Origin of the sequence: Sulfurimonas sp., assembly GCF_034005705.1 — a bacterium.
Lineage (GTDB): Bacteria > Campylobacterota > Campylobacteria > Campylobacterales > Sulfurimonadaceae > Sulfurimonas.
Window position 1 is genome coordinate 1 of sequence record NZ_JAVEUF010000012.1, and the last position, 55,422, is coordinate 55,422.

Below are 55,422 nucleotides of genomic sequence, written 5' to 3' on the forward strand. Positions count from 1 at the left end.
TGTAGCACTTGTCGCAAAAGTAGCAAAAGCTGACGGAAGGGTCGATGCTCTGGAAGCTGAACTCGTGGGAATAATGTTTGACGACATCTCTGCAGTTTTTCCGCAACCGCAAAAAACAAAAGATATACTAAAAGAGATATTTAATGAGCACAAAAACCGCTCTGATGACACAATAGAGATAGCGCATACTTTGGGAAGAGCTATCAAAAGAGATAGAGCCAAACAGCATCAGTTTATGGGGTTTTTGATTCAACTTGCTTTTGTGGACGGAGAAGTAAGCAAAAGCGAAGAGGATATCTTGGCATCTATTGCCGAAGCGTTTGAGTTTGACCCGAAGAGTTACCATGCTATGTTTGACCAGTTTGAGAAGATGGTTCACAATGTAAGACCAAAAGCGAACATAGGCGACTCATACAAACTATTGGGCGTAAACGAGAACGACAGTATGGACGTTATCAAAAAAGCATACAGAAAGCTGATTCGAGAGTACCATCCCGACATCATCAAGTCTCAAGGCAAGGATGATGCATATATGCAAGAGGCTACCGCAAAGACTCAGGAGATAAACCAAGCATACGAGATGATAAAAGCGCACAGAAAATAGCGGGAGATTATCCTAAAAAATCTCTCTCCCAAAAAAAGTCTATCCATCCGTCTGCTTCGTTTATCCAATAATGAGGTTCGTAAACGGATGTTGTTTTGTAAAAAAGAGTGCACGAGACAAACTCTATATCTTTATATTTGTTTCCAAGATACTCCATAACGGCCTTTAGCGTATCTCCGCTGTCTGCTATATCATCGACAACGAGTACTTTTTTTAAGCCATCGAGACGACAAGTGTCGAATACTTCGAGCTTCTCTCTTTTTACGCTCTTGTCATAAAGCTCTGTTCTTATGCTTTGTACCTGACGAATGTCAAGTCCCTCTGCCATAGCGTGAGAGAGCGTAAGCCCTCCTCTTGCAACGGCGACGATCGCCTCAAACTGTGAATCTTTGACTCTTTTTATCAAAGATGTTGTATCGATTTTAAAATCTTCATAGCTGTAATATTTCATGCGCGTATTATACAATAAACTCCTTTCATAAACTCGTTTTAAAGGGAGTTTTCTTGCTTATAAAAGCAAGCTTCAGTCGCCATAGCGGCGCAAGTGCAGCTAAACGGACATGTTCGTTTAGCGCTCTAAATTGATAGGCGAAATTTAATAAATATCATTTAAGATTAAAACTGATACAATGATTTTAGAAAAAAAAGGAGATCGAGAAATGATCAAAACTGTTTCATCAATTTTAATAGCAAGCTTGTTTTTATCCCTAGCTACCGGATGTAGCAAAGATGCTAAGCCAGAAGAGAGAAGTGTAGATTTTGCCTGTAAGCAAGAAGGAGTTACCGCTCCGAAATGGACGTGTATTCCTAATGTAGAAGATGGGTATGCAGGTATCGGTATAGCTGAAAAAAGTGCTGCCGGAATGGACCATATGAGAAGAGTCGCGATGGCAAACGGGCGTTCAGACCTGGCTCAACAGATCGAATCTCAGGTTAAAGACAAGATAACTATCTACACTGGAACAACAGGTGTAGGTGCAACTGAGACTGTAGATAAAGCTATAGAGACAGTGACAAAACAGGTTGCAAAAGTGGACTTGGTCGGCTCTAAAGCGGTTGATATGTGGACTGCACCATCGGGCGCTATCTATATGCTTGTAACGGTTTCAAAAGATGCCGCGAACGAGCAGATACAAAACAACATAAGAACAAGCTTTAAGAACGATCAGGCTCTATGGCAGCAGTTTAAAGCTAAAAACGCTCTAGAAGAGCTCGAAAAAGAGTTCCCAGCAGACTAAAAAGATACAACTCCAAAGGGGCATGTAAGCCCCTTTTTTAGCATAATTCTCCCCACGTATATCCAGCTTTGTTTTATAAATCTGAAATAACTCTTATATTTCGCTATAATTGCGAATAAACTACAAATTTAATTTTCTTCACTTAGGTAACAAATATGAAAAAAATCGCTATTATCGGCCGTCCAAATGTTGGCAAAAGCTCACTTTTTAACAGACTGGTCAAAAAAAGAGACGCTATAACATCCGATATAGCCGGAACAACAAGAGATGTCAAAAGAAGAGAAGTGATCATCATGAACAAAGAGGCTCTGCTTTTAGATACCGGCGGACTCGACCAAGGGTGCGAGCTCTTTGACAAAATAAAAGAAAAATCGCTTGAAGCTGCAAAAAAAGCCGACATTATCCTTTACATGGTTGACGGCAAAAGCATCCCTGAAGAGGATGACAAAAAGCTGTTTTACGAACTTCAAACACTGGGCAAAAATGTAGCTCTGGTTGTCAACAAAATAGATAATGACAAGATGAAGGATAATCTTTGGGACTTTTACGAGTTCGGCACGGATGCGATATTTGGCATATCCGTTGCGCACAACAGAAGCATAGTTCCTCTTCTTGAGTGGCTATACGACAAGATCCCTGATTCGGATATTATAAAAAGTGAAGATGATGAGGATGATGTTAATATCATTCAAGAGGATGAGAGCGAATTTGAGTTTGACGAGCATAATGAAGAGGAAGATGATGACGGATTTTTCTACACGGACGAAGATGAGGAGGAAGATTTTGAAGATGACTCCATATTTGCTCAAAACGACAGGATAAAAGAGTTTGACGAGAATGATATAAATCATATAAAGATCTCTATTATCGGACGTACGAATGTCGGAAAAAGCTCACTATTAAATGCTCTGCTCGGTGAAGAGCGCTCCGTTGTAAGCTCTGTGGCAGGGACAACGATAGACCCTATCGACGAGAGTATCGACTACAAAGGCAAGCAGCTTACATTTGTAGACACCGCAGGACTAAGACGCCGCGGAAAGATCGTCGGCATAGAGAAATTTGCCCTTATGCGTACAAAAGAGATGCTTGAGAACTCAAATATGGCTCTGGTCGTACTTGATGCAAGCGAGCCGTTTTTGGATCTTGATGAAAAGATAGCAGGACTTGTAGACAGCAACCGTCTTGCATGTATAATCGTTTTAAACAAGTGGGATATCGCTCCAAGAGAGGATTATGACAAGATCATCCAAGAGGTAAGAGACAGATTCAAGTTCCTTGCATATGCGCCAATCATAACACTCTCCGCAAAATCGCATAAGAGAGTCGATAAGCTGCATGATATGATACTGGAGATAAACGAAAACTACTCTCAGCGTATCAGAACATCAGAGCTTAACGAAGTTTTGGAAAGAGCAATGAGAAGACACCATCTGCCAAGTATGCACGGACAGATCATAAAAATATTCTACGCAACGCAGTATGAGACAAGACCGCCTAAAATTGCCATTGTTATGAACAAACCGCGAGGGCTTCACTTTACATATAGAAGATATTTGACAAATAAACTAAGAGAGGCTTTTAACTTTAGCGGAACGCCTGTTCTCTTTAAAGCTAAAAAGCGCGGGGAGAAGTAAAAAGGGGGAATCCCCTTTTAAAACGGCTTTATTATTACCATTGCCACAATTACCAGAAGCAAAAGCGTAGGAACTTCGTTGTATGCTCTGAAAAATTTTCCGCTCTTTGTACACTCATCATTTAAGAACTTCACTCTGAAATATCCAAGAGAGAAGAAAAAAGCGATCAAGATAAGAACAAAAAATATCTTCGCGTGAAGCCAGCCGTTGCCGCTGAAACCAAGCTCATAAGCAAGGTAGGCACCGCTTAAAACGGTAGCCCACATCGCAGGAACTCCTATGTATTTGTATATCTTCATCTCCATGACCTTTACCACTTTCACAAAACCCTCGTTTTGGATATTTTCGGCATGGTAGACAAACAGACGCGGCATATAGAAAAGCACCGCGTACCAAGAGATGAAAGAGAGTATATGAAACCATACAACCCAGTTATACATGACTACTCTTCTGCCACTACTTCCATATCTTTAATAGAAGCCGCCTTATGTGAAACTATTCTGTCATGCAGACGGCGAAGCGCCTTTGTTGCTCTCTCGATCGCAAGATCTATCGCAGTGTCAAGGTCTTCGTCGCTCTGGTTAATAACAACCGGCTGTGCGTGAGCTATATGAATATCAAACTCCACGCTAACCCCTTTTTTTTCACTTCTTAAATTTACGTTTACGGTAGTTATATCAAGCGAGTACTTTTTAAAAGCTTCGATGGCAGCTTCTATATGAGATCTTGTATTTGTGTGTAGTGATACATCTTTTGCGTGAATTTGTACATTCATCTTTAATCCTTTATGTAAGTAGTTTTAGCTACTCTATGTATCTTTATGGTAGCGAAATAAAGCTAAAAAATGTATAATACCCAAAATAAAATCACAAAGTTTTGGAGTATATATATGAGAGTTTTGACAGGTATTCAGCCATCGGGAGATTTACACATCGGAAACTATTTCGGATCGATAAAACAGATGGTAGAAGCTCAGTCACAAAATCAGACTTTTATGTTTATAGCAAACTACCATGCAATGACCAGCGTAAGTGACGGAAAGCGTCTTGGTGAACTTACGATGCAGTGTGCAACCGACTTTTTGGCTCTTGGAATTGATCCGCAAAAATCTGTTTTTTGGGTTCAATCTGATGTAAAAGAGGTGCTTGAGCTTTACTGGACTCTCTCATCTTTTACGCCTATGGGGCTACTGGAGCGTGCGCACAGCTACAAAGACAAGACCGCAAAGGGGATCGCTGCGAACCACTCTCTTTTTTCATACCCTGTTTTAATGGCAGCAGACATTCTGCTCTTTAACTCCGATATCGTTCCTGTCGGAAAAGATCAAATACAACACGTTGAGATCGCTAGAGATATCGCTATTAAATTTAACAATCAATATGGAGACATCTTAACCGTTCCCGAGTTTAGAGTTCAAGAAGAGGTAGCGACCGTTCCCGGAATTGACGGGCAAAAGATGTCAAAAAGCTACAAGAATGTCGTAAATATCTTCGGAGAGGAGAAGAGCCAGCTAAAGACCATTAAAAAAATCGTTACCGAAAATGTAGCGATGGAAGAGCCAAAAGAGTATGAGACATGTAACGTCTACAATATGGCAAAGCTCTTTTTAGAGGGTGAAAACCTAAAAGCGCTTCAAGATAGATACAAAAAAGGCGGAGAGGGGCACGGACACTTTAAGATATACCTTGCAGAGGTTATGTGGGAGTATTTTAAAGAGTTTAGAGAAAGGCGCGAATACTTTGAAGCTCACCAAGATGAAGTAAGAGATATCTTAAATATGGGTGCGCTAAAGGCAAGAGAGGCGGCACTTCCTACCATCGAAAAGATAAGAAGCGCTACGGGAATAAAGTACTAAAGCACTATCTTAGAGGTATTGATTTAGATGCTATAAAGAATTTTTGTGACCAGATAGGCTGGCTTAGCTCAAGCAGGGAGTGTACCTCATCATTTACCAGACGGAAGTAGAGAGTCACTTCAACTCTGTCTGCTCCCTTTTGAGTTGGAGCTTTTAAGACTCTTTTTCCATTCGCAGGTACGCTCATATCCTCTGAAGAGCTAACCGCAAGATGAGGGATCGTCGCTTTTCCTCTTTTGTCTTTATAATAGGTGGTCAAAGAGATCGATTTTGTTTCTAAAACCTCGTAACCGTTCTTAAAAACAAATTCGGCGATTATCTCTCTTGAGCCAAAACCGCTAGGTATATTGTGTGGATTTGGATTTAAGATCGATACAAAAACCTCTTTTTTCTTCTGTTCTACCTTCAGGTCTAGTGCACCTTCCCACATACTATCTGTATGCGCACCAGGAAATGCATGTCCTCTTATTTCTCTCGTTCTTGCTTTTCCGTTATCTATTCTTAAAGTTGCTGCAACACCCTGTTTTTTCGATCCCATATGACAATCGACACAAAGTTTATCGCTATTGGCATACTCTTTTTGCATATCTACAAAAACAAAATCGGAAACTGATCTATCGTTTGCATGACATACAAAACAGAGTTTATTGGGATCTGTATCCATATAATCTCTGTGCTCTACTTTATGATAAGGCGAATTGGCATCATCGTACGGCCCGACCATAACTCCCGATTTTGTCCACTCTATGCGGTTTATTCCTCTGACCGATTCATCCTTGTCTGAGTGTATCGCACCTATATTGTGGCAAACAACACAGTTTATACCTTCGCTTATCGCATCGCTCTCCAAGGCTTTTTTTACTTCAGAATCTTTGTCAAACCCCATTACAGCCAATATCTCATGCTCCATATCGGTGCTTGTAACTGATATTCTCGGATTATGACAAGTCGCACATTGAACCTGCACACCGCTTAGGCTTTTTCTTGTTTTTTTACTGACATAATCTGTTGTCGCATTAAAATACTCATTGTTCTCATAGTGGCTTTTTGAGTGCCAAGAGTGCTCCCACTCTTTAACTATATATATATGACATGTTTTACATTTGCTTGAATCTTGAAATTTTTCGCCTATCTCAACCGGTTTTGCTCCAAAAAGAGCTGTTGCTGTCAATATTGCAATAATTGTTAGTTTTTTCATCTATCCTCTTTTTTTATCTAGCCAGACCATTAGACCCTTTTGGGCATGTAGTCTGTTTTCTGCCTCTTTAAAGACTATATCTGAGTGTTTTTCAAAAAGCTCTTCGCTCACCTCTAGCCCTCTATAAGCGGGAAGACAGTGCAAAAACCTAGCTCCCTCTTGTGCAAGAGACATCATCGCATCATCAACCATGAAACCCTTAAAGGTCTTAATGCGCTCCTCTTTTTCACTCTCCTGCCCCATAGAGACCCATGTGTCGGTCGTAACGACCGTCGCTCCCGCAACTGCCTCTTTTGGGTCATTCATAACTTTTATAACTGCACCGCTCTCTTTTGCAATTGCTAGAGCATCTTCAAGTACTCTGCCATCGGGCTCATAGCCTTTAGGAGTAGCTATGCGAAGTTCAAAACCGAGCTTTGCGGCAAGCATCATCCATGAGTGTGTCATGTTGTTTCCATCGCCCACATATGCAGCCACTATGTTCTTATCCATACCGTACTCAACAAGAGTCATATAATCAGCTAAAAGCTGTACGGGATGATATGAGTCTGTCAAGCCGTTTATGACCGGAACTTTCGAGTAGCGTGCGAACTCCTCTATCATAGAGTGCTCAAAAGTTCTTATCATGACCATATCGCACATACTTGATATTACGCGCGCGGTATCTTTGACGGGCTCGCCACGTCCAAGATGGATATCGCGGTTGGATAGAAAAAGCGCATGACCGCCGAGCTGAAACATTCCCGTCTCAAAACTGACACGCGTTCTTGTAGAGCTCTTCTCAAATATCATGGCAAGCGTTTGATTTTTAAGCTCTTGATTGTAGATTTTTGCTTTTAGATTTTTCTTGATCGAGAGTCCCGTCTCAATGATCTCGAGAATCTCATCTTTTGTAAAATCTTTTAGTGTTAAAAAATGTCTCAATATTTTTTCCCCGACAATTAAATAAGCTGCAAGTTTATAGTAATTTTCTTTAAGATTGCTTTTTTAACATCTTTGCAACCTCTTTTGCGTGGTAGGAGATAATAATGTCCGCACCAGCTCTTTTAAAGCTGATCATGGTCTCCATAACGACTCTTTCGTAGTCTATGAGATTATTCATTCCAGCCATCTTGAGCATTGCATACTCTCCGCTTACATTGTAGACGGCCATTGGAAGAGAAGTATTGTCTTTTATCTCTCTTACTATGTCAAGGTACGCAAGAGCAGGCTTTACCATAAGTATATCAGCGCCCTGAAGCTCATCCGATACGCTCTCGGCTACGGCTTCTCTTCTGTTTGCAGGGTCCATCTGGTAAGATGCACGGTCTCCGAAGCTTGGAGTCGATTCCGCTACATCGCGGAAAGGTCCGTAATAGCCAGAAGCGAACTTTGTAGAGTAGCTCATAATAGGAAGATTTTCATACCCTGCCCCGTCAAGCGCCTCTCTTAATGTTGCAATTATCCCGTCCATCATTCCTGAAGGTGCGATCATATCTGCACCTGCCTTTGCATGAACAATGGCCTGTTTTGCCGATATTTCAAGAGTAGCGTCATTTTTTACGGTCTGATGTTTCTCGTCTATAATTCCGCAGTGCCCGTGATCCGTGTATTCGCAAAAACAGAGATCTGTTACAACGAACATATCTGGATGTATATCTTTGATCGCACGTATTGCTTTAGCGATGATGCCGTGTTCGCACAAAGAGTCTGAACCTATTGAGTCTTTTACATCGGGAATACCAAAGAGTATGATCGAGTAAAGCCCCAATTTCTTTATCTCGTCACACTCTTTTAAAATCTCGTCTATGCTCATCTGATATACTCCCGGCATTGACGCAACCTCTGTTTTGATCCCCTCTCCGCTTCTTACAAAAAGCGGATAAATAAAATCGTTCACGGTTACGTTAGTCTCACGGACAAGTGAGCGAAGATGGGAGTTTAGGCGGGTTCTGCGAAATCTTTGAAACATTATTAAACCTTTTTAGCTATAATTTTGAAAATATTTTACCGTTTTAAAGTAAAAAACAGGGCATTTTAATTGAATATCAAAATTTCAGAAGTAGCAAATTTACCGACCGAGTTCGGTGACTTTAGAGTTCAAGTCTTTAAAGAAGGCCACAAAGAGCATCTTGTCATTTTCAAAGAGAAACTAGAAGAGATCCCCATAGTAAGAGTACATTCGGAGTGTTTGACCGGCGATGCGATAGGCAGCCTGAAGTGTGACTGCGGAGCGCAGCTTGAGTACGCTCTTATCATGGCTTCACAGACAAACGGAATGGTCATATACCTCAGACAGGAGGGAAGAAACATAGGTCTTTTAAACAAAATAAACGCTTATGCTCTCCAAGATGCAGGACTTAACACCATAGAGGCAAACCATCAGCTTGGATTTGGAGCGGATGAGAGAACTTACGAAATGGTAACATTTATACTTCACCACTTCAATATACACAAGATCAAACTACTGACGAACAACCCCGACAAAATAAAATCTATCAGCGACATAGAGATAGTAGAGAGAATTCCTATTATCATGAAATCAAACCCTCACAACGAGGCTTATTTGAACGTAAAAAAAGATGGCATGGGACATCTGCTTTAAAAAAGGATATATTTTTGAATTTAAAGACAGAGCTTTGCGCTCTAAAAGCAGAGTTGCCGGATAACTTTTTTGAAAATATCGCTAGATACAAAGAGCACCTTTTCAAATGGAACAAGATCCACAACCTAACAGGTGCCAGAGATGAAAAAACCGTAGATGAGTTCATCTACGATGCTGTGTTTCCAGTAAGTTTTCTGCCAAAGTGCAGAAATCTTCTCGACATTGGAACGGGAGCCGGCTTTCCCGGGCTGATCCTTGCCATGGCTCTTCCTGAGACCGAAGTCACGCTAGTTGAGCCTATTGCCAAGAGAGCGAGTTTTTTACAGTTTATAAAGGCGGATCTTGGACTTGAGAATGTACGCGTTGTCAAAAAGAGAGTCGAAGAGATGCCGAGTGAGATATTTGATATCGTGACCTCAAGAGCCGTTACCGATACAGATATGCTTTTAAAACTAAGCGAAAACTTTAGAGACGAAAGCTCAAAACTTCTTTTTTATAAAGGTGAGAGAGTGTATGATGAAGTCTCTAAAGATTTAAAACACAGAGTTATAAAAACTCAAAACAGGCACTACTTGCTTATCGGAGAAGATGTATGATACTAAAAATTTTACTGGTAGCCGGCGTTATAGCGTTTGTCTATTTTATGTTTATCAAGAAAAAGCCACCTATTGCAAAATCGGAAGGTGAGTCAAAAAAAGAGCAAAAAGAGAGCAGCGAAATGGTGGAGTGCTCAACTTGTGGCATCTACTGCTCTCTTGATGACGCGATTTTGAGCAACGGAAAATACTACTGCTCGCAAGAGTGCGTGGAGAAGGCAAGTTGATATTTTTCGGACACAGATTTTTAAAAAGCGAACCTCTTTACCACGTCTTTGACATAGACTCAATTCTTCACACTCCTCCTGCATCTACCATCTATGTAGAGTTTGACGAAAAAAACCTGGACATAATCAATCATGCGGTACTTAACTCTGTCAGAACTGCCATTTTTGTAAAAAATATAACAGAGATTCTCTACGCATCTTCCCTTGGCGCTTCATATATCATTGTAGAAAAAGAGCTTGCAAAGAGTGCTCAAAATATTGCTGAAAACTATCTTTTTGACGCAAAGATACTCGCTCTCATAGAAGATGAAGACGAGATCGAAGAGCTTGCTCTTTTAGGAGTTGACGGGGTGATATTTTCAGGCGCGATAGTCAAAATTTCTTCTAAATAAAAAAATATTATATAATGTTACGACATTATCACTTTTTATAAGCGGGGGGAAGTCGGTGAAGAGTTTTTTAAATGATAGAATCTTAAAGACTGTCCCCGTCATATTTCTAATCGTTATTCTTCTTAAGATCACCTACTCCTACTTCGAAGCAAAAGAGAGAGAGTACGAATTTGCAAAGAAAGAGGCAGAAGTTTTAAACAGCTATGCAATGGAGAGCAGGCTCTACTACCAGAAGCTTTTTTTAAACGGTAGTCTTGAGCTAAACGAAAAGACACTCCCTGCTCTTCCCGCTTTTAGCTCTCCCATAATTTCTGAAAACTTTTCAAAGAACAATCCGCTTAACATAACTGTAAAAACTGTCTCCGACAGGGCTAGAAACCCTAAAAATAAAGCCGATAAAGATGAGCTAAAAGCAATAGAGTTTTTCAAGAACAACAGAAGTGAAAGCACCTATTTTAACAATGAAAACGGCAAACTTTACCAATATGCTACCGTTTTGAAGGTTGAAGATGCCTGCCTGAGATGTCACGGAGAAAAAGAGACGGCTCCGCTGCACATACAAAATCTTTACGAAAATGCTTACGATTATAAGATCGATGAAGTAAGAGGGATCATAAGCATACAGATACCGACGCAAAACCTGAACAAATACTTCTATGAAGACTTCTTCAGGTCTGCTCTGTTTGACTCCGCCCTATTTCTGCTCCTTTTCTTAAGTGTTCTGTATCTTATTAGACAGTCAAAAAAGATAAGCGTTGCGCTTGAAGAGAAAGTTGAAGAAAAGACAAAGGAGCTCAAAGACTCCTTCTTGTACGACAGACTTACTCGTCTGCCAAACAGACTCAAACTTATAGAGGATATTGAACAAAACAACGGTGCGAAATCGTTTCATCTTGCACTTATAAATATAGACGCATTTAAAGATATAAACGACCTCTATGGTTATGAGATAGGTGATGAGATCCTAATTCAGGTATCAAAGCGCGTGAGGGATTACTGTAAGGAGTTCAACTCGGTATACAAACTGCCAAATGACGAATTTGCGGTATTTACTACCATGTCTATAAGCGATGAGGAGTTTTTTGCCACGATCAAAAAAATGCTAAATGCTATAAGCGAGACGAAGTTCGATGTCTCCGATCAATCTATGTTCATAACATTTAGCTGCGGTATTGCGTCAAATCAGGACTCACTTTTGATAAAGACCAATACTGCCCTGCAGATAGCTAAGAAACACTCAAGAAACATTGTCATCTATAATGATTCGCTTGATGCAAAAGAGCAGATCATAAAAAACATGGACGCTCTTTTGGTTCTTAAAGATGCTATAAAGTATGATCAGATAACTCCCTATTTCCAGCCTATATATAACACTAGGACAAAAAAGATAGATAAGTATGAATCGTTAGCAAGAATAGTTACAAACAGCGGTGAAGTCATAACGCCGTTTGTATTTCTGGACATTGCAGTCAAGTCAAAACTATACCCTGAGATAACAAAAGCGATAATTACAAAATCGTTTGAGTTCTTTAGAGACAAAGAGATGGAGTTCTCTATAAATCTCTCTATTGTTGATATTCAAAGCAAAGAGATAATGAGGTTTATCTTCAACAAACTTCAAGAGTTCAGACAACCTCAAAGAGTTGTTTTTGAGATTCTTGAAACGGACAGAATAGAGAACTACGAAGAGATAAAGAACTTTATAAAAGATGTTAAAAAGTACGGGTGCAAGGTGGCGATCGACGATTTTGGAAGCGGTTACTCCAACTTTTCGCACATACTGGAACTAAATGTAGATTATCTAAAAATTGACTCATCTCTTGTAAAATTTGTAACAACCGATGAAAACTCAAGAGTGGTGGTAAAGACCATCATAAACTTTGCCTCAAATCTTGGACTCAAAACCATTGCCGAGTTTGTTGAGGACAAAGACTCTCTTGTGCTTCTAGAGAAGATGGGGGTTGATTTTATACAGGGGTACTATATAGGAAAGCCAAGCAGCTCTCTTAACAGAGATTTTGAATCTACTGCACAATAGTCCTGCTGATCTCGGGTTTTAAAGAGGTCAGAACCTCATAACTGATCGTATTTGCATACTTTGCCACGACTCTTGCGTCATCAAAGATCAAAAGTCTATCTTGGGAACTCATAAATGTACTGTTGTCCATGGATATTCTGCCAATCAACTCTATCTCATCGGGAGTTTTATAGCCGGCATCTGCGCAGCATCTCAAAAAACCCTCACCGTAACCAAAATCGTAGTTGCTTATAGTGCAATCTTTTAGGGCGGTGTAGTCTCCGCCGTAGCCTACTCTCTCACCTACTCTTAGCTCTCTTTTGGATATCTTGTTAGCCCAAAGAGAGAGAACCGGTTTAAATCCCTCGACATGAAGCCCTTTTGGAAGTTCCAGACATCCGTAAGCGGCTATGCCGACTCTTGCCATATCCTCATCAAAACTATCATGTCGAAAAAGAGAGGCGGAGTTTGAAGAGTGAAACCTAAGAGTGCCAAAACCATACTTTTTCGCAAGAGTGCTAGACTCCTCTTTTACTCGTTTAAAATTCTCTTTTTGCCAAAACCACTCACTTGTAAGCTCATCTGAACTTCTGTGGTGCGTAAAAACAGCCTCAAGAAGCAGCTTGGCATCTTTGATCTTTGCAAAAGCCTCTTCAAGATCGCTCACAGCAATGCCGTTTCGGTGCATTCCCGTATCTACTTTCAGCTCAACTCTTGTGCCGTGCGGAAACTTATCTATGCTGTCTATATCGTTTATGGTATATCTTACCTTGTCGCTATTTGATGATGGGATCTCTGCTAAAACCAAGATATACTCAAAAAAATCGTATATTGTATCGGCCTCTTTTGATGTTCTGACAACCGCTTTTTTGACGCCATACTCTTTTGCCATGGAAGATATCTCTAAAAGTCCGTGTCCGTACGCATTATCTTTTAAAACAAGAGCTATTTTATCTCTTCCTTTGGTACTTTTAGCGATAATATCAAGATTATTAAAAAAACTGTTTTTATTTAAAATTATATAAGCCATAAGGAAATTATAGCAGATGAGAAGACTAATTGCAGAGTTTGAGGAACAGAGTTTTACACAAATTATTTTCCCTCACGAAAAGAGCGACTGGGTAGAGTATTTAGAGGAAGCGCAAGAGACTTTTGTAAACATTATCAACGAGATAACAAAGTACCAAGAGTGTCTGGTCGTATGCGCCGATGTAGAGAGTGTAAAGAGCAGATTTAAAAACACTCAAAACCTCTATTTTGTTGAGTATGAGACAAACGATACATGGGCTAGAGACTGCTCTGTTCTTTGCATAGAAGAGGACAACACCGTAAAACTGCTCGATTTTACATTCACGGGATGGGGCGGCAAGTTTGAAGCTTCAAAAGACAACGCCATGAGTGGCGAGATAAAGAGATGCTACGACAAAGAGCTCAAAAAGGTCGACCTCATCTTAGAGGGAGGCGCTATAGAGAGCAACGGAGTCGATACCATACTTACAACTTCGGCATGCATGCTAAACAAAAACAGAAATGCATCTCTTAAAAAAGAGCAGATGACTAAAAGACTTCAAGAAGAGTTCGGCATGAGCAGGATCTTATACCTAAATCACGGCTATTTGGCAGGTGACGATACAGACTCGCATGTCGATACGTTGGCTAGATTTATCGACGAAAGAAGCATAATGTATGTTCAGTGCAAAGATGAGAGCGACGAGCATTTTGGCGAGCTAAAACTTATGGAAGATGAACTGAAAATATTTTCCAAGGAGTATGGGCTTAGACTTATAGCGCTCCCGATGAGCGATGCCTGCTACTTTGAAGAGGAGAGACTCCCTGCGACATATGCAAATTTTTTGTTTGTAAACGGTGCGGTTCTAGTCCCTACATACGGTGTCAAACAGGATGAAGAGGCGTTAGAGATATTTAGAGAAACATTCCCCAATAAAGATATCGTAGGCATCAACTGCTTCTCTCTTATAAAACAGCACGGCTCACTTCACTGCGTCACTATGAACTTTGCCGGCAAGGTCCTCCTCAGCTAAAATGGCAAAGCCGCTATACATCAAATAAGCCGAAAGGCTTAGCCCCAAGATTATCAATACTATTCGTTTTATCTTTTCTATTTTACTCATGGCGAAATTCTAGCAAAATTTTGTCAACTCTTAACATTTACGTAACACTTACTTTATACAATACTCTAATTTTTAAGATTAAGGTTAATTATATGATATGTAAAAACATTATTCCATTGTCATTAGTTGCAGCAACTATTTTAAGTGCAAATGAGATACAACTACCTAAGATAAGCGTTGAATCAACTACTGTAACAGAAGTAAGCAAAAACGCTCAGGTATCTGCAGACTTGGCTCAGGCGCTAAGTTCGAGCGTACCTAGTATAGATATGAACAGAAGAAGCGGTATTGCTAACGACATATATATCCGCGGTCAAAAAAGAGACAACATCTCTGTTGATGTCGACGGTACGAAAGTTTGCGGCGCGTGCGTAAACAGAATGGATCCGCCTATATCACACATTGTGACAAACCAGATAGAAGAGGTGGAGGTCATAGAAGGACCTTATGACGTTGAGAACTTCGGAACTCTCAGCGGCGGCGTGAAGATAACGACAAAAGAGCCTACAAAAGAGCTTCAAGGAGAGGTTAATTTCGGTCTTGGAAGCTGGGGTTACAAAAAGATAGGCGCAAGCGTGAGCGGAGGAACAGACAGGGTCCGCGCGCTTCTTAGCTTTTCACATGAGTCAAGCGATCAGTACGAGGACGGCGACGGAAATACGATTGCCCAGCAGATAGATAATTATGCGGCTCTAAATCCTGCAGCAGCAGGCACAAAATTTAAGCCTGAATTTCATGACATGGAAGCCTATACGAAAAAGAGCGTTATGTCTAAAATCTATATAAAGACTCTTGAAGATCAGGAGCTTCGCCTAAGCTATACAGGAAACAGAAGCGATGACGTTCTTTACGGAAACTCAAAGATGGATGCCATCTATGACGATTCAAATATCTACAGCATTGAGTACAATATTGATAATTTAACGAATTTATACAAAAATTTAAATATCCAATACTACTACTCAAATGTAGATCATCCAATGGCCACAAAATATAGAATGTCGTCAAACAACCCTATGATGGACAACACAAATCACTTAACAACTGACATGAGGGGTCTTAAACTAAAAAACTGGTTTGACTTAAACGGTTATAAACTTTTAGCCGGTCTTGATGCAAGCGAAAGAAAGTGGGACGGAGACTACTATAACACTACAACTGGAGTTGCACTTACTACTCCAAAAAGTATAAACGATGCAAAAACAAAAAACAGAGCTATTTTTGCAAAACTTGAAAAAGCTTATGGCAACTTCAGCTTTAGCGCAGGTGCAAGATATGATGATACAAAAATAACATCCGGCAGCGTAGCAGAATCAAATACATACTCTGCACTCAGCACAAATATTTTTACATCGTACAATCTAGATAGCAAAAACAGAATATTCCTTGGAATAGGCTCAGCTACTCGCGTACCAGATGCAAGAGAGCTCTATTTTATATCTTCAAATGGTTCTACTGTAGGAACCTCAGACTTAAAACAGACTACAAACAATGAGATTGACTTTGGTTATGAAGCACTATATGATTCTTTTAGTTTTAAAATAAAAACTTTTTACTCGATGCTTGATGATTATATATACTACAACAATGACTTAGCTTCAAATAAATTTGTTAATATCGATGCAAAAGTATATGGGGCAGAACTAACTGCTTCTTACTATGCAGCTGATAACATTACAATAGATTTAGGGGCTTCTTACAAGAGAGGCAAAAAAGATGATGCAATTTCAGGTCAAACAGACAAAGATTTAGCAGATATGGCACCTCTTAGAGGAAAGATTGCAGTCAATTATGAGTACGCAAATAAATGTATTGCAACGGCAGAAGTTCAAGGATCCGACAAATGGAGCGATATAGACAGCGACAACGGTGAACAGGTCTTAAAAGCATGGGCTGTTATGAATATGAAGATAAAGCACCAAATAGATAAGCATGCTGAAATAAGCGTAGGTGTAAATAACTTATTTAACCAAACATACGCAATGAACAATACTTATACGGACTTGACACTTATAACTGCAGGCGGGGCATCAGATGTAATGCTTATGAACGAACCGGGAAGATACTTCTACACAAATCTTACTTTTAAATTTTAACCTCTCCTATTTTCACATGTTTTATACATGTGAAAATAAAGCACCTTTTTATGACAAAAAAGATAAAATCTCTTTATGATAAAAAGAGCAAAAACCAAACAGATATTTGTAGGCAATGTAGCAGTAGGCGGTGATGCGCCTATCAGCGTGCAGTCAATGACATTTTCAAAAACTTCGGATGTAGAGACAACGGTAGAGCAGATAAAAAGACTTCACTTTGCTGGGTGTGACATCGTGCGTGTTGCAGTTCCGGAGATAGAAGATGCTCTTGCGCTCAAAGCTATAAAAGAACGTATCTCTCTTCCGCTTGTTGCAGACATTCACTTCAACCACCGTTTAGCGCTCGTAGCTGCAGAAGTCGTAGACTGCATCCGCATAAATCCGGGAAATATAGGTTCAAAAGAGCGTGTCAAAGAGGTTGTAAAAGCTTGTCAGGCGCGCAATATCCCTATTCGTATCGGCGTAAATGCGGGAAGTCTTGAAAAAGAGTTTTTAAACAAGTACGGACAGACTTCCGAGGGGATGGTAGCATCTGCAGAGTACAACATCAAATTTTTGGAGGACCTTGGATTTGATGACATCAAGATCTCTCTAAAAGCCAGTGACGTTCAAAGAACGGTCGATGCTTACAGGATGCTCCGCCCAAAAAACAGCTACCCTTTTCACCTAGGAGTCACCGAAGCGGGAACACTGTTTCATGCAACGGTAAAGAGCTCCATCGGTCTTGGCGCGCTTCTGCTTGACGGCATTGGTGACACTATGCGCGTAAGCATAACCGGAGAGCTTGAGGAAGAGATAAACGTCGCACGTGCGATCCTCAAAGACAGCGGAGCGGCAAAGGATGGGCTAAACATCATCTCCTGCCCTACTTGCGGAAGAATTGAGGCAGATCTGGTAACGGCGGTCGGAGAGATAGAGAGACGAACCACACACATAAAAGCACCTCTTAACGTCTCTGTTATGGGATGCGTGGTCAATGCCATAGGCGAAGCGGCTCATGCAGATGTTGCAATAGCTTACGGCAAAGGCAAAGGGCTTGTTATGGTAAAGGGCGAGGTCGTCGCAAACCTTGATGAAAGCGAACTGGTCGACAGATTTGTCAACGAAGTAGAAAAAATGGCCAAAGAGAGGGAGTAATGCAGGAAAATCTATACAATCTCGCTTTTGAGCGTTCTATTTTAAGTTCAATTGTTTTTGAACCAAGCCAGTTTGACGAGCTAAGCGTTGCCCTAAAACAGGATGACTTCTATCTTCCTGCTCATCAGGACATCTTTAAAGCCATGACCCTTCTTCTGCAAAAAGATCAGCCGATAGATGAAGAGTTTATAAAAAAAGAGCTCATCAAGATGAAAAAGTTTGATGAGAGCGTTATGCTTGAGATCCTCTCAGCAAACCCTATCTCAAACACAAAAGCGTATGTAGACGAGATAAAAGACAAATCGCTAAAACGCCATCTTCTGACACTCACAACCGAGATAAAAAGAGTAACGGTAGAAGAGGAACTCCCAAGTGCCGAAGTTATAGATATAGTCGAGAAAAAACTATACGAGATAACCCAAGACAACCAGACAAGCGACTTTAAAGACTCTCCGAAGATGACCTTTGACACCATGGAGTACATCAAAGAGATGAAAGCTCGCGGCAATAATGTGCTTGTCGGAGTAGATACCGGTTTTCATGAACTAAACAAGATGACCACGGGCTTTGGAAAAGGAGACCTTGTCATCGTTGCCGCACGTCCTGCGATGGGAAAAACATCTTTTATTTTAAACACCGTCAACAGCCTTATAACAAAAGGCAAAGGCGTTGCGTTCTTCTCGCTAGAGATGCCTGCAGAACAGCTGATGCTCAGACTTCTCTCCATACAAACATCCATCCCTTTGCAAAAACTGCGCGTCGGAGACATGAATGATGACCAGTGGAGCTCTCTAAACGGTGCGATAGACAAGATGAACCATGCCAAACTTTTTGTAGATGATCAGGGAAGCATAAACATAAACCAGCTCCGCTCAAAACTTAGAAAACTAAAAAACCAGCATCCTGAGATAGAGATAGCTGTTATCGACTACCTGCAGATCATGCAGGGGATCGGAAGCCAAGACAGACACCTGCAAGTCTCAGAGATCTCACGCGGGCTTAAAATGCTTGCACGTGAGCTAAACATACCTATCGTCGCTCTCTCGCAGCTAAACCGCGGTCTGGAGAGCAGAAACGACAAACGTCCCATGCTAAGCGATATCCGTGAGTCGGGCTCTATCGAGCAGGATGCCGACATCATTCTCTTTGTCTACCGTGACGACGTCTACCTCTACAAAGAGGAGAAAGAGCGCGAAAAAGCGGCAAAAGCTGAAGGCAAAGAGTTTACTCCTACATACGTTGAAAAAGAGGAGGAGGATGCGGAGATCATCATCGGCAAGCAGAGAAACGGTCCTACAGGACATGTTAAACTTGTTTTTCAAAAGAAACTTACGCGCTTTGTCGATGGAGTCCCTAGAGCGATTGAGACTGTTTACGAAAATGTAGACACGCGCTCTGCAAACATTGACATCGGCAACGATTCGGTATCTATGCCGCCGCTCTAGATAGATGATAGAGAGAGTCTCACTTTTTACTTCAAAGCGAGATGTTCTTCTTTTTATCTTACTTTCTCTTCTTATTCTTCTTGTCTCGCTTTTCATAGAGTATAGAGAATTTAAAAAATTCACCCTGTTTGACTCTGCCCTTGTAGATGCGACCGTATTAAAACAGTATGTAAAGAGCAAAAACAACAGAACATATCAGGTACTAAAACTAAAAAGCTCAGAGGGTCTTGTTTTTTACACAACCGCAAAAAGATCGCTTCAAGATATTAAAAACCAAGAGATCGAACTTGAAATCTGGCCAAAAGATCTCGACTTTTATAAATACCTCACAACATTTTACGGACCGAGCAAGATCATCAGGATAAACGAAGCAAAAAGTGCAAAACAGAGCCTGAATGAATTAATCTCATCCTCACATAAAGAAAAAGAGATAACAAATATCTATCAAGCGCTATACACGGCAACTCCTCTTGATATTTCACTGCAAAAGAGTTTCTCTACTCTTGGAGTCTCACATCTTCTTGCTATCAGCGGGTTTCACCTTGGAGTACTCAGTGCACTTCTATTTCTTTTCTTAAGACCCATTTACGGCTATACGCAAGATAAATTTTTTCCATACAGAAACTCAAAAAGAGATTTATTTCTTATAGTCGGTCTACTTCTTTTTGCCTATATGCTCTTTTTGGATTCTCCGCCATCTCTTATCCGCGCTTTTGGGATGTTGGTTGTTGGTTTTGTGCTCTATGACAGAGGTATTAAAATAGTCTCCATGCAGACTCTGTTTATAACAGTTCTGCTCCTTCTCTCCCTCTTTCCGAGACTCTTCTTCTCACTGGGCTTTTGGCTATCGGCGAGCGGGGTTTTTTACATCTTTTTATTTCTTGTTTACTTTAAAGATTTAAACAAAATATGGCAATTTCTGCTTCTGCCCATCTGGGTATATCTCTTGATGCTTCCATTCTCTTTGTCCATCTTTGAGAACTTCAGCATCTACCATCCGCTCTCAATTGTCTGGACTACGCTCTTTACTCTTTTTTATCCTTTGAGCATATTTATTCATTTTATAGGTTTTGGAGATATGTTCGACCCTGCTCTTCTTTGGCTTTTAAATCTAGGCAAAGAAGGAGTTCTGGTAGGCTTAAACCAATATCTTTTTCTCTTCTATATCCTGCTTAGTCTCGGAGCTATCTTTAGCAGGAGAACTCTCTACGCACTGCTGCTCTTTGGCAGCTCTCTTTTCATATACGCGATTTATCATGTAGCACAGTTTTAGCCCATAGACAAAGATTATCCACGACGCATATATCCACAAAAACAGAAACATGACTATGGAAAAAGAGCCGTACATCGTAGCATAAGCCTTGTTGTAAAAAACGTAGTAGATGAACCCGTTTTTGGCAATGCTAAATACTATAGATATTACAAAAGAGCTTATAAGAGATGCCTTTGCGTGAATCTTCGTATTGGCCGATATCTGAAATATAAGAAAAAAGAGCGCCCAGATAATTAGATACGGAACATAGGGCAAAATATTTATCCCCGATGTATACTCGCTGCCGGCCATCAAAGAGGCGACATAGCCCGTTATATAAAAAGAGGCTCCAAGCCCAATTGGCGTGAGTGTCAAAAGAGTCCAGAATGTGGTTACGGACTGCCAAAGCCCTCTCTTTTTTGCATGAAATATCTTATTGGCTATATACTCGAAGTTCTGAAAAAAGAGAAGCGAAGAGACGATGATCGCCACAAAACTTATCATGCTCATCTCAACCGAATTTTGCAAAAACGAGTTGATATGTTCCATCAAAGCCTCTGATTGCACCGGCATAATATTTGAGAAAATAAACTCTTGTATCTTTTTGTAATGTTCTGAGAAGTTTGGCATAGAGGTAAATAGTGTAAGTACGATTATAAGAAGAGGAATAAGCGTAAAAATTGTATAAAAACTAAGACTGGCCGCATAAAAAGTAAGATCTCTATCTATAAACGAAGTTATAAAAAGTTTTACTTGTGCGTATATTTTTCTGGTAATGTCTGTCAAAAAAACACCCCTATTTTTTATTTGGTTTTTTTTATTACAAAATAGTGATTATTTTTATCTCTATGATATAATAAGGAAAAATTATATCACAAATAGACCTCCATCAAAGCACAAAGGGGCCGTATATGAGTACAAGGCAGAAGGTTACACTGATTCTATCAGGACTGTTTCTAATATTTTTCATATCGATGATCATTATTGTTTCTCTTAGTTTTAGAAACTTCGGCATTGAGAGCGCTGAAAAAAGGGCGATGCTCACCGCAGAGGTCGTAAAGAGCGGGCTTACCGCTCATATGGTCAACGGCATAATGGACAAACGTCTCTACTTTCTCAACCAAATTGAAAATATAGAAAATGTAAGTGCACTTTGGGTCGCACGCTCTCAGACTGTGATAAATCAGTATGGAGAGGGTTTGAACAATGAAATTGCCCGTGACGAAATTGACAAAAGAGTGCTTAGAAACGGTAAAACAGCTCAGGAACTTACAGAGACCGCAACTAAAAGCACTCTTCGTATGACCATACCGTTTAAGGCTTCAGCATTTGGCACAACAAACTGTATGACATGTCATGATGCCAAAGAGGGAGAGGTCCTTGGAGCCGTAAGTATGGTCATAGACATCAGCGATATAAGAGGAAGCAGTTTGGCCACTGTAGGATATACGGCCCTGCTGGCTATTATTATAATGCTTGCGGTACTTTTAGTAGTAAATAAGTTCTTAAAACCGTATGTAAATATCTTCTACTCTATCAGAGACGTAATGTTAGCCGCTTACAACGGCAACTACTCAAAGAGAGTGGATGGCGGAGATACGAATGAGAGCAGATCGGTCGCTGAAATGCTAAACTCTCTGCTTGAGAAGCTTCAAAAAGTTTTTGAAGAGATAGACAAAAAGGTATATATATTTCTTCAAAATAAGAACAAAGACATATCGCATGACCCACTTGTAAACATTAACGATACCATAGACAAGCTCTCTGAGATATATAAGTTCAAGCAGACAATAGAGCATGACGAAAATCTAGAGGACATATACGAGAGACTTGCTTATCTATTTAAAACAAAATTTAAGCTCGCTGATTTTACTATTATTGAAGCAGATACACTAAGCGGCATAAAAAAAGTGGTATACAGCGTAAACGGCTGTCACTGTGACTTGGCTGATGGTCAATGCAGAGCGGATCGTATAAACAGCATAGTTGATTCAACAATTTTTGATCAAACATGCAGCAAGTTTCACGAGGAGGGGCTAGAGCATCTCTGCATCCCATACTCGATCTCGAATGAACTAAATATTATAATCTCTATAGTTACCAAAGACAAAGAGGAGAGCCTTAGAGTTAGAAATCTTGTAGGCCTCATTGAGGATTACATAGCAACTGCCAGACCTGCTATTGTCAGCAAAAAACTGATGCAGATACTAAACAAAATGGCAAGAGTTGACCAACTCACAGGCATGTTTAACAGAAAGTATCTTGATGAGTTCGCTGAAACGGCTATCCCCCAGGCGCTAAGAAGCAAAGTTCCTTACGGCATCTTGATGATTGATATAGACTTCTTTAAGATGATAAATGATACTTACGGTCACGATGTTGGAGATGAGGCTATCAGGGTGGTTTCAAGAGTTATAAAAGAGTCTATCCGCTCATCGGATATTCCAATCAGATTTGGCGGCGAAGAGTTTATAGTACTGCTGCATAACTGCGACAGAACGCATATAAAAGAGGTTGCCGAGAAGATACGTAAAAACTTTGCAATACAGTCTATCTCTGCAGGTTCTGAAACATTTACCAAAACGCTAAGTGTCGGAGCAGTTATGTTTCCTGATGACAGCAACAGTATTTGGAAGTGTATCAAATATGCGGATATTGCGCTCTACCATGCTAAAGAGCACGGTAGAAACCAAGTCGTATGTTTCGATGAGAGCCTGCTTAAAAACGGCGATATGAAAAACTCGTTTTAATTGTTAATTCAATCCCATCTTCGCAGGGTTTAGGATGTTGTTTGGATCAAACGCCATCTTTATAGATTTAAAAAGCGCCATCTCTTCAGGTGTAAACGCCATAGACATGTATGGTGCTTTTGCGAGCCCTATTCCATGCTCTCCGCTTAATGTTCCTCCCAGATCGACGGTTGCCTGAAACACCTCTTCTATAGCCTGATAAGCTATTTTTACCTGCTCGGGGTCTTTTCCGTCGACCATAACGTTTGTGTGAACGTTGCCGTCTCCGGTATGTCCAAAACAAGGTATCTTTACGTTGTATTTGTCGGCTATGGCATAAAATTTCTCTAAAAGCTCCGGAAGAGCTGAACGCGGAACTGTTACATCTTCGTTTAGTTTTTTGCTTCCGTAAACACTAAGTGCAGGAGAAGCATTGCGTCTTGCAAACCATAGATCGCCTGCCTCTTTTTTATCTTTTGCTATTTTAAACTCATAACAGCCGTTTTCTTTAAAGACCTTCTCGATCTGAGCGAGCTGAAAATCAAGGTCATCTTCCAAGTTTCCATCCACATCTGTTACCAAAAGAGCACCTGCATCTACAGGAAGACCTTTATTGAAGGTCTGCTCGACCGCACGTATGGTCAAGTTGTCCAAAAACTCCATAGCAACTGGTGTCACACCGCTTGCCATTGTTTTATATACGGCATTCATTGCATCGTTTACGCTCTTAAAGATACCCATTGCCGTTTTTGTCATCTTTGGTTTTGGAATAAGTCTTAGAGTGATCTCGCTTAGAACTGCCAAAGTCCCCTCTGAAGCTATCAAGATACCGCTGATGTTATAGCCTGCCACATCCTTTATGGTTCTCTTTCCGGCTTTAATGATATCGCCGTTTGGAAGTACCGCACGTGTAGCCATGACGTAATCTTTGGTAATGCCGTACTTTGCAGCTCTCATACCGCCCGCATTCTCGCTGACATTCCCGCCTATAGTTGAATACTCCTGAGAAGCAGGGTCCGGCGGATAGAAAAGTCCGACCTCTTCAACGGCGCGCTGCAGGTCCATATTGATAACTCCGGGCTGAACTACCGCGACCATATTTTTCATATCGATCTCAAGTATCTTGTTCATATGTTTTTCCATAGCCAGCACTATCCCGCCGCTACTTGGAAGTGCTCCGCCAGTAAAACCGCTTCCCGCTCCGCGAGGAACTATAACAATTCTATGCTCGTTACAGTACTTTAAAACCTTGCTTATATCATCCTCATCTCTTGGAAATATGACTGCATCAGGCTCAAAATGCTCACGCGTTGCATCGTATGAGTAGGCTATGAGATGTGCTTTGTCGCTATAGATATTTTCATCGCCGACAACGCTCTTAAAATAGTCCAAATGTTTTTTTTCTATCATCTTTTTTCCCTTCAAAATCAAATTCTTCAACTATATCTTCTAGTTTTTCGCCACCGTTTTTTACTATCTCGTAAAGTTCTCTGTTATCCGGATTTGCTTTTACCATCAGCTCATAGTAGTGAGGCTCGTACTCATCAAGTTCATCGCTTCCCTCTCCCCACCACGCAGCATCTATCTCTTGAACTCTCATATAAAAAGGAAGATTTACCTCTTTTTGCTCTAGCTTTGCATCCGTGATGGCCAATATTTTAAAACTTTTTGCATCCAGTGTATAGACTCTCTCATCCAGATATATAAAGACCAAACCTACTGATGTATTTGTGCTCATCTGGGTAAAATCACTTCTAAGCGGTGTCGGATGACCGTTAAATGAGAGGATAGTAGCGAAAATATCAGGATGTATCCATTGAACATTAGAGCTTTTGGTCACTCTGTAGTATATATCTTCATTTGGAGCGATCAAAAGAGCTCTTGTGTAACCAAAAGCCAAAACTGCAGTATCGCCGATTTGAACATCCCATCTTCCGCTTGGCAGAGCGCTGCTGCTAAGCGCGTTAAATTCGCTTATGGCTAATTTTGCGATTTTGCTATTCTCATCAAAACTCTTAACTACGGCATTTTTCAAGATGGTAGTATGCTCTTCATCTATCCCGTGAACGATAAAGCCGCTTACTCCAACATCGATCTTCTCGATCTTAATCGTGACTTCGGTTGCATCCTCGTTTATTTCTATAACAGGGGATTTTACAACAACTCCAAAAAGCTCTAAGGCTATAATCAAAAGGACAACTATCTGCTTCATTTTTCTACTTTATAGTTAATATAGTGCGATTATAGCAAACAAACCTCACACTAAGGCAAATTTTGTTAGAGTTTTAAAATTATTTTGAAAAATTTTACATTTACGGTTATATTTATGAGACAATTTTTTATATTTTTTATATTTGCAACATCCCTTTTTGGGGCGCAGGTCGAGACCTACCGCTGGAGCAACGGCGAGACATACCTTATGTTTTTAGAGAAGAACTCCCTTCCGCTAAAACCGCTCTACTACAACTTGGATGAAGATGAGCAACAACTCACCGAAGAGATATATTCAGGTATTCACTACCAGATCTCAAAAGAGAAAAACGGAGAAATCTCCCAAGTTTTTATACCGCTAAATGATGAGCTGCAAATACACATATACAAAAATAACGCTGAGTACTTTTTTGAGACCCTGCCCATCATCAGTGAGACAAGAGTAGAAGCATTTACGTTACAAATTGAGCACTCTCCATATCTCGACATTATAAAAGAGACGGGCTCCGTTAAACTTGCGACAATATTCGTCTCAAGCTTTAAACATTCGCTAAACTTCAAAAGAGACCTTCGCAAAGGTGATACATTAGCGATGATATATGAGCAAAAATACCGTCTTGGAAAACCATTTTCTATGCCGACACTAAAAGCAGCAATGATAGAGATGAGAGGCAAAAAGCACTATATCTACCTAAATGACGACGGCAGGTTCTACAACGAAGACGCCAAAGAGATAGAGGGATTTTTGCTCGGCAATCCGGTTAGAGGAGCCAGAATATCTTCACGCTTTACAAAGAGAAGATTTCACCCTGTTTTAAAAAAATACCGTGCCCACCTGGGAGTTGATTATGCCGCTTCAAGAGGTACTCCTATCGCAGCTGCAGGAAGCGGAAGAGTCGTATTCATAGGGCAAACAAGAGGATACGGCAAACTGATAAAAGTACAGCATGAAGACGGCTATATGACTCTTTATGCTCATCAAAGCTCATTTAGAAAAGGGTTAAGAAAAGGCTCTTACGTAAAAAAAGGCCAAATAATCGGTTATGTCGGAAGCACTGGTCTCTCAACAGGACCGCATCTGCATTTTGGGCTCTATAAAAACAATCGGGCAATTGATCCTCTGCGCGTTGTTCAAGTGGCGACTAAAAAACTCTCGGGCAAGGAAAAAACAGCATTTCTACAGCTAAAATCAAACTATGATGAAAGTATAAACCTGCATATCGCAAACGAGACAAAATATGCAAGAGTCGGTACACCTCAGAGTGTCTGCTATTTTTATAACGGAGAGCTATGTGTACAAGATAAACTCGATTCAGACTCTTAAAGAACCAAATTTCGTAAAACCCATCTTAATAAACTACTCTGCCAAAGGGATCAGCAGGAAATGGGAGGCCGTTGTAACTCATGACAGTGTTGCCGTCTTGCTTTGGCACAGAGAGAGGGACGCTTTTGTGCTTGTAAAACAGCTTCGTGCCACGGTGCTTAACAAAAATCCAAATAACGGAATGATGTATGAGCTGTGTGCGGGGATAGTTGACAAGAACAAAAGCCTTGCCGAGATTGCAAAAGAGGAAGTTTTAGAAGAGTGTGGTTACGACATACCGGTAGAGAGCCTTAAAAAGATCAACTCATTTTACACAAGTGTGGGAATATCAGGCACCTTTCAAACTCTCTACTATGCCGAGTGCAATGACTCCATGAAGGTAAACAATGGAGGCGGACTGGATGAGGAGGATATAGAGGTCATCTATATTCCTACCAAAGGGGCAAAAGAGTTTATGTTTGATGAGAGCTATCAAAAGACGACAGGTGTTATGATGGCTTTTTACTGGTTCTTTGACAATCAACACTCTCTCTAAAAAAATAAAAAGATTTATGTAAATTCTAGGCGCAAACAAGGAAGCATACTTTTAGTATGCGACGCGTGCTACAACGACGAAGTTATATGAAGATTTTTATTTTTATCCAAATTCGATAGGGTCCATATCTACTTCTGCCAGAGCGTTCTTACATGCAGAAATAGCTTTTATAATGTCTGTGCTTTTATCGGAACGCAGAAGTATCTCAAACCTGTACTTGTCCGCAACCCTCTCAATGCCGCACTTTCCAAACCCAACTATCTCTACATTTGAAAAGGCTCTCAAAGACTCCTGCATCTGCTGCATAGCTTCGCTGGCTTTGATGCCGTTTTTGTGTGAAAATAGAATGCGGCACAATTTTTTGTAAGGAGGATAGAGCTCTTTTCTGTACTCCTTCTCATACTCTAAAAAATCCTCATATTTATCAATATAAACGCTAAAAAAATCTTGATTAAATGTTTGAACTAGCACTTTTGCACTATCTTTTCGTCCGCTTCTTCCCGCTACTTGTATAAGTGTAGAGAGCGCCTTTTCTCTTGCTCTGTAGTCACTCATGTTAAGCATATTATCAAGTCCCATAACAACAGCCAAAGATACACCGTGATAATCATGCCCCTTGCTAATCATCTGAGTTCCCACAAGTATATCTATCTCTTTATCATTAAAGCTCTTAAGAGCACGTTTGAGTTTGTTTGCGGTAGTAATGACATCTCTGTCAAACTGCTCAACTACCGCTTCTTCAAACTCACTCCTTATATCTTTTACAACCTCGGCTGTTCCGAGTCTTGAGCTTATAAGATTAGGCGAATTACACTCTGAGCACACCTGAGGGATTGCTTGAGCAAAATTGCAGTAGTGGCAATTTAGGGAGCGTGTTTTTTGATGAATACTCATACCTACACTACAAAAGAGACATTTGTAGGTATGCCCGCAATCAGCGCATATGAGATACTTGAAGTTTGCACGAGTAGGAAGAAAAAGTATAGCCTGCTCTTTTGCTTCTAATACCTCTTTGAGACTTCCTAGTATCATCGGAGATAATTTTTCTAAAGAGCGCTCATAAACAAACTCTTTTTTTGAAGCAAAATATCCACCCTTAAGCCTTACACGTGGAAATTTTACATAAGTTGTAAGGCTTGGGGTAGCGCTCCCTAAAACAACATTGATTCCGTGAAGTTTCCCCATATATATGGCTATGTCTCTTGCGTTGTAGCGCGGTCTTGAGGATGACTTGTAACTCTCATCATGCTCCTCATCTACAACTATAAGACCTAGCTCTTTGATGGGCAAAAACAGTGCAGAGCGCGGACCTGCTATTATCTTTGCTCTTCCGTCATAAATCTTCTCCAGTGCCTCTTTTTTTTGTTTTGGTGTAAGTTTTGAGTGCCACATAACAACTGCATCGCCAAAATGATTGTGCAGTCTTTGGTTCATTTGCGGAGTTAGCGAAATTTCAGGCATAAGAAAAATAGAGCGTTTTTTTTGCTCTATCATCTCACTAAAATAGTACATGTAGATTTCTGTTTTTCCGCTGCCGGTATCGCCAAAAAGAAGTGAGGCCTTATGCTTTTTTAAAAAAGAGAGAGCCTCTTTTTGTTTGTCGGAGAGATTTATCTTTTTCTCGTTCCCATGCTCCGCTTGGGAATGCATACCCACACTCTCGTTCTCATGCTCTGCCTGTAAATTCGTACCCACATACGGCGACATAAGCCCAAGCGCCTCCCCAAGCGAGCAAAAATAGTATGAGGATATAAACTGAGCAAGCAAGAGCTGTTTGTCGGAGTAAAGAGAATCATAAACTTCCAAAATCTCGTTTGTTTCAAACTCAGGTTTTTTACATGTAGATATTACTACACCAAATCCATCCCTGTTTCTCACATTTATTTTTACTTTTGTGCCGATTTCTATTGTCTTATGTGATTGATATGTAAACGGTTCTAGCGGAGAGCCAAGGAGTGCTATGTTGTAGTAGTGCAAAGTTTTCAAACAATCCGATACTTTATAAAATATAGCCAATCAATCCTGTAGTGCAGAACACTCTGTACCGCTTGTACATAAAAATTTACCATCAGAAGGCGTATATGTAAAGGTATTTACGCTGCTGCCAACTGTGAAAACATACTCTGTATCGCTATTCTTTGTCCAATCGCCGGAGCCTGCTCCTGCTTTTATACCGTACGTTAAAAGAGTTCTGTTCGGAGTTACACTGGTGTCACCTGTAAAAAGAGTAGTAGAACTGCTGCTCAGTTTATTTATATAAGAAGTATTGCCTTTAATCACTTGAGTTTGTCGCTCATTTGCAATAGCAGTACGGATAGTTGCAACATCCCCACGTCCTTTAGCAATATCCGCCACCTCTCTAGTTGCACCAAATTTTGGAAGAGCCACAGTCGCCAAAATTCCCAAAACAACGATGACAAAAATAAGTTCAATAACAGTAAATGCACGAGAGAATTTCATAAAAAACCTTGAGTAATAATTTTAAAACTATTTTAAAATAACTTGAAAATAATTACTTTTATATATGCATTCCCACGCAGGAGCGTGGGAACGAGAAAGAGGTGGAACGAGAAAATTAAGGCTGCTTATTCCACTCTAATGTAGGAGATGTTGTTCTAGATGCCTGCGTTGCATTAACATCATACACTTCACCACCAACTGTAACTGTAAAACTTGTGCCTGCATTTGCAGCGGTTGCATAGTCAGCAAGAATTGTTGCTTGTGTCGCTGTTGCAGCAACTCCTGTTTTACGGCACTCTACTGGAGCCTCAATTTGAGCACCAATAGTAGCTGCTGTAAACGCCGTTGTCTCATTTAAATCATTTAACATCATATCAGCCCATATCGCTGGTAAAGTAGTACGATTTAATGTACCAATAAAAGCATTACACTTCCCAGCCTCAGCTTGCTCAGAAACACCAATAAATCTCGGCAGTGCAACCGCAGCCAAAATACCTAAAATAACGATAACAAAGATCAACTCGATCATAGTAAAACCAGCTCTTTTCATAAGAACTCCTCGTAAATAAAAATTTCGGTCACTCTTGCAACCTTAGTAAACATTATGAGGCAGATGTCATTAATATATGCTTAAATAGATTGGTTATCTATTTTGGAACTTTAATTGCTTGTATTGTGTTACTTAGAAATTAGATTATAAAATTAATCCAATTCTGACACGAAAGTGTCAAGCTTCAGCGCCTTAGCGGCTAGCGTAGATGGCGGAATTACTTCCGACATCGTTTAAATTAATAAAAGGAGTTCCAATGAGCATACAGGTTTCGGCTTCACAGCATCTTGCCGCAAAAGCGCTTGACTACAGAGCCATCCGTCAGGATATGATATCGTCAAACATTGCAAATGCGGACACTCCTTACTATAGACCAAGAGATATACGTTTTGAAGATGCGCTCTCAGAACAAAGAGCAAAGATACTAAACCAAGGCACGCCGAAGCTTCAGATGGCTCAAACGGACGGTGCGCATCTGCCGCTACAGGATGAGAAGAGTTCATCTATGCCAAAAAGGTTCTTTAGAGACGGCCATATGGCAAGAAACGACGGCAACAGCGTCGACCTTGATGTTGAGACAACAGAGATGAGTAAAAACTCCATCATGTTCAACGCTCTGGTTAATGCCATGAAGAAAAATTCAGGCATCTACAAAAGCGTAATTGAAGCATCTTCAAAAGTTAGTTAAAGGTAAATTATGTCAAATTTTTTAAGCAGTTTTGATATTAGCGGTCACGGACTATCTGCCCAAAGAGTTCGTGTAAATACCATCTCACAAAACATCGCAAACGCTCAGACGACCAGAACCGACGAGGGCGGACCATACAGAAGAAAAGAGGTCGTATTTAAGGCTATCAACTTCAACGATGTGTTCAACAAAGCGGTGGACGGCATGAGCGAGAGCGCAAAATATCAAGACCCGCTAAATGAGGGTGAATTCGGTAAAAAGGTAAATCCTGCTATAATGAGCGTTATAGTTGACAAGATCTCACGCGACGACAGAGAGCCGAACTTAAAGTACGAGCCTTCTCACCCTGATGCGGACGCTAACGGTTATGTGGCATACCCCAACATTAATCCCGTTATCGAAATGGCCGATTTAGTAGAAGCAACTAGAAGTTATCAGGCCAATGTTGCGGCTTTTGAGAGTTCTAAAAATATGGCTAACAGCGCGATTTCGCTGTTACAGTAAATAGAGGTATATTATGAGTAGCATTGATAACATTTCAGGCGTCTCCTCCGCAGAGCTCCTAAAACAGAAGAGCAAGGCGGAAGGTGTTGGTGGCGAAGATTTTGCCAAAACACTAAAGTCTGCCATTAATGAAGTAAACGAACTTCAAGAAAAAGGCGATAAAGCTATCGGTGATATGGCAACAGGACAGGTTAAAGATCTGCACCAAGCCGCACTTGCCATCGGAAAAGCAGAAACCAGCATGAAGCTTATGCTAGAAATTCGCAACAAAGCGCTAAGTGCTTACAAAGAGCTAGGCAGAACTCAGCTCTAATAGTAACTTTTCAGCTATGTAAAAAGGTTTTACATAGCCTTTTTATTAACACACTTCATTAGCATAAGATGCTATAATCCATTTAAAAACCAAGACAGCTGAAATATGAACAACCAAAATGCAAACACAGAGAACAAAAGTAAAAAGATATTTATACTCTATTCACTGATAGTTCTTGGTTTTTTACTCTTTTTAGTCGTTATGCTTCTAACGACACTCAAGCCGCGCGATCTTCCCTCACTCTACACAAAAGAGAGCTCCAAAGCGGTCAGAGGCTCCATTATAAGCGCTGACGGATTTCATATAGCATCTACCGTAAAGCTTTATAAAGCGGTCGTAAATACTCACTATATAGACCCAAAAAAGAGAGAGCTTTTTATAGAATTATTTAGCATATACTCAGGTATTGACGCAAAAGAGATCAAAGAGAAGATAAGCAAGCAAAAAGGGGTTGTGGTTCTTAGCTATAACATCGAGCAGAAAGAGGCGCAATACCTTAAGCAACTTGCTTACGAGCTTAGACGCCTGAATGTTTTTGTTGAGAGGAAAAATCCAATAACTGGTAGGACATCACTGCACGGGCTTAGCATTATTGAGAGCGGAGAGAGCAGAGAGTACCCTTATAGCAAGCTTTTAACACCTATTATAGGCTACCCTCATAAAGTTGAAGATGACGGGTACACATATGTAAAAGGTGTCAAAGGGATAGAGAAAAAGTTTGAAAATGAGCTTCAGGCAAAGCAGGATGAACTAAGCCAAGGTCCAAGAGATGTAAACGGTTATATCATCCTAAACAAAGATAGTTTTACAAAACCTGAGATAAAAGGACTTGACGTAAAACTAAATATTCCTATCGCTCTTCAGCTAAGAGTCGAGAAGATGCTTGATAAGATGAAAATCGAACTGGAGGCAAGAGAGATCATAGCTGTTGTCATGGATACCAAAAGCGGCAAAGTTATCACAATGGCAAGCTCGAACAGATATATGCCAAAAGCCATACAAAAAAGTGATTACCCATCCCTAAACAGCTCCATGATAGAGTACAGTTTTGAACCGGGGAGTGTTATAAAAACCATCACGTTTGCTATTCTTTTGGATAAAGGACTTGTTAATCCGTATGACCTGGTCAATGGGCATAACGGACGTTATAAGATAGGAAGAAAGATCATAACGGACGAACATAAGTTTGACTGGCTGAGTGCAGAGAACACAATAGTACACTCATCAAACATAGGAATTGCACAACTTGCGCAAAAACTCTCAGGAGTAGATTTCAACCAAGGCCTGCTTGATTTCGGCTTTGCCTCAAAATCTACACCGGATCTTATATATGAAAGAGCTGGTTCCATTCCTCACATAATGCAGCTGGAAAATGAGATCTATAAGGCAACCTGCTCCTACGGATACGGTATGCGTGCAAATCTTATGCAGCTTATCCGCGCTTACAGCGTCTTTAACAATAGCGGAAGAATGGTTACGCCAAGGGTTGTAGACTCTTTTATAGATCACTACAACAGAGAGATAGCTATACCTGAACAGGAACAGCCTCAAGTTATCAAAACCTCAACTGCTCACAGAGTAAAAAAGATATTGATCAAAACGGTCGATGAGGGAACGGGCGTTAAAGCTAAAACAGAAGGTCTGGAGGTTGGAGGCAAAACTGGAACTGCTCATATAGTCGAAGATAGAAGATATGTAAACGAGTATAATACCGCTTTTGTAGGTTTTGCAAATGATGAAAAAAGCAGATATACGATAGGAACGATCGTTATCAGACCTAAAAAGAGCCAGTTTGCGGCTCAAACTGCTGTTCCTGTCTTTAAAAATATTGTAGACACGCTGGTTGAAGAGGGCTACTTAAAGCCAAATATTATCGAGTAACCTCGTAGTTCCTACTTTAACCTCTACTAAAATAACGCTATTACCTATCTCAACCCTCTCTAACTGGTTAAAATCACGGTCTAAAATCTCGACATAAAATATCTCCAGCGGTGCCAGTATCTCTCTCATGGCGCTCTTTATCTCTTTAGCATCAAGCACTCCCCTGCTCACCATTGCACTTGAGAGTCTCAAAGAAGATGAGACTTTAAGAGCTTCAACTCTCTCCTCCTTGCCAAGATATGCGTTTCTGCTGCTAAGAGCCAGACCATCTTTTTCACGAACAGTATCTACGGGAACAATCTCAACGTCCATAAAAAGCTGTTTGACCATCAAGGAGATAAGATTTAGCTGCTGTGCATCCTTTTTGCCGAAATACGCCCTTGTCGGGTTTACGATATTTAGCAGCTTCATTACAACCGTTAAAACACCGTTAAAGTGTCCAGGTCTGCTCTGCCCTTCTAGAACATAGCCTCTGACCTTTGGCGCAAGGAGAGAGACTTCGTCCGCACCGTACATATCGCTTGGCTGAGGGAAGAAAAGAACATCAACACCGCTAATGGAACATATTTTTTTGTCAGCTTCATCTTTTTTAGGATACTTATCTAGGTCTTCACCCTTTAAAAACTGTGTCGGATTTAAAAATATGGAGACAACTACCGTCTCATTTTGCTCTTTTGCCTTCTTTATAAGTGAGATATGTCCCTCGTGCAAAGCACCCATGGTCGGTATAAAACCGATAGAGTTTTTTATGTTTTTAAGGTACTCTTTTAGCTCATGCGGACAAGAAATAATCTTCATTTTCAGCCTTTGGACACCTCTAAAAACTCTTTGCTTATTTTTGAAGAGCAAATTTTTAGATGTAGTTTTAGGAAGATTTTGAAACTCCTAACCGTAGTTAAGAGTGAAAAATCTGACGACAAAATACCTAAAAAGTTGCCTTCCCTCTGGGCTTTATAGATTTGCCGGCTATCATCGTTGCTGTTCATCGCCATAGCTTTTGCTATGTCTTTTCACAGCGCCTTGATATACAGCAAATCTCTTAAAGCAAAAATAGTTAAGGGCTTTTAGAGGTGTCCTAGAATATAATCGCGTAATTATACACTATTGGATTGATTTTATGGATAATTACGAATATACAGAGCTTTTAAAAGACCTTTCAAAAAAGATGAACAACATAACGGGTGTGGTTGAGCCTCATAAACTTCAAGAGCGTCTAGATGAGATAGCAGAGCTTGAAAACTCTCAGGACTTTTGGAATGACGCCGCAAATGCTGCGGCAGTGCAAAAGGAGAAGACGCAGTGCGAGAGAAAACTAAACAAATACAACGTTGCAAAAGATGCTCTTGATGATGCAAAAGAGCTCTATGAAATGGCAAAAGACGAGGGTGACGAGGAGTCCATAAAAGAGTGCTTTGATGGAGCCGAGGAGCTTGAAGATTTTATACGCGCCATGGAGATAGAAGTATTGCTGAGCGAAGAGACGGATGCGAACAATGCCATTTTATCCATTCACCCTGGAGCAGGCGGAACAGAGTCGCAAGACTGGGCATCTATGCTTCTTAGAATGTACAAAAGATTTGCAGAGAGACGCGGATGGAGCGTCGAGGTTCTTGACTATCAAGCCGGCGAAGAGGCCGGCATAAAAGATGTCTCGCTGCTCATCAAAGGCGAGAATGCCTACGGATATCTAAAAGTTGAAAACGGCATCCACAGGCTCGTGCGCATATCGCCTTTTGACTCAAATGCAAAAAGACACACCTCTTTTAGCTCTGTCATGGTCTCTCCTGAGATAGACGATGACATTAACATCGAGATAGAGGACAAAGATATTCGTGTTGATACTTACCGCTCAAGCGGTGCGGGCGGGCAGCACGTCAACAAAACAGAATCGGCTATCAGAATTACCCACATAGCGACAGGCGTCGTCGTACAGTGCCAAAATGACAGAAGTCAGCATAAGAACAGGGCAACCGCTATGAAGATGTTAAAATCAAGGCTATATGAACTTGAACTTGAAGCGCAAAAAGCTGAAGCCGACGGTGTTGCAAAAAGCGAAATAGGATGGGGACACCAGATACGCTCTTACGTTATGCAGCCATATCAGCAGATAAAAGATACAAGAAGCAACGTAGCGTACTCAAATGTCAGCGCCATACTGGATGGCGATATAGATAAGATGATAGAGGACGTGCTTATTTCTCAGAATCGCTCTTAGGTTTAGAGATAAAGCTGTAACCCAAAAAAAGAGCTCCAAAGACCATGCTCAAAATAGTCATGTACTGTATCTGTTTCTTTTGAGCATTTTTGAGCTCCTCAACAAACTTCGAAGCAGCAGGTTCCTGCCTCTGCTTTGTAGATGAGGAAATACCGCGAACACTTGCCTCCATTCTTGCAACATTGGCAGCAGCTATTTCATTTTCAGTTGCCACCTCTTTTGGAGAGATCCAAAAGTACAAAGCAAACCCGACAACTAACATAACTGCACCAGCTGTTCTAAAAATTATAATTTTATATTTTTTAAATATCTCTTTCATCTATATACCTTTTTATAATAATAATTATGTCAAACTTCGAGTATGAATATACTTAAAGAGTTTAGAGTAAGCGACAAATGCTCCTACTTGCCTAATATGAACCAGACAACACACTACAAGGTCATTGACGAGTGTTCGGTTGATTACTGTCAGGATCTCATAGAGCGTGGATACAGAAGATTCGGAAAGATGTACTTCAGACCGATCTGTGCTGCCTGCGATGAGTGCAAAAGTATAAAGATAGATGTTGAGAATTTCAAATTCTCATCTTCACAAAGAAGGGTCATAAGAAAAGCTTCCGATGTTAAAAGCTATATTCAAAGACCCACTATCAGCAAAGCACACCTGGAGCTATTTGAAAAGTATCATCTTTTTATGAATGAGAAAAAGGGATGGGAACATACACCGTCATCCGCGCAGAGCTATTATAACTCTTTTGTTGATGCCCATAACGATTTCGGCTATGAGGTTTTGTACTTTTTGGACGATAAGCTTATAGGGGTTGATCTGATCGATATTTTGGAAGACGGCGTCTCCTCGATATACTTCTATTATGACCCCGATTATGCTCAATTATCGTTAGGAAGGCTATCTCTATATAACCAGATAACATTTGCTAAAAGAAGCAAAAAGAGGTGGATATATCTAGGGTACTATGTAAAAGATTGCCCCTCTTTAGCATATAAATCTCACTACGAGCCCTATCTGACGCTTGAGGGAAGACCTACAATATATGAAGAGCCGATTTGGTCAGCTACCTAACAGCTCCTCTTTTTGATACTCTCTTATCTCTCTTTTTTGCTTAAGCAGCTCCTCTTCAAGCTGCTTTCTTCTTCTCTCTTCTCTCTCTTTGTCCTTTTCTCTAAGCCATCTTATTCTCTCGGCTTCACTCTCTCTCTTCTTTGCCGCTTCTCTTGCCTCTATTTCACTTTTACGCTCTTTTAGAGCCTCTTCAACAAATTGCTTAGGCTCTTTTGAGAGTGAGAGCTCATCCTTATGGACCGTATAAAACTCTACAATAGCTCTTTTGTGCTCATCTAACTCTATGATCCCGGAATTGATCAGCTGCTCAAAAAGTACAACGTTATTATTCTGCATCGACTCTTCAAAACTAATTTTTGAGATCCTTAAAAAATTTCTATCTTTTTTGTAAAGCTCCCTTAGTTTTTTCAAATAATTTGCGTCATCTACGCTTCTATCACCGGACTCAATGGCAAATCCATCTTTTTTTGTATCGTTTACATTTTTTATATACTCTTGTATCTCTTTTTTATAGTTTGAGAACTCTGCTATATCCGCCAACTTTTCAATAGCCGTTGAGTTATCGTAGATTATATCACCCAGTTGAGAGTACACAGAAGGATTTTTAGCAAAGAGGGTCAGTGAGAGGAGGGATATTACTACAATTGTTTTCATTTTTTTGCCTGATTTTTTTATTTTTTTAATTATAGTAGATATAATTGCGTTATGATTAAAAAAATAAAAATTGAACTTATTTACTTCTTTTCAATCTTGTTGGTGCTCTCCGTTTTGCAGCACTCAGACCTACTGACTTCACCTGCACAAAGAACTTCTTTGATGATGGAGCATGGAAATTTTATACATCCGCTTCTTTGGACATCTGCCGTATATATGATTATACTGGCTTTAAGAGCAGCAGTAAAGTTTCTATTCTATTTAAAAAATAGAAATAAAACTAATTAATCGTAAGATTAGATTTTTATAGATAGTTTGTAGTAAATGCCTCCTTTATAATTAGGAGGCATCTTTTATAGCTGTTTAGCCATTTCTCTTTTTAATGATCTCTTCAGATACATTTCTTGGAACTTCTTCATAGTGATCGAATTCCATAGCGTACGTTGCTCTACCTTGAGTAGCAGAACGAAGGTCAGTCGAGTAACCGAACATCTCAGCTAGAGGAACGAAAGCGTCAACGATCTTGTTTCCTGCTCTGTCACCCATTGCATTGATCTGTCCACGACGACGGTTAAGGTCACCGATAACGTCACCCATATAATCTTCAGGAACTTCAACTTCAACTTTCATGATCGGCTCTAAGATAGCAGGGTTTGCTTTTCTACAACCCTCTTTAAAGCCCATTGATGCAGCAAGTTTAAATGCCATCTCGTTAGAGTCGACTTCGTGGAATGAACCGTCATAAAGCGTAACTTCAACGTCTTCCATCGGATAACCAGCAAGAACACCGTTAGCCATAGTCTCTTCACAACCTTTTTCAACTGCAGGAATGTATTCTTTTGGAATAACTCCGCCTTTAATCTCGTTGTGGAAGATAAATCCATCACCAGGATTACCCGGCTTGATTCTAAGATATACGTGTCCAAATTGTCCACGTCCACCAGACTGCTTAGCATATTTGTACTCTTGAGAAACTTCATTTCTGATCGTCTCACGGTATGAAACCTGCGGAGCACCTACTTCTGCTTCAACTTTGAACTCTCTTTTCATTCTATCTACAAGAATTTCAAGGTGTAACTCACCCATTCCCGAAATAATAGTCTGACCTGTCTCTTCATCAGTGTGAACTCTAAAAGATGGATCCTCAGCAGCAAGTTTACCAAGCGCTAGTCCCATCTTCTCTTGGTCTGCTTTTGTTTTTGGCTCAACAGCAACAGATATAACCGGCTCAGGGAAATCCATACGCTCTAGAACAACAGGATCCGAAGCATCACAAAGAGTATCACCGGTAGTTGTATACTTAAGACCGACAACTGCGGCGATTTCACCAGCGTAAACCTCTTTGATCTCTTCACGCTTAACTGCGTGCATCTTCACGATACGTCCAATGCGCTCTTTTTTATCTTTTGTAGAGTTATGGACAAATGAGCCTGCTTCTAAAGAACCACGATAAACACGGATAAATGTCAATGTTCCAACGAAAGGGTCAGTCATGATCTTAAACGCTAAAGATGCAAATGCTCCCTTATCAGAAGAGTCAACAACAACTTCTTTCTCTTCATCATCCATCATCGTTCCGCGAATAGCAGCAACTTCTGTCGGAGCCGGAAGATATGCAACAACAGCATCAAGAAGTGTCTGAACGCCTTTGTTTTTAAACGAAGTACCGCACACCATAGGAACGATATGCATACCGATTGTAGCAGCTTTGATACCCGCAATAATCTCATCTTCAGTTAAATCTTCACCCTCTAGGTACTTCTCTGCAAGATGCTCGTTTCCGTCAGCTTCAGATATAGACTCAATAAGTTTTTCACGATACTCTGCAGCTTTGTCAACTAAGTTTGCAGGGATCTCTTCTACATGGTAGTTTGAACCCATTGCAGCATCTTGATCCCATACGATAGCCTTCATCTTAACAAGATCTATTACACCCATAAAACTATCTTCTTCACCGATTGGTATCTGGATTGGAACCGGATTTCCTTTTAAGCGAGTACGAATTTGTTCTTCAACTGCATAAAAATTTGCACCTGTTCTATCCATTTTGTTAACATAAACAATAGATGGAACACCATAGCGATTTCTTTGTCTCCATACAGTCTCAGATTGAGGTTGAACACCACCAACTGCACAAAAAACAGAAACAGCACCATCAAGTACACGCATAGAACGCTCAACTTCAATAGTAAAGTCAACGTGGCCCGGAGTATCAATAATATTTATCTGTTTACCAGCCCATTCACAAGTAGTTGCAGCTGAAGTAATTGTAATACCTCTCTCTTGCTCTTGTTCCATCCAGTCCATAGTTGCTGAACCTTCATGAGTTTCACCCATTTTATGCTCAACACCTGTATAAAAAAGGATTCTCTCTGTTGTTGTAGTTTTTCCTGCATCAATGTGAGCAGCAATACCGATGTTTCTTACATCTTCTAGTTTATGTGATCTTGCCATAATTTATCCTATTACCAACGATAGTGAGCAAATGCTTTATTTGCTTCAGCCATACGATAAGTATCTTCTTTTTTCTTGAATGCATTCCCTTTTTCAGATGCAGCATCCATTAGTTCATTAGCCAATCTCTCAGCCATCGTTCTCTCATTTCTTTTACGAGAAGCATCAACTAACCATCTGATAGCTAGTGACAATTGACGTACTGGGCGTACTTCTACTGGAACTTGATAAGTAGCACCACCAACACGGCGACTTTTTACTTCTATGATCGGCTTAATATTTTCAATAGCATCGTTAAAAGTATCGATACCGCTTTTTTCGCCGCGAGAACTTACGATATCCAAAGCACTGTATATGATCTTCTCAGCAGTACTTTTTTTACCGTCATACATAATTTTGTTTATAAACTTCGTTAAAACTTTGCTTCCATAAACCGGATCGGGCATAATTTCACGAACGGGAGCTTTTCTTCTTCTCATTTGTAATTTCCTTACTTCAATTTTTTTTTAAATTTACTCAAAATATATCACTCAAGACATATCCTGTGCTAGCTTAATGTTTTTCAGCTTTCCACTTTTTTCGAAACTAGTTTCGTGAGCCTTCTGCTGAAGAAAACCCAGTGTTAACGTAGAAAAACGGGCTTTTGCTCGTTTTACGTAATTATTAAATCGTTGTTCCTAAAAATTACTTGTTATTTTTTAGGACGCTTTGTTCCGTATTTAGAACGAGCAACAGTACGGTTAGCAACACCTGCAGTATCCAGTGCACCACGTACGATATGATACTTAACACCCGGTAAGTCTTTGATACGACCACCACGAACTAGTACTATTGAGTGTTCTTGAAGGTTGTGACCCTCACCACCGATATAAGAAATAACTTCAAAACCTGAAGTCAGTCTAACTTTTGCAACTTTTCTTAAAGCTGAGTTAGGTTTTTTAGGTGTAGTTGTGTAAACACGAGTACAAACACCACGACGCTGTGGACATGATACAAGAGCTGGTGACTTTGAATTTTTAGTCACTTTTTTACGCTCTTTGCGAATCAATTGATTGATTGTAGGCATACAATTCCTTTACTTAATTTTTCCAGTAGAATTTAACTCGCTATTTTCTAGGGAGTTATAGACGCGTAATAATATAAAAAAAGTGATTAAAGTTAGCTTATTTTAAGTATTACTTAATATTTAGAATTTTATATGAGAAATTATAGCTACTTACTGCATAGAGGATAGAAGTTTAGAGTAAAGATACCCCTTGCATCAGTGCAAGGGGCAAAGTAGTTTAAATATATGAAGATTACTCTCCATTGTATCCAAAAAGAATATGCTGATCTTTATAGATACCAGTTCCAACAGGAATAGTACGTCCGATGATGACGTTTTCTTTAAGGTCGTTTAAGTCATCTATTTTTGCACTTACTGCAGCTTCTGTCAATACCTTTGTAGTATCTTGAAATGATGCTGCAGAGATAATACTATCAGCAGAAACTGCAGCTCTTGTGATACCTACAAGGAACGGCTCTGCAATAGCAGGGCGTCCGCCGAGTTTAACGATCTTCTCGTTTTCTTGAGCAAATTTAGTTTTAGAGATCAGATCCCCTTCGATGAACTTCGTATCGCCTGATTTTACAATTTTTATCTGTCTTAACATCTGAGTAAAAATTACCTCAATATGCTTATCAGAAATATTAACACCCTGTGAGCGATATACTTGCTGTACTTCACTTACTAGGTAGTTATAAAGTGCTTTAACGCCCATTATACGAAGAAGTTCATGTGAAGAGATTATACCAGAGGTCAATCTCTCACCCGCATGTACAAAGTCACCCGTGTTTACAACGGCACTATGAGATTTATCGACAAAATACTCTTTTATGATTCCATTATCAGATGAAACCATTATTCTGATCTTGCCGCGAAGCGGTTTTCCAAAACTAACCGTTCCGTCAATCTCAGAGATAAGTGCCGTTGCTTTTGGACGACGACCCTCGAAAAGTTCACTTACACGAGGAAGACCCCCTGTAATATCGCTTGATTTTTGAAGTGCTTTTGGAGTTTTCGCAATTATATCAGCTACTTTAACTGTCGCTCCATCTTTAACATAGATCGAAGTTTTCGCTTGGAGTTGATATCTTAATAGCTCTCCGTCCTCACTTGCAAGAACGATCGTCGGTTTATACTCAGCAGATATATGATCGTTTATCATTAAACGGGTTTTGCCTGTAAGTTCATCATACTGCTCTGTAGCGGTAGTTCCGCTGATGATATCTTCAAACTTAACGACACCGTTCGTTTCAGATATGATCGGGTTAGAGTATGGGTCCCACTCTGCTATAACCGTAGACTCATCGCTCTTAGGCTTAGCGATGACTGACTTTGGATCCACAACTGCATCATCTTCGGCAACAATTACCGAACCACGAGCTATGTAGTGACGTACCGCTTCACGGTTGTTTGAATCGACAACTGTTGCAAAAAGTCCTTTTTCAACTACTTCATAGCCAGCTTTTAATCCCTCAAATCTCTCTAGGTAGTCGCCTTTTAGCAAGAAGTATTTAACTACTCCGTCCTCTTTTGCGAATATCTTCTGTGTAACAGGAGCACCATTTGCAACAAGAACCTCAGAAGCGTAAGGGATACGGCTTGGTACGTTCCATCCGTCTTTGATCGTCTCAACGATCGACTCAAGCTCTTTTACTTCAGAGCCGCTCTCATACGGGAAGTAGTATTTACCCTCAATTTGACCGCCGATACCAGCAAGTTCGTTAGGCTTAGCGATCTCATTTTTACGCAGTACATAACGAACCGTATCTGTTTTTGACGTTACACTGATAATGACTTCATCATGAACAGTCTGTATCTCAACTTTACCTGCAAACGGTGCCTTTATCTTTGGCTCAACCAATAGTACCGCTGCATTTCTGCGGTTTGCTACTATATTTTTACCCTCTTTTGAAGCGTAAGTCTTAAGGTTGTAGTAGCGTATAAAGCCCTCTTTCTCAGCAATAACCTGTCTCTCTTGAGCAGTCGAAGATGCCGTTCCACCGACGTGGAATGTTCTAAGAGTAAGCTGTGTACCAGGCTCACCGATCGACTGAGCGGCAATAATACCTACTGCCTCACCTTTGCGAACGATATGACCTGTTGCAAGGTTAACACCGTAACAAAGAGCACAGATACCGTTTTCACTCTTACACGTAGTCGGCGTTCTGATATATGCTGTTTTAATACCAGCCTCAGCGATAACTTTAGCGCTTACTTCATCGATCAGAGTTCCCTCTGCGAATAGTATCTCGTTGCTGATCGGGTCTATAACGTCATCAGCCAAGACTCTTCCGTTTAGTCTGTCTTCTAGAGACTCGATCAGAGTGTTTTGATCTGAAATATCAGAGATTTCGATACCTTCGTGAGTATGACAGTCATGCTCAACGATCTTAACATTCTGCGCAACGTCGACAAGTTTACGAGTCAAGTATCCAGCGTTGGCAGTTTTTAGAGCTGTATCGGCAAGACCTTTTCTAGCACCGTGGGTAGAAATAAAGTACTCAACGACGTTTAGACCCTCTTTAAAGTTTGAGATAATAGGAGTTTCGATAATTTCACCGCTCGGCTTAGCCATCAATCCCCTCATACCAGCAAGCTGACGAATCTGAGCCGCTGAACCACGAGCGCCTGAGTCTGCCATCATATGGATAGAGTTAAATCCGTTCTTATCAGTTTGAACAAGGTCCATCATCTGAGTCGCAAGAGTGTTGTTCGTGTCAGTCCAAACGTCAATAATCTTGTTGTATCTCTCTTGTTCGGTTAAAAGACCTGCTTCATACTGTTTTTGGATCTCAAAAACTCTGTTCTTAGATTCTGTTATCTTCGCTTCTTTAGTTTCAGGGATTTTAATATCATCGATAGATATAGATACCCCTGACTCGGTAGCGTGTTTAAAACCTAAGTTTTTAAGTCTGTCCAAGAATCCTGCAGTTACACCGATACCGCCATGCTTTTGAACGTAGTCTACCAGTTCGTTGATAGCTTTTTTCTTCATAACTCTGTTCCAAAGTTCAGATGGAACAAAATCAGGAAGGATAGCTTTAAGAAGCATACGTCCCGCAGTAGTATGAATGATTCTGCCCTCGTCTCTTGTTCTTACTTTTGCATGGATATCAAGCGCATCATGCTCTATAGCAATTCTTACTTCATCAACGTTTGCGAAAAGTTTGTTTGAACCTTTTACTCCATTTTTCTCTAAAGTAATATAGTAGATACCAAGAACCATATCCTGTGAAGGCGTTGCGATCGCTTTACCTGACGCAGGAAGAAGGATGTTCATAGATGCCATCATCAATACTTTTGCCTCTGCGATAGCAGCTGAACTTAAAGGTACATGCACAGCCATCTGGTCACCATCGAAATCGGCATTAAATGCAGCACAAACTAAAGGATGAAGTTGAATAGCTTTACCCTCTATTAGTTTAGGATGAAATGCTTGAATAGAAAGCTTATGAAGTGTTGGCGCACGATTTAGTAAAACAGGGTATCCATCAACTATCTCTGCTAAACACTCCCAAACTTCATTTGTTTTGTCTTCAATCATTTTCTTAGCGGCTTTTACAGTAGTAGCATAACCTTTATCTTCTAGCTTAGCTATCAAATGTGGCTTGAAAAGTTCAAGTGCCATTTTCTTTGGTAAACCACACTCATCCATCGCTAAGCTTGGTCCGACAACGATTACAGAACGTCCTGAGAAGTCAACACGCTTACCTAGAAGGTTTTGTCTAAAACGACCCTGCTTACCTTTAATAATCTCACTTAAAGATTTGAGTGGACGCTTATTTGCACCCTTTACAGCATTTGCACGACGACCGTTGTCAAAAAGCGCATCAACAGACTCTTGAAGCATACGCTTCTCATTTCTTACAATGATCTCTGGTGCTTCAAGCTCTACAAGACGCTTAAGACGTTGGTTACGGTTAATAACACGACGATATAGGTCATTTACGTCTGAAACTGCGAATTTACCGCCATCCAGCGATACAAGCGGTCTAAGGTCAGGCGGAAGAACAGGAAGAACCGTTAGCATCATCCAAGCAGGATTGTTTCCGGAATTTAAAAACGACTCGATAACTTTTAATCTCTTAGCAATTATCTTTGTCTTTGCTTCGCTTTTTGTAAGTTCTATCTCCTCTTTTAGCTGAGTAAATGCGTCAACAAGATCGATAGAATCAAGAAGATCACGAACGACTTCACCGCCCATACGAGCCTTAAAGCCCAGTTCTCCAAATCTTGAAACTAAAGTACGGTACTGCTCCTCATTTAAAACATCATATTTTAAAACAGGTGTTTTTGCTTCAGCATCATAATATGCTTCGCCGCCCTCTTCTACGATATACGCCTCATAGTAAAGTACACGCTCAAGATCTTTCATTTTAATGCCTAAAAGCGTACCTATACGTGATGGAAGCGAACTTACATACCAGATATGCGCAACAGGAGTTACAAGCTCAATATGTCCCATTCTTACGCGGCGAACTTTTGTACTAGTTACTTCAACGCCACACTTCTCACATACAACGCCTTTGTAACGCATCTTCTTGTATTTGCCGCACAGACACTCATAATCTCTTACGGGACCGAAGATCTTAGCACAAAATAGACCGTCACGCTCAGGTTTTAGCGTACGGTAGTTAATAGTTTCTGGCTTTTTAACTTCACCATGACTCCAAGACATAACCTTTTCCGGAGATGCCAAGCGAAACTGTATCTGTTTTATATCAGTCGGTCTGTTCTCTTCAGTTACTTCAATAGGTACTAATTTACTCATTATCTTCTACCTCGTCAAATATTTCTACATCAAGAGCCAATGATTGTAGCTCTTTTGTTAATACAAATAGCGTCTCCGGAATACCTGATTCAGGAACCAATTCACCTTTTGTAATTGCTTTGTAAGCACGAACACGCCCATCAACATCATCTGATTTGATTGTAAGCATCTCTTTAAGTACGGCACTTGCACCATAAGCCTCTAGCGCCCAAACCTCCATCTCACCGAATCTCTGGCCTCCGAATAGCGCTTTACCGCCAACAGGCTGCTGCGTAACAAGAGAGTATGGACCGGTTGAACGTGCATGGATCTTCTCATCAACCAAGTGGTGAAGCTTAAGAATATACATATAACCAACGTTTACACGCTCTTTGATCTTCTCACCAGTCATGCCGTTATAAAGCACGATTTTACCGTCGGTATCCATCTTAGCAAGCTTGAACAGCTTCTCGAACTCTTCAGGATTTACACCTTCAAAGATAGGAGATGCGAATTTCACACCTTTTGACCAGTCACGCGCATAGTGAAGAAGTTCATCGTCACTCATCTTGCCTATAACTGCTTTCGCGTTCATCATACCTGCAACATCCGATATCTCTATCATCTTTGAGCGGATATTTTGAATAAAATCTTTTTGTTTAGTATTAAACTCTTCTAAGATCTGATTTCCAAGCTCACGTCCTGCCATACCAAGGTGCATCTCTAATATCTGACCGATATTCATACGAGAAGGAACACCCAGTGGGTTAAGACATACATCTACACTTCTTCCATCTTCCATATACGGCATATCAACTTCAGGAACTATAGTAGATACGATACCCTTGTTACCGTGACGTCCAGCCATTTTATCACCGACTTTCAACTGGCGTTTCGTAGCGATATAAACTTTTACATACTTAACAACGCCGTTTGGCAGAATGTCATCTTTTTCTAAGATATTGAGTTTCTCTTCATGCTCATCGCGGAAAAGTCTCTTCTCTTTTTGGAAATAGTTTTTAGTCTTGTTATACTCAGACTGAATCTCTTCGCTGAAAGATTTTATGATAGCGTTCATTGCAAAACGGTTAACCTCAAGAAGGTCTTTGCCGTCTATGATGTCGCCCGCTTTATAGCTTGTATTTCCGATCTTAATGTCCGCAATAAGAGGCTCTTTTGTTAAAAGCTTAGTAACTCTTAACATCTCCTCTTTGTCTATCATAAGAAGTCTGTCATAGTGCTCACGCTCTAGGTAGTCACGCTCCTCTTTTTCAAGTTCTAGTGCACGTGCGTCCTTGTCGTAACCCTTTTTCGTAAAGATCTTAACGTCAACGACAACACCTTCCATACTTGGAGGACAATAGAGCGATTTGTTTATAACGTGACCCGCTTTTTCACCAAAAATCGCACGAAGTAGTCTCTCTTCTGGAGTAGGCTTAACCTCCCCTTTTGGAGAAACCTTACCGACAAGAATCATACCGCCTTTAACATTTGTACCGATCTTAACGATACCGCTATCATCAAGGTGAGCAAGCTCATCGTCTCTGACATTAGGAATATCACGGGTTATCTCTTCAACACCGTGCTTTAACTCTCTTGCCTCTACCTCTTTCTCATAGATGTGAACCGAAGTAAATGCATCTTTACGGATAAGTCTCTCAGAGATAACAATAGCATCCTCGAAGTTATAACCGTTCCAAGGCATAAATGCAACCATTGCATTGACACCTAGAGCAAGCTCTCCTTGATCCATATTTGGACCGTCTGCGATGATTTGACCCGCTTCTACTCTCTGACCGATCTTTACGATAGGTTTTTGTGCAAATGCAGTATTCTGGTTTGTACGAAGATTCTTTTGCAATGGATAGTAATCTATATAGATATCTCCATCCTCTTCACCCATTACATAGATATGTCTACCGTCAACTTTCTCTACAACTCCGGCACGCTTAGCTTTTACACACTCCCATGAGTCACGTGCAACCAGCTTTTCAACACCTGTTCCTACCATCGGAGCGTCACACTTGATAAGCGGAACCGCTTGACGCTGCATGTTTGAACCCATTAGTGCACGGTTAGCATCATCATGTTCCAAGAACGGGATAAGTGAAGCTGCAACACCGACAACCATGTGAGAAGAGAGGTCTGCATATTCACACTCTGTTACAGGGCGGTGTAGTATCTCGCCATCCATTCTTGTAACTACCATCTTATCTATAAATTGACCGTTCTCATCCAACTTATTTGACGCCGCTGCTATTCTTTTGCCCTCTTCTTGAGTTGCAGTAAGATAAACAACCTCGTTTAGGACTTTTCCGTCTTTCATAACTTTATACGGAGCTTCAATAAAGCCGTGCTCATTAACTTTTGAGTAAGTTGCAAGCGTATTGATAAGACCGATGTTCTGACCCTCCGGAGTCTCGATAGGACAGATTCTTCCATAGTGAGTAGGGTGAACGTCACGAACTTCGAATCCTGCACGCTCTTTAATAAGACCGCCCTCACCTAGTGCCGATAAACGGCGCTTATGAGTAACTTCTGATAACGGGTTGGTCTGATCCATAAACTGTGAAAGCTGTCCGCCTGAGAAAAACTCCATAATCGTCGAAGTGATCATCTTTGAGTTGATCAGGTCATGCGGCATAAGCTCATTCATAGGTCCGCTCATAGTAGAGAGCTTGTCACGAATCGCTTTTTGCATCTTGATAAGACCGTTGTGTAACTCGTTTCCTAGAAGCTCACCGATAGAACGGATACGACGGTTTCCTAAGTGATCTCTATCATCGATATGACCCAAACCGTTTTTGACTTTAATAACATATTTAACAGACTCGATAATATCCTCATGAGTAAGAACAGTTATATACTCAGGAATATTAAGACCAAGTTTGTGGTTCATTTTCATACGGCCGACTTTTGTCAAGTCATATCTCTCAGGATCAAAGAAGAGCTGGTTCACAAAAATCTTTGCAGCCTCTTTGGTTACAGGCTCGCCAGGTCTCATAACTTTATAGATACGAATAGCTGAGAGATCATTCTCATCTTCAATATCTTCTGTCTGCTTAAGCAGCTTCAGAGAGTCTGCATCCGCATTGAACGCATTGATTATCGAGCCATCAACGCCGTCAGCCAAGTCATTTGCAATGCTGAAGCTTTTAACGCCGATTTCGCTCATTTTCTTTAATTTGTTCTCATCGATACGAGTCATAGCGTCAAAAAGGACCTCACCAGTTTCAGGATCGATAATAGGCTTAGCCAAGTAACGGTCAAGAAGTACTTCCAGAGGATACTCAACCTCGGTAAGACCATCTTCGATAAACTTCTGTGACTTCTTAGCAGAGAGTCTTTTTCCTGAAGCCAAAAGAACAGTACCGTCTTTATCGATAAGATCGTAAGTCAGTCTCGCAGAATAGTCATTCGGGTTGAACGGCATTAAAAACTTGTTGTCAATAATGCTAATGTTCTGAATCGGATAGAAAAGTTTTAAAATATCCTGCTTTGAGTACCCAAGCGCACGGAACATAATAGTTACCGGAACTTTACGACGCTTGTTGATTCTCATATAAAGAATATCTTTTGGATCGTACTCAAAATAGAGCCATGAACCGCGGTCTGGAATGATCTGACCTGTATAGATAAGTTTATTTCCTGAAGTAGTCGACTCTTCTTCTTTAAAGATTACACCAGGTGAGCGGTGAAGCTGATTAACGACAACTCTCTCAACACCGTTGATAATAAAAGATGTTCTCTCGGTCATCAAAGGGATATCACGAACAAATATGCTCTGCTCTTTAATATCTTTAACGCCAAGCTTCTCTTTAGTGTTTTCATCTCTGTCCCAAAGAACAAGGCGGGTTTTCATTCTTAAGCTAACTGCGTAAGTCAGACCGCGCTCCATACACTCTCTTACAGTGTATTTTGGCTTGCCTACTTCACTGCCTATATACTCAAGAGTCAATCTGTTTTGGGAATCATGGATTGGAAAAACTGACTGAAATACTGTCTCTACGCCGCTTTGCGCGCGATCTTTTTCATCAAGCATTAAGAACTTGCCGTATGAACTTTGCTGTAGTTGCAGTAGATTTGGTACTTCTATCTGTTGAGGAGTTTTAGAGAAGTCTACACGAAGACGGTTTCCGGAATATAAAGTGTTTAACATTGGCTACCTCGATGAGTTGTTTTTAAGACTTAATCTTGATTGATTAAGGTGTCATGCCCAAGCGTCCCCGGGCAATTTTTTGAGCTCAAAATCAGAGCTTGTTTTATAGTGCTTATTAACGACATAAGGGCACTTTTACGAAGAGATTGAAATCCATTCGTAAAAGCGCCCAAAAATTGAGAGCTTAAAGAGAAAATATCTCTTTAGCATCTCTTAGCAGTAATTATTTAATTTCTACTTTTGCACCAGCTTCTTCAAGTTGCTTCTTAGCATCTTCAGCTGTCTCTTTATCTACGCCTTCTTTGATTGTTGAAGGTACGTTTTCAGTTGCTTCTTTAGCCTCTTTTAGTCCAAGACCTGTAAGAGCACGAACAACTTTAATTACGTTGATCTTCTTATCACCTGAATCAGTGATGATTACGTTGAATTCTGTCTGCTCTTCAGCAGCAGCACCAGCAGCTACGGCACCACCAGCAACAGCAACAGGCTGTGCAGATACACCGAACTTCTCTTCAAACTCTTTTACCAATTCAGCAAGTTCTAGTACAGAAAGTCCTGAAATAAACTCTAATACATCTTCTTTAGTTATAGCCATAATTTTTCTCCATTATGAAATTTTAATTTTGATGATTCAATCATCTATTTGTTAAAAGCTATTAAGCTTCCTCTTTTTTTTGTCTTAACGCATCAAGTCCGATCGTGAAACATGTGATCGGTGCCATCCAAGTAGCAGCAAGCATAGCAAGAAGCTCTTCGCGGCCAGGAAGTTTAGCAAACGCTTCAACTTTAGCAGCATCAGCAGGTGCACGATCAACATAAGCAGACTTAATCACAAACTTATCGTTATCTTTAGCGAAATCAGCAGCTATTTTAGAAGTAGCAACCGAGTCAGAACCCCATACTAAAATATTAGTGTCTTTTAATTCAACACCTGTCAGTTCTGCATTGCTTAGTGCAATCGTTGCTAAAGTATTTTTAACAACTTGAACTTTTGCGTCTTTAGCACGAGCAGCTTTTCTTAAACTCTCAAGTTTAGAAACGCTAAGGCCTTTATAATCACAAAAGATTACACTTTGAGCCTCTTTGAACTCATTTGAAAGTACTTCAATAATTTCAGCTTTTTGTGTTTTTGTCATAGAATATCTCCTTTCCAGACAATACTTCAACAGGAGTGTCAAATCAGATTTGACACATTAAGCTCTCGCTCCTATATCTTCAGTCCATAAAATGCAGTTACCAAAGTAGTAACTTGATAGTGCTTTACGAATAAAGCACTAAAAATTACTATAATTATTTGATATCAGCCAGTTGCATTACATCAAGTTTTATAGCAGGGCTCATAGTTAAACTAAGTGCTCCGTTTTTAATGTAACGACCTTTTGCAGAAGATGGCTTATGCTTGTTGATAGCTCTTACAAAAGATGAGAGGTTCTCTGCTATTTTCTCAGCATCAAAGCTAGCTTTACCGATACCTGCATGTATATTTCCCTTTTTATCAACACGGAAATTTACCTGACCGCCCTTTACGTTTTTAACAGCTGTTGCAACATCTGGAGTTACAGTACCTGTTTTAGGGTTAGGCATCATACCTTTTGGCCCTAGAATACGACCGATCTGACCAACTAGACCCATACAGTCAGGTGCAGCAACAACGATATCGAAGTTGAAAACACCCTCTTTGATCTGTGCTACAAGATCATCTGTACCTACTATATCAGCACCAGCTGCCTTTGCCTCATCCGCCTTAGCGCCTTTAGCAAAAACTGCAACACGAACAGTTTTACCTGTTCCGTGTGGAAGTACGATAGCCCCGCGGATCATCTGGTCCGCATGTCTAGGATCTACATTTAGGTTAAGTGCTACTTCAACTGTTTCGTCGAATTTTGCGCTTACCAAATTTTTCACTACGCTCGATGCTTCTTCCACACCATATGTTTTCGTAGTATCTACTTTTTCTATTAGTTGTTTATATCTTTTACTCATTATCAAATTCTCCTGTGAAATTCTGCCACAAAGTTTTATATCACTGTGGTCGATGATATTTTGTTTTTAGTCTACGATCTCTATACCGATTGAACGTGCTGAGCCGGCAATAATATTTGCTGCCATATCTTTATCGTCAGTATTTAAATCTTGGATCTTTTTATCTACCACTTCCATAAGCTGAGCACGAGTGATCTTTGCAACTTTGTTCTTAAGTGCGTTGTCAGAACCTTTTTTAAGTCCTGCCGCATTCATTAAAAGTGCAGATGCCGGTGGCTGCTTAGTAATAAAAGTAAAGCTCTTATCTGTATAAACAGTGATAATAACAGGAACTTTGAATCCCATCTTATCTTTTGTTTTTTCGTTAAATGCTTTAGTAAATTCCATAATGTTAACACCACGTTGTCCTAGAGCAGGTCCAACCGGAGGTGCAGGTGTTGCTTTTCCAGCTTCAATTTGCAGCTTGATGTAGCCTAATATTTTCTTTGCCATCTTCTTTCCTTTTTAAAATTTAAATTATCTTTTCAACTTGCGTGTAAGAGATATCAACCGGAGTTGCTCTACCGAAAATTGAAACGTTAAGTTTTAGAGTTCCATGCTCTAAATCATACTCATCTACAGTTGCCGTAAAGTTTGCAAACGGACCGTCAATAATACGTACAGTCTCACCGCTGTCAAAAAATACTTTTGGCTTAGGTGCCGCACGGTTTTGAACACGATCAAGGATTACATTGATATCATGCTCACTTAGCGGTGTCGGTGTATTTGCTTCACCGATAAATCCAGAGACCTTTGGTATAGTCTGTATGAGATGCTGAATCTCCTTATTGAGGTCAATTCTTACAAAAACATAACCTGAGTAGAGAGACCTCTCAGATATCTTTTTCTTTCCCTCTTTTACCTCTATTACATCTTCAGTAGGAACGATAACGTCTGTTATTTTATCCTGCAGTCCCATCTCTTCGATCATATTTAAAATCGCTAAGCGGACAGTTCTCTCATTTCCGTATGTCTGTATAGAGTACCACTGATGATTACTTTTTTTTTCCTCCACTGCTACTCCTTAACCTAAGATTGCTGACATGACTGACGACATAACTAAATCAATTAATGCTAAAAAAGCAGCTATAACAGCGACAACTATTACAACTGAGATGTAAGCCTGTTTTACTTGACCTTTTGTAGGAAAAATAACTTTGCTCAGCTCTATTTTCGCATTTCTTATATGTGTACCTAGATTCATTTAAACTTCCCCAGCTCTCATTAATTACAGATAAAGCCCTAAAGCTTTACAAATAATTAATGTGGCAGGCGTAGAGAGACTCGAACTCCCAACACCCGGATTTGGAATCCGGTGCTCTACCATTGGAGCTATACGCCTGCATATAACAAAAAAGCCAAGTCAAAAGACTTAAGCTTATATTGCAACTATATTAGAGTTTCATCTCTTTATGAACTGTGTGTTCGCGACAAAACTTACAATATTTCTTAACTGAAAATTTCTCAGTGTGAGTTTTTTTGTTTTTAGTAGTGTGATAGTTACGACGAGTACACTTCTCACATCCTAAATGTATTGCTTCTCTCATGTTATTTACCTTTTAAAGGATTTTGCAAATTCGGAAAGCTCCGAATTATGCAAGAATCTCAGCTACAACACCAGCACCAACTGTACGTCCACCCTCACGGATAGCGAACTTAGTACCTTTTTCCATAGCAATTGGGTGAATTAGATCAACAGTGATACTTACGTTATCACCTGGCATAACCATCTCAGTACCTTCTGGTAGAGAAATTGCACCTGTTACGTCTGTTGTACGAACGTAGAACTGTGGACGGTAGTTAGTAAAGAATGGAGTGTGACGACCACCCTCTTCTTTGCTTAATACGTAGATCTCAGCTGTAAACTTAGTGTGTGGAGTGATTGAACCCGGCTTACAAAGAACTTGACCACGCTCAACATCATCTTTACCGATACCACGGATAAGAAGACCACAGTTATCACCAGCCTCACCTTGATCCATCTCTTTACGGAACATCTCAACACCAGTAACAGTTGTTTTTTGAGTATCTCTGATACCTACTATTTCAACTTCCTGACCAACTTTGATGATACCACGCTCGATACGACCTGTAACAACAGTACCACGTCCAGAGATTGAGAAAACGTCCTCAACCGGCATTAGGAAATCTTTATCAGTTTCACGAGTCGGCTCTGGGATGTACGCATCAACTTCAGCCATAAGTTTTTTGATCTTCTCAGACCATGGTCCTAGTGTACCAGTTTTTGCTTCTTCAAGAGCTCTAAGAGCAGAACCTGCAACGATTGGAGTATCGTCACCAGGGAAATCATAAGTGTCAAGAAGTTCACGGATCTCCATCTCAACTAGCTCTAATAGCTCTTCATCATCAACCATATCTTCTTTGTTCATGAAAACAACGATATAAGGAACACCAACTTGCTTAGAAAGAAGGATGTGCTCACGTGTTTGTGGCATCGGGCCGTCCGCTGCAGAAACAACTAGAATAGCGCCGTCCATTTGAGCAGCACCTGTAATCATGTTTTTAACGTAGTCCGCGTGACCTGGACAGTCAACGTGTGCATAGTGACGAGAATCTGTCTCATACTCTACGTGTGAAGTTGCGATTGTGATACCACGCTCACGCTCTTCAGGAGCATTGTCGATTGCATCATAATCCATCATTTTTGCACCGTTAGTTACTGCTAGAACTGCAGTAATAGCTGCTGTCAATGTTGTTTTACCGTGGTCTACGTGACCGATAGTACCAATGTTTACGTGCGGTTTATTACGCTCAAACTTTTCTTTTGCCATAGTGTCCTCCGACTTAATTTGTGAATAGAAATGGAATTGTACCCAAAAATTATTCAATTATTGCTTAAATTTCAACTATACTTTATACCATGGAGCTCACGAGCGGATTTGAACCGCCGGCCTCTTCCTTACCAAGGAAGTGCTCTACCCCTGAGCCACGCGAGCATAAGTAGATATAATCTGATCAAAACAAAGCAATAATTGCATAATTTTTTTAAAATATTTTAAATACTAGTAAATTTTGTGTAGATAAGTATGTAAATATATATTAACTATATAATATACAAAACATTAAAAGTATGAAGTAGGTTGAATTTGTACTTCAGCTTCCAGAATATTCAATGGAGCGGGTGAAGGGACTCGAACCCTCGACCCTCAGCTTGGAAGGCTGACGCTCTAGCCAACTGAGCTACGCCCGCATGTGCCATTGAAGTGGTGGTGAGAAGAGGAGTCGAACCTCTGAACCCGTAGGGAGCGGATTTACAGTCCGCCGTCGTTGGCCACTTGACTATCTCACCAGAATTTATCCGGTCTAACACTGTTTCTAATATTCAAAATTCAATGGTGCCGACACGAGGATTTGAACCCCGGGCCTGCTGATTACAAATCAGCTGCTCTAGCCAACTGAGCTATGTCGGCATCGAATTT

Annotated in this window: 51 protein-coding genes, 5 tRNA genes and 1 pseudogene; 23 read left to right on the plus strand and 34 right to left on the minus strand. The window is 40.4% G+C overall.

Annotation, left to right across the window (positions count from 1 at the left end):
• Window positions 1–604: DnaJ domain-containing protein (locus RBR61_RS07190; protein ID WP_320343162.1), on the plus strand; the 604-nt coding region annotated here is incomplete at its 5' end.
• A gap of 7 nt (window positions 605–611) precedes the next feature.
• Here RBR61_RS07190 and RBR61_RS07195 read toward each other — a convergent pair.
• Complete coding sequence (locus RBR61_RS07195) at window positions 612–1,070, minus strand: phosphoribosyltransferase family protein (RefSeq protein ID WP_320343164.1); 459 nt, start codon at window positions 1,068–1,070, stop codon at window positions 612–614.
• Window positions 1,071–1,263: 193 nt separating this feature from the next.
• Between RBR61_RS07195 and RBR61_RS07200 the strand changes: the two genes are divergently transcribed.
• Window positions 1,264–1,842: an LPP20 family lipoprotein gene (locus tag RBR61_RS07200; RefSeq protein ID WP_320343166.1), complete on the plus strand. Its 579-nt coding sequence runs from the start codon at window positions 1,264–1,266 to the stop codon at window positions 1,840–1,842.
• Between the two features lie 155 nt (window positions 1,843–1,997).
• Window positions 1,998–3,476, plus strand: coding sequence for a ribosome biogenesis GTPase Der (der, locus tag RBR61_RS07205; RefSeq protein ID WP_320343168.1), 1,479 nt, complete (start codon window positions 1,998–2,000; stop codon window positions 3,474–3,476).
• Window positions 3,477–3,493: 17 nt separating this feature from the next.
• On the opposite strand, the gene hemJ is transcribed toward der, so the two are convergent.
• Together hemJ and raiA are read right to left on the minus strand one after the other, a co-directional pair.
• The gene (gene hemJ, locus RBR61_RS07210) at window positions 3,494–3,916 is read right to left on the minus strand and encodes a protoporphyrinogen oxidase HemJ (protein WP_320343170.1); all 423 of its coding nucleotides are present in this window, start codon (window positions 3,914–3,916) and stop codon (window positions 3,494–3,496) included.
• A 2-nt stretch (window positions 3,917–3,918) separates the two neighbouring features.
• On the minus strand, window positions 3,919–4,251 hold the full coding sequence (gene raiA / locus RBR61_RS07215; RefSeq protein ID WP_320343171.1) for a ribosome-associated translation inhibitor RaiA: 333 nt from the start codon (window positions 4,249–4,251) through the stop codon (window positions 3,919–3,921).
• Window positions 4,252–4,365: 114 nt separating this feature from the next.
• On the opposite strand from raiA, the gene trpS reads away from it, so the two are divergent.
• Complete coding sequence (trpS, locus tag RBR61_RS07220) at window positions 4,366–5,331, plus strand: tryptophan--tRNA ligase (protein ID WP_320343172.1); 966 nt, start codon at window positions 4,366–4,368, stop codon at window positions 5,329–5,331.
• Window positions 5,332–5,335: 4 nt separating this feature from the next.
• Here the strand turns inward: trpS and RBR61_RS07225 are convergent, their stop codons facing one another.
• The 3 genes from RBR61_RS07225 to hemB are packed head-to-tail and all read right to left on the minus strand — an operon-like array spanning window position 5,336 to window position 8,480.
• Window positions 5,336–6,529 carry a multiheme c-type cytochrome gene (locus RBR61_RS07225; RefSeq protein WP_320343173.1) on the minus strand — a complete coding sequence of 398 codons (1,194 nt, stop codon included), beginning with the start codon at window positions 6,527–6,529 and terminating at the stop codon, window positions 5,336–5,338.
• Entirely contained in the window at window positions 6,530–7,453 is a 924-nt protein-coding gene (gene argF, locus RBR61_RS07230) for an ornithine carbamoyltransferase (protein ID WP_320343175.1), read from the minus strand.
• A 49-nt stretch (window positions 7,454–7,502) separates the two neighbouring features.
• Window positions 7,503–8,480, minus strand: a complete 978-nt coding sequence (gene hemB / locus RBR61_RS07235) for a porphobilinogen synthase (protein ID WP_320343177.1) — start codon at window positions 8,478–8,480, stop codon at window positions 7,503–7,505.
• A gap of 69 nt (window positions 8,481–8,549) precedes the next feature.
• Here hemB and ribA point away from each other — a divergent pair, with 69 nt between their 5' ends.
• The 5 genes from ribA to RBR61_RS07260 are packed head-to-tail and all read left to right on the plus strand — an operon-like array spanning window position 8,550 to window position 12,366.
• Window positions 8,550–9,113 (plus strand): GTP cyclohydrolase II, encoded by a 564-nt coding sequence (ribA, locus tag RBR61_RS07240; protein WP_320343179.1) that lies wholly within the window; start codon window positions 8,550–8,552, stop codon window positions 9,111–9,113.
• 14 nt (window positions 9,114–9,127) lie between these two features.
• The gene (gene rsmG, locus RBR61_RS07245) at window positions 9,128–9,709 is read left to right on the plus strand and encodes a 16S rRNA (guanine(527)-N(7))-methyltransferase RsmG (protein ID WP_320343180.1); all 582 of its coding nucleotides are present in this window, start codon (window positions 9,128–9,130) and stop codon (window positions 9,707–9,709) included.
• Complete coding sequence (locus RBR61_RS07250) at window positions 9,706–9,936, plus strand: PP0621 family protein (protein ID WP_320343181.1); 231 nt, start codon at window positions 9,706–9,708, stop codon at window positions 9,934–9,936. Before rsmG ends, RBR61_RS07250 begins: the two co-directional genes overlap by 4 nt.
• Window positions 9,933–10,328 carry a hypothetical protein gene (locus tag RBR61_RS07255; RefSeq protein WP_320343183.1) on the plus strand — a complete coding sequence of 132 codons (396 nt, stop codon included), beginning with the start codon at window positions 9,933–9,935 and terminating at the stop codon, window positions 10,326–10,328. Before RBR61_RS07250 ends, RBR61_RS07255 begins: the two co-directional genes overlap by 4 nt.
• 55 nt (window positions 10,329–10,383) lie before the next feature.
• Entirely contained in the window at window positions 10,384–12,366 is a 1,983-nt protein-coding gene (locus tag RBR61_RS07260) for an EAL domain-containing protein (protein ID WP_320343185.1), read from the plus strand.
• Here RBR61_RS07260 and RBR61_RS07265 read toward each other — a convergent pair.
• Entirely contained in the window at window positions 12,353–13,375 is a 1,023-nt protein-coding gene (locus RBR61_RS07265) for an alanine racemase (RefSeq protein ID WP_320343186.1), read from the minus strand. The two genes, RBR61_RS07260 and RBR61_RS07265, sit on opposite strands and share 14 nt — an antisense overlap.
• 16 nt (window positions 13,376–13,391) lie before the next feature.
• Between RBR61_RS07265 and RBR61_RS07270 the strand changes: the two genes are divergently transcribed.
• From RBR61_RS07270 to RBR61_RS07290, 5 genes and pseudogenes are all read left to right on the plus strand, one after another.
• On the plus strand, window positions 13,392–14,387 hold the full coding sequence (locus RBR61_RS07270) for an agmatine deiminase family protein (protein ID WP_320343187.1): 996 nt from the start codon (window positions 13,392–13,394) through the stop codon (window positions 14,385–14,387).
• Between the two features lie 206 nt (window positions 14,388–14,593).
• Entirely contained in the window at window positions 14,594–16,573 is a 1,980-nt protein-coding gene (locus tag RBR61_RS07275) for a TonB-dependent receptor (RefSeq protein WP_320343188.1), read from the plus strand.
• A 75-nt stretch (window positions 16,574–16,648) separates the two neighbouring features.
• On the plus strand, window positions 16,649–17,710 hold the full coding sequence (gene ispG, locus RBR61_RS07280; RefSeq protein ID WP_320343189.1) for a flavodoxin-dependent (E)-4-hydroxy-3-methylbut-2-enyl-diphosphate synthase: 1,062 nt from the start codon (window positions 16,649–16,651) through the stop codon (window positions 17,708–17,710).
• On the plus strand, window positions 17,710–19,155 hold the full coding sequence (locus RBR61_RS07285) for a replicative DNA helicase (protein WP_320343190.1): 1,446 nt from the start codon (window positions 17,710–17,712) through the stop codon (window positions 19,153–19,155). The genes ispG and RBR61_RS07285 overlap by 1 nt, the downstream gene beginning before the upstream one ends.
• Window positions 19,156–19,159: 4 nt before the next feature.
• A pseudogene (locus RBR61_RS07290) lies at window positions 19,160–20,254 on the plus strand (ComEC/Rec2 family competence protein); the annotation flags it as partial.
• Window positions 20,255–20,293: 39 nt separating this feature from the next.
• Here RBR61_RS07290 and RBR61_RS07295 read toward each other — a convergent pair.
• Window positions 20,294–21,193 carry a YihY family inner membrane protein gene (locus tag RBR61_RS07295; RefSeq protein ID WP_320343191.1) on the minus strand — a complete coding sequence of 300 codons (900 nt, stop codon included), beginning with the start codon at window positions 21,191–21,193 and terminating at the stop codon, window positions 20,294–20,296.
• A gap of 125 nt (window positions 21,194–21,318) precedes the next feature.
• On the opposite strand from RBR61_RS07295, the gene RBR61_RS07300 reads away from it, so the two are divergent.
• Window positions 21,319–23,157 (plus strand): GGDEF domain-containing protein, encoded by a 1,839-nt coding sequence (locus tag RBR61_RS07300; protein ID WP_320343193.1) that lies wholly within the window; start codon window positions 21,319–21,321, stop codon window positions 23,155–23,157.
• A gap of 3 nt (window positions 23,158–23,160) precedes the next feature.
• Here the strand turns inward: RBR61_RS07300 and RBR61_RS07305 are convergent, their stop codons facing one another.
• Window positions 23,161–24,546: an FAD-linked oxidase C-terminal domain-containing protein gene (locus RBR61_RS07305; RefSeq protein ID WP_320343195.1), complete on the minus strand. Its 1,386-nt coding sequence runs from the start codon at window positions 24,544–24,546 to the stop codon at window positions 23,161–23,163.
• The gene (locus RBR61_RS07310; RefSeq protein WP_320343197.1) at window positions 24,515–25,348 is read right to left on the minus strand and encodes a plasminogen-binding N-terminal domain-containing protein; all 834 of its coding nucleotides are present in this window, start codon (window positions 25,346–25,348) and stop codon (window positions 24,515–24,517) included. Before RBR61_RS07310 ends, RBR61_RS07305 begins: the two co-directional genes overlap by 32 nt.
• Window positions 25,349–25,462: 114 nt before the next feature.
• Between RBR61_RS07310 and RBR61_RS07315 the strand changes: the two genes are divergently transcribed.
• Window positions 25,463–26,671: a peptidoglycan DD-metalloendopeptidase family protein gene (locus tag RBR61_RS07315; protein WP_320343199.1), complete on the plus strand. Its 1,209-nt coding sequence runs from the start codon at window positions 25,463–25,465 to the stop codon at window positions 26,669–26,671.
• Window positions 26,640–27,206: an NUDIX domain-containing protein gene (locus RBR61_RS07320; protein ID WP_320343201.1), complete on the plus strand. Its 567-nt coding sequence runs from the start codon at window positions 26,640–26,642 to the stop codon at window positions 27,204–27,206. The genes RBR61_RS07315 and RBR61_RS07320 overlap by 32 nt, the downstream gene beginning before the upstream one ends.
• A gap of 102 nt (window positions 27,207–27,308) precedes the next feature.
• On the opposite strand, the gene RBR61_RS07325 is transcribed toward RBR61_RS07320, so the two are convergent.
• The 3 genes from RBR61_RS07325 to RBR61_RS07335 form a co-directional block, all read right to left on the minus strand.
• Window positions 27,309–29,192 (minus strand): primosomal protein N', encoded by a 1,884-nt coding sequence (locus RBR61_RS07325; protein WP_320343202.1) that lies wholly within the window; start codon window positions 29,190–29,192, stop codon window positions 27,309–27,311.
• 30 nt (window positions 29,193–29,222) lie between these two features.
• Window positions 29,223–29,666: a prepilin-type N-terminal cleavage/methylation domain-containing protein gene (locus tag RBR61_RS07330; RefSeq protein WP_320343203.1), complete on the minus strand. Its 444-nt coding sequence runs from the start codon at window positions 29,664–29,666 to the stop codon at window positions 29,223–29,225.
• Window positions 29,667–29,781: 115 nt separating this feature from the next.
• Window positions 29,782–30,216: a prepilin-type N-terminal cleavage/methylation domain-containing protein gene (locus tag RBR61_RS07335; RefSeq protein WP_320343205.1), complete on the minus strand. Its 435-nt coding sequence runs from the start codon at window positions 30,214–30,216 to the stop codon at window positions 29,782–29,784.
• Between the two features lie 256 nt (window positions 30,217–30,472).
• Here RBR61_RS07335 and flgB point away from each other — a divergent pair, with 256 nt between their 5' ends.
• The 4 genes from flgB (at window position 30,473) to RBR61_RS07355 (ending at window position 33,602) form a co-directional block, all read left to right on the plus strand.
• Complete coding sequence (gene flgB / locus RBR61_RS07340) at window positions 30,473–30,904, plus strand: flagellar basal body rod protein FlgB (RefSeq protein ID WP_320343207.1); 432 nt, start codon at window positions 30,473–30,475, stop codon at window positions 30,902–30,904.
• Between the two features lie 9 nt (window positions 30,905–30,913).
• Window positions 30,914–31,408: a flagellar basal body rod protein FlgC gene (flgC, locus tag RBR61_RS07345; RefSeq protein WP_320343209.1), complete on the plus strand. Its 495-nt coding sequence runs from the start codon at window positions 30,914–30,916 to the stop codon at window positions 31,406–31,408.
• A 13-nt stretch (window positions 31,409–31,421) separates the two neighbouring features.
• Window positions 31,422–31,721 carry a flagellar hook-basal body complex protein FliE gene (gene fliE, locus RBR61_RS07350; protein WP_320343210.1) on the plus strand — a complete coding sequence of 100 codons (300 nt, stop codon included), beginning with the start codon at window positions 31,422–31,424 and terminating at the stop codon, window positions 31,719–31,721.
• Between the two features lie 105 nt (window positions 31,722–31,826).
• Window positions 31,827–33,602 carry a penicillin-binding protein 2 gene (locus RBR61_RS07355; RefSeq protein ID WP_320343212.1) on the plus strand — a complete coding sequence of 592 codons (1,776 nt, stop codon included), beginning with the start codon at window positions 31,827–31,829 and terminating at the stop codon, window positions 33,600–33,602.
• Here the strand turns inward: RBR61_RS07355 and panC are convergent.
• Window positions 33,579–34,400 (minus strand): pantoate--beta-alanine ligase, encoded by an 822-nt coding sequence (panC, locus tag RBR61_RS07360; protein WP_320343214.1) that lies wholly within the window; start codon window positions 34,398–34,400, stop codon window positions 33,579–33,581. The genes RBR61_RS07355 and panC overlap by 24 nt on opposite strands.
• Window positions 34,401–34,719: 319 nt before the next feature.
• On the opposite strand from panC, the gene prfB reads away from it, so the two are divergent.
• Window positions 34,720–35,817 (plus strand): peptide chain release factor 2, encoded by a 1,098-nt coding sequence (prfB, locus tag RBR61_RS07365; RefSeq protein WP_320343216.1) that lies wholly within the window; start codon window positions 34,720–34,722, stop codon window positions 35,815–35,817.
• On the opposite strand, the gene RBR61_RS07370 is transcribed toward prfB, so the two are convergent.
• A complete protein-coding gene (locus RBR61_RS07370) occupies window positions 35,795–36,136 on the minus strand; it encodes a hypothetical protein (RefSeq protein WP_320343217.1) in 342 nt (113 codons plus the stop codon). The genes prfB and RBR61_RS07370 overlap by 23 nt on opposite strands.
• A 42-nt stretch (window positions 36,137–36,178) precedes the next feature.
• On the opposite strand from RBR61_RS07370, the gene RBR61_RS07375 reads away from it, so the two are divergent.
• Window positions 36,179–36,898 carry an arginyltransferase gene (locus tag RBR61_RS07375; protein WP_320343218.1) on the plus strand — a complete coding sequence of 240 codons (720 nt, stop codon included), beginning with the start codon at window positions 36,179–36,181 and terminating at the stop codon, window positions 36,896–36,898.
• Here the strand turns inward: RBR61_RS07375 and RBR61_RS07380 are convergent.
• The 19 genes from RBR61_RS07380 to RBR61_RS07470 all read right to left on the minus strand — a co-directional run bounded on the left by RBR61_RS07380 (window position 36,887) and on the right by RBR61_RS07470 (window position 55,413).
• A complete protein-coding gene (locus tag RBR61_RS07380; RefSeq protein ID WP_320343219.1) occupies window positions 36,887–37,552 on the minus strand; it encodes a hypothetical protein in 666 nt (221 codons plus the stop codon). The two genes, RBR61_RS07375 and RBR61_RS07380, sit on opposite strands and share 12 nt — an antisense overlap.
• A gap of 363 nt (window positions 37,553–37,915) precedes the next feature.
• Window positions 37,916–40,006, minus strand: coding sequence for an elongation factor G (fusA, locus tag RBR61_RS07385; protein WP_320343221.1), 2,091 nt, complete (start codon window positions 40,004–40,006; stop codon window positions 37,916–37,918).
• 11 nt (window positions 40,007–40,017) lie between these two features.
• Entirely contained in the window at window positions 40,018–40,485 is a 468-nt protein-coding gene (gene rpsG / locus RBR61_RS07390) for a 30S ribosomal protein S7 (RefSeq protein ID WP_320343223.1), read from the minus strand.
• Window positions 40,486–40,697: 212 nt separating this feature from the next.
• Window positions 40,698–41,072: a 30S ribosomal protein S12 gene (gene rpsL, locus RBR61_RS07395; RefSeq protein ID WP_320343225.1), complete on the minus strand. Its 375-nt coding sequence runs from the start codon at window positions 41,070–41,072 to the stop codon at window positions 40,698–40,700.
• A gap of 232 nt (window positions 41,073–41,304) precedes the next feature.
• Window positions 41,305–45,822 carry a DNA-directed RNA polymerase subunit beta' gene (rpoC, locus tag RBR61_RS07400; RefSeq protein WP_320343227.1) on the minus strand — a complete coding sequence of 1,506 codons (4,518 nt, stop codon included), beginning with the start codon at window positions 45,820–45,822 and terminating at the stop codon, window positions 41,305–41,307.
• The gene (rpoB, locus tag RBR61_RS07405; RefSeq protein WP_320343229.1) at window positions 45,815–49,960 is read right to left on the minus strand and encodes a DNA-directed RNA polymerase subunit beta; all 4,146 of its coding nucleotides are present in this window, start codon (window positions 49,958–49,960) and stop codon (window positions 45,815–45,817) included. The genes rpoC and rpoB overlap by 8 nt, the downstream gene beginning before the upstream one ends.
• Window positions 49,961–50,183: 223 nt before the next feature.
• The gene (rplL, locus tag RBR61_RS07410; RefSeq protein ID WP_320343230.1) at window positions 50,184–50,555 is read right to left on the minus strand and encodes a 50S ribosomal protein L7/L12; all 372 of its coding nucleotides are present in this window, start codon (window positions 50,553–50,555) and stop codon (window positions 50,184–50,186) included.
• 61 nt (window positions 50,556–50,616) lie between these two features.
• The gene (gene rplJ / locus RBR61_RS07415; RefSeq protein WP_137011698.1) at window positions 50,617–51,096 is read right to left on the minus strand and encodes a 50S ribosomal protein L10; all 480 of its coding nucleotides are present in this window, start codon (window positions 51,094–51,096) and stop codon (window positions 50,617–50,619) included.
• A gap of 154 nt (window positions 51,097–51,250) precedes the next feature.
• Complete coding sequence (rplA, locus tag RBR61_RS07420) at window positions 51,251–51,943, minus strand: 50S ribosomal protein L1 (RefSeq protein WP_320343232.1); 693 nt, start codon at window positions 51,941–51,943, stop codon at window positions 51,251–51,253.
• Window positions 51,944–52,009: 66 nt separating this feature from the next.
• Complete coding sequence (gene rplK / locus RBR61_RS07425; protein ID WP_320343235.1) at window positions 52,010–52,435, minus strand: 50S ribosomal protein L11; 426 nt, start codon at window positions 52,433–52,435, stop codon at window positions 52,010–52,012.
• Between the two features lie 19 nt (window positions 52,436–52,454).
• On the minus strand, window positions 52,455–52,997 hold the full coding sequence (gene nusG / locus RBR61_RS07430; protein ID WP_320343237.1) for a transcription termination/antitermination protein NusG: 543 nt from the start codon (window positions 52,995–52,997) through the stop codon (window positions 52,455–52,457).
• Window positions 52,998–53,006: 9 nt separating this feature from the next.
• Window positions 53,007–53,186, minus strand: coding sequence for a preprotein translocase subunit SecE (secE, locus tag RBR61_RS07435; protein ID WP_320343239.1), 180 nt, complete (start codon window positions 53,184–53,186; stop codon window positions 53,007–53,009).
• A gap of 62 nt (window positions 53,187–53,248) precedes the next feature.
• A tRNA-Trp gene (locus RBR61_RS07440) sits at window positions 53,249–53,324 on the minus strand.
• A gap of 52 nt (window positions 53,325–53,376) precedes the next feature.
• Window positions 53,377–53,529, minus strand: coding sequence for a 50S ribosomal protein L33 (gene rpmG / locus RBR61_RS07445; protein ID WP_137011688.1), 153 nt, complete (start codon window positions 53,527–53,529; stop codon window positions 53,377–53,379).
• Window positions 53,530–53,574: 45 nt separating this feature from the next.
• A complete protein-coding gene (tuf, locus tag RBR61_RS07450) occupies window positions 53,575–54,774 on the minus strand; it encodes an elongation factor Tu (RefSeq protein ID WP_320343242.1) in 1,200 nt (399 codons plus the stop codon).
• Between the two features lie 90 nt (window positions 54,775–54,864).
• Window positions 54,865–54,939, minus strand: a tRNA-Thr gene (locus tag RBR61_RS07455).
• Between the two features lie 177 nt (window positions 54,940–55,116).
• A tRNA-Gly gene (locus RBR61_RS07460) sits at window positions 55,117–55,193 on the minus strand.
• A 14-nt stretch (window positions 55,194–55,207) separates the two neighbouring features.
• A tRNA-Tyr gene (locus tag RBR61_RS07465) sits at window positions 55,208–55,292 on the minus strand.
• Window positions 55,293–55,336: 44 nt separating this feature from the next.
• Window positions 55,337–55,413, minus strand: a tRNA-Thr gene (locus RBR61_RS07470).
• Window positions 55,414–55,422: the final 9 nt, after the last annotated feature.

Excerpts from the sequence above, each read along its gene's own strand:
- RBR61_RS07285 (WP_320343190.1), top strand. The coding sequence starts at position 17,710 with ATGCAGGAAAATCTATACAATCTCGCTTTTGAGCGTTCTATTTTAAGT.
- RBR61_RS07315 (WP_320343199.1), top strand. The coding sequence starts at position 25,463 with ATGAGACAATTTTTTATATTTTTTATATTTGCAACATCCCTTTTTGGG.
- RBR61_RS07300 (WP_320343193.1), top strand. The coding sequence starts at position 21,319 with ATGAGTACAAGGCAGAAGGTTACACTGATTCTATCAGGACTGTTTCTA.
- RBR61_RS07270 (WP_320343187.1), top strand. The coding sequence starts at position 13,392 with ATGAGAAGACTAATTGCAGAGTTTGAGGAACAGAGTTTTACACAAATT.
- rplK (WP_320343235.1), bottom strand. The coding sequence starts at position 52,435 with ATGGCAAAGAAAATATTAGGCTACATCAAGCTGCAAATTGAAGCTGGA.
- fusA (WP_320343221.1), bottom strand. The coding sequence starts at position 40,006 with ATGGCAAGATCACATAAACTAGAAGATGTAAGAAACATCGGTATTGCT.
- tuf (WP_320343242.1), bottom strand. The coding sequence starts at position 54,774 with ATGGCAAAAGAAAAGTTTGAGCGTAATAAACCGCACGTAAACATTGGT.
- hemB (WP_320343177.1), bottom strand. The coding sequence starts at position 8,480 with ATGTTTCAAAGATTTCGCAGAACCCGCCTAAACTCCCATCTTCGCTCA.
- hemJ (WP_320343170.1), bottom strand. The coding sequence starts at position 3,916 with ATGTATAACTGGGTTGTATGGTTTCATATACTCTCTTTCATCTCTTGG.
- flgB (WP_320343207.1), top strand. The coding sequence starts at position 30,473 with ATGAGCATACAGGTTTCGGCTTCACAGCATCTTGCCGCAAAAGCGCTT.
- trpS (WP_320343172.1), top strand. The coding sequence starts at position 4,366 with ATGAGAGTTTTGACAGGTATTCAGCCATCGGGAGATTTACACATCGGA.
- prfB (WP_320343216.1), top strand. The coding sequence starts at position 34,720 with ATGGATAATTACGAATATACAGAGCTTTTAAAAGACCTTTCAAAAAAG.
- RBR61_RS07370 (WP_320343217.1), bottom strand. The coding sequence starts at position 36,136 with ATGAAAGAGATATTTAAAAAATATAAAATTATAATTTTTAGAACAGCT.
- rpsG (WP_320343223.1), bottom strand. The coding sequence starts at position 40,485 with ATGAGAAGAAGAAAAGCTCCCGTTCGTGAAATTATGCCCGATCCGGTT.
- secE (WP_320343239.1), bottom strand. The coding sequence starts at position 53,186 with ATGAATCTAGGTACACATATAAGAAATGCGAAAATAGAGCTGAGCAAA.
- rplL (WP_320343230.1), bottom strand. The coding sequence starts at position 50,555 with ATGGCTATAACTAAAGAAGATGTATTAGAGTTTATTTCAGGACTTTCT.
- fliE (WP_320343210.1), top strand. The coding sequence starts at position 31,422 with ATGAGTAGCATTGATAACATTTCAGGCGTCTCCTCCGCAGAGCTCCTA.
- rpmG (WP_137011688.1), bottom strand. The coding sequence starts at position 53,529 with ATGAGAGAAGCAATACATTTAGGATGTGAGAAGTGTACTCGTCGTAAC.
- RBR61_RS07335 (WP_320343205.1), bottom strand. The coding sequence starts at position 30,216 with ATGAAAAGAGCTGGTTTTACTATGATCGAGTTGATCTTTGTTATCGTT.
- rplA (WP_320343232.1), bottom strand. The coding sequence starts at position 51,943 with ATGAGTAAAAGATATAAACAACTAATAGAAAAAGTAGATACTACGAAA.
- flgC (WP_320343209.1), top strand. The coding sequence starts at position 30,914 with ATGTCAAATTTTTTAAGCAGTTTTGATATTAGCGGTCACGGACTATCT.
- RBR61_RS07225 (WP_320343173.1), bottom strand. The coding sequence starts at position 6,529 with ATGAAAAAACTAACAATTATTGCAATATTGACAGCAACAGCTCTTTTT.
- RBR61_RS07375 (WP_320343218.1), top strand. The coding sequence starts at position 36,179 with ATGAATATACTTAAAGAGTTTAGAGTAAGCGACAAATGCTCCTACTTG.
- RBR61_RS07330 (WP_320343203.1), bottom strand. The coding sequence starts at position 29,666 with ATGAAATTCTCTCGTGCATTTACTGTTATTGAACTTATTTTTGTCATC.
- panC (WP_320343214.1), bottom strand. The coding sequence starts at position 34,400 with ATGAAGATTATTTCTTGTCCGCATGAGCTAAAAGAGTACCTTAAAAAC.
- rpoC (WP_320343227.1), bottom strand. The coding sequence starts at position 45,822 with ATGAGTAAATTAGTACCTATTGAAGTAACTGAAGAGAACAGACCGACT.
- RBR61_RS07380 (WP_320343219.1), bottom strand. The coding sequence starts at position 37,552 with ATGAAAACAATTGTAGTAATATCCCTCCTCTCACTGACCCTCTTTGCT.
- RBR61_RS07355 (WP_320343212.1), top strand. The coding sequence starts at position 31,827 with ATGAACAACCAAAATGCAAACACAGAGAACAAAAGTAAAAAGATATTT.
- RBR61_RS07200 (WP_320343166.1), top strand. The coding sequence starts at position 1,264 with ATGATCAAAACTGTTTCATCAATTTTAATAGCAAGCTTGTTTTTATCC.
- RBR61_RS07310 (WP_320343197.1), bottom strand. The coding sequence starts at position 25,348 with ATGAAGCAGATAGTTGTCCTTTTGATTATAGCCTTAGAGCTTTTTGGA.
- rpsL (WP_320343225.1), bottom strand. The coding sequence starts at position 41,072 with ATGCCTACAATCAATCAATTGATTCGCAAAGAGCGTAAAAAAGTGACT.
- RBR61_RS07305 (WP_320343195.1), bottom strand. The coding sequence starts at position 24,546 with ATGATAGAAAAAAAACATTTGGACTATTTTAAGAGCGTTGTCGGCGAT.
- raiA (WP_320343171.1), bottom strand. The coding sequence starts at position 4,251 with ATGAATGTACAAATTCACGCAAAAGATGTATCACTACACACAAATACA.
- ispG (WP_320343189.1), top strand. The coding sequence starts at position 16,649 with ATGATAAAAAGAGCAAAAACCAAACAGATATTTGTAGGCAATGTAGCA.
- RBR61_RS07250 (WP_320343181.1), top strand. The coding sequence starts at position 9,706 with ATGATACTAAAAATTTTACTGGTAGCCGGCGTTATAGCGTTTGTCTAT.
- der (WP_320343168.1), top strand. The coding sequence starts at position 1,998 with ATGAAAAAAATCGCTATTATCGGCCGTCCAAATGTTGGCAAAAGCTCA.
- rpoB (WP_320343229.1), bottom strand. The coding sequence starts at position 49,960 with ATGTTAAACACTTTATATTCCGGAAACCGTCTTCGTGTAGACTTCTCT.
- rplJ (WP_137011698.1), bottom strand. The coding sequence starts at position 51,096 with ATGACAAAAACACAAAAAGCTGAAATTATTGAAGTACTTTCAAATGAG.
- RBR61_RS07265 (WP_320343186.1), bottom strand. The coding sequence starts at position 13,375 with ATGGCTTATATAATTTTAAATAAAAACAGTTTTTTTAATAATCTTGAT.